The sequence below is a fragment of the Micromonospora sp. R311 genome, assembly GCF_056780015.1.
Genome location: NZ_JBSWCE010000008.1, coordinates 1 through 56828, shown reverse-complemented (window position 1 = coordinate 56828; position 56828 = coordinate 1). Strand labels below are relative to the sequence as shown.

General features: G+C 74.2%; 49 protein-coding genes, 2 tRNA genes, 1 rRNA gene, 1 other RNA gene and 1 pseudogene (1 of these 54 running past the window's edge). 25 read left to right on the top strand and 29 right to left on the bottom strand.

Features of this window, described 5'->3' with window-relative positions:
* The 5 genes from AC1WTP_RS08710 to ffs all read right to left on the bottom strand — a co-directional run.
* Positions 1-1156: the 5' portion of an ABC transporter substrate-binding protein gene (locus AC1WTP_RS08710; protein WP_481648699.1), read on the bottom strand. It extends 509 nt beyond the left edge of the window; the window shows 1156 of its 1665 coding nt (coding positions 1-1156); its start codon is at positions 1154-1156; the stop codon falls past the left edge of the window.
* Between the two features lie 338 nt (positions 1157-1494).
* Entirely contained in the window at positions 1495-2088 is a 594-nt protein-coding gene (gene recR / locus AC1WTP_RS08705) for a recombination mediator RecR (RefSeq protein WP_088996491.1), read from the bottom strand.
* Between the two features lie 8 nt (positions 2089-2096).
* Positions 2097-2405: a YbaB/EbfC family nucleoid-associated protein gene (locus AC1WTP_RS08700; protein WP_481648829.1), complete on the bottom strand. Its 309-nt coding sequence runs from the start codon at positions 2403-2405 to the stop codon at positions 2097-2099.
* A gap of 298 nt (positions 2406-2703) precedes the next feature.
* Positions 2704-5142 carry a DNA polymerase III subunit gamma and tau gene (locus AC1WTP_RS08695; protein WP_481648698.1) on the bottom strand — a complete coding sequence of 813 codons (2439 nt, stop codon included), beginning with the start codon at positions 5140-5142 and terminating at the stop codon, positions 2704-2706.
* 165 nt (positions 5143-5307) lie between these two features.
* Positions 5308-5397, bottom strand: an RNA gene (gene ffs, locus AC1WTP_RS08690) — signal recognition particle sRNA small type.
* Positions 5398-5478: 81 nt separating this feature from the next.
* Here ffs and AC1WTP_RS08685 point away from each other — a divergent pair.
* The 3 genes from AC1WTP_RS08685 (at position 5479) to AC1WTP_RS08675 (ending at position 7549) form a co-directional block, all read left to right on the top strand.
* Positions 5479-5563: transfer RNA gene (locus AC1WTP_RS08685), tRNA-Ser, on the top strand.
* A gap of 592 nt (positions 5564-6155) precedes the next feature.
* Positions 6156-6491, top strand: coding sequence for a PadR family transcriptional regulator (locus tag AC1WTP_RS08680; RefSeq protein ID WP_481648828.1), 336 nt, complete (start codon positions 6156-6158; stop codon positions 6489-6491).
* Positions 6488-7549 (top strand): hypothetical protein, encoded by a 1062-nt coding sequence (locus AC1WTP_RS08675; RefSeq protein WP_481648697.1) that lies wholly within the window; start codon positions 6488-6490, stop codon positions 7547-7549. The genes AC1WTP_RS08680 and AC1WTP_RS08675 overlap by 4 nt, the downstream gene beginning before the upstream one ends.
* Before the next feature lie 111 nt (positions 7550-7660).
* On the opposite strand, the gene AC1WTP_RS08670 is transcribed toward AC1WTP_RS08675, so the two are convergent.
* Positions 7661-8398 carry a hypothetical protein gene (locus AC1WTP_RS08670; protein WP_481648696.1) on the bottom strand — a complete coding sequence of 246 codons (738 nt, stop codon included), beginning with the start codon at positions 8396-8398 and terminating at the stop codon, positions 7661-7663.
* Positions 8395-8892, bottom strand: a complete 498-nt coding sequence (locus AC1WTP_RS08665) for a SigE family RNA polymerase sigma factor (protein ID WP_481648695.1) — start codon at positions 8890-8892, stop codon at positions 8395-8397. Before AC1WTP_RS08665 ends, AC1WTP_RS08670 begins: the two co-directional genes overlap by 4 nt.
* 143 nt (positions 8893-9035) lie before the next feature.
* On the opposite strand from AC1WTP_RS08665, the gene AC1WTP_RS08660 reads away from it, so the two are divergent.
* From AC1WTP_RS08660 to AC1WTP_RS08650, 3 genes and pseudogenes are all read left to right on the top strand, one after another.
* Positions 9036-9857 carry a DUF3152 domain-containing protein gene (locus AC1WTP_RS08660; protein ID WP_481648694.1) on the top strand — a complete coding sequence of 274 codons (822 nt, stop codon included), beginning with the start codon at positions 9036-9038 and terminating at the stop codon, positions 9855-9857.
* Positions 9858-10047: 190 nt separating this feature from the next.
* Positions 10048-10280 (top strand): annotated as a pseudogene (locus AC1WTP_RS08655) (Scr1 family TA system antitoxin-like transcriptional regulator); the annotation flags it as partial.
* Positions 10271-10462: a DUF397 domain-containing protein gene (locus AC1WTP_RS08650; RefSeq protein WP_481648693.1), complete on the top strand. Its 192-nt coding sequence runs from the start codon at positions 10271-10273 to the stop codon at positions 10460-10462. The pseudogene AC1WTP_RS08655 and the gene AC1WTP_RS08650, both read left to right, overlap by 10 nt.
* A 79-nt stretch (positions 10463-10541) precedes the next feature.
* On the opposite strand, the gene AC1WTP_RS08645 is transcribed toward AC1WTP_RS08650, so the two are convergent.
* A complete protein-coding gene (locus AC1WTP_RS08645) occupies positions 10542-11120 on the bottom strand; it encodes a dienelactone hydrolase family protein (RefSeq protein ID WP_481648692.1) in 579 nt (192 codons plus the stop codon).
* Positions 11121-11273: 153 nt separating this feature from the next.
* Between AC1WTP_RS08645 and AC1WTP_RS08640 the strand changes: the two genes are divergently transcribed.
* The 6 genes from AC1WTP_RS08640 to AC1WTP_RS08615 all read left to right on the top strand — a co-directional run bounded on the left by AC1WTP_RS08640 (position 11274) and on the right by AC1WTP_RS08615 (position 17321).
* Positions 11274-11840, top strand: coding sequence for a hypothetical protein (locus AC1WTP_RS08640; protein WP_481648691.1), 567 nt, complete (start codon positions 11274-11276; stop codon positions 11838-11840).
* Positions 11841-11921: 81 nt separating this feature from the next.
* Entirely contained in the window at positions 11922-12413 is a 492-nt protein-coding gene (locus AC1WTP_RS08635; RefSeq protein WP_481648827.1) for a hypothetical protein, read from the top strand.
* A gap of 51 nt (positions 12414-12464) precedes the next feature.
* On the top strand, positions 12465-13355 hold the full coding sequence (locus tag AC1WTP_RS08630) for an NACHT domain-containing protein (protein WP_481648690.1): 891 nt from the start codon (positions 12465-12467) through the stop codon (positions 13353-13355).
* 74 nt (positions 13356-13429) lie between these two features.
* Positions 13430-14581, top strand: coding sequence for a hypothetical protein (locus AC1WTP_RS08625; protein WP_481648689.1), 1152 nt, complete (start codon positions 13430-13432; stop codon positions 14579-14581).
* Between the two features lie 156 nt (positions 14582-14737).
* Complete coding sequence (locus tag AC1WTP_RS08620; protein ID WP_481648688.1) at positions 14738-15289, top strand: hypothetical protein; 552 nt, start codon at positions 14738-14740, stop codon at positions 15287-15289.
* 343 nt (positions 15290-15632) lie between these two features.
* The gene (locus tag AC1WTP_RS08615; protein WP_481648687.1) at positions 15633-17321 is read left to right on the top strand and encodes an SdrD B-like domain-containing protein; all 1689 of its coding nucleotides are present in this window, start codon (positions 15633-15635) and stop codon (positions 17319-17321) included.
* 122 nt (positions 17322-17443) lie between these two features.
* Here AC1WTP_RS08615 and AC1WTP_RS08610 read toward each other — a convergent pair.
* Positions 17444-17530 (bottom strand) — tRNA-Ser (locus AC1WTP_RS08610).
* Positions 17531-17605: 75 nt separating this feature from the next.
* Here AC1WTP_RS08610 and deoD point away from each other — a divergent pair.
* The 3 genes from deoD to AC1WTP_RS08595 all read left to right on the top strand — a co-directional run bounded on the left by deoD (position 17606) and on the right by AC1WTP_RS08595 (position 19542).
* A complete protein-coding gene (gene deoD, locus AC1WTP_RS08605) occupies positions 17606-18313 on the top strand; it encodes a purine-nucleoside phosphorylase (protein WP_481648686.1) in 708 nt (235 codons plus the stop codon).
* Positions 18314-18439: 126 nt separating this feature from the next.
* Positions 18440-19078 carry a TetR/AcrR family transcriptional regulator gene (locus AC1WTP_RS08600; RefSeq protein ID WP_481648685.1) on the top strand — a complete coding sequence of 213 codons (639 nt, stop codon included), beginning with the start codon at positions 18440-18442 and terminating at the stop codon, positions 19076-19078.
* Entirely contained in the window at positions 19075-19542 is a 468-nt protein-coding gene (locus AC1WTP_RS08595) for an acyl-CoA thioesterase (RefSeq protein ID WP_447133966.1), read from the top strand. The genes AC1WTP_RS08600 and AC1WTP_RS08595 overlap by 4 nt, the downstream gene beginning before the upstream one ends.
* Positions 19543-19704: 162 nt before the next feature.
* Here AC1WTP_RS08595 and AC1WTP_RS08590 read toward each other — a convergent pair whose 3' ends face one another.
* From AC1WTP_RS08590 to AC1WTP_RS08575, 4 genes are read right to left on the bottom strand one after another with little or no spacing between them, the layout of a single operon-like run.
* On the bottom strand, positions 19705-20949 hold the full coding sequence (locus tag AC1WTP_RS08590) for an ABC transporter permease (protein ID WP_481648684.1): 1245 nt from the start codon (positions 20947-20949) through the stop codon (positions 19705-19707).
* Positions 20949-21647: an ABC transporter ATP-binding protein gene (locus tag AC1WTP_RS08585; protein ID WP_481648683.1), complete on the bottom strand. Its 699-nt coding sequence runs from the start codon at positions 21645-21647 to the stop codon at positions 20949-20951. Before AC1WTP_RS08585 ends, AC1WTP_RS08590 begins: the two co-directional genes overlap by 1 nt.
* The gene (locus AC1WTP_RS08580) at positions 21644-22720 is read right to left on the bottom strand and encodes an efflux RND transporter periplasmic adaptor subunit (protein WP_481648682.1); all 1077 of its coding nucleotides are present in this window, start codon (positions 22718-22720) and stop codon (positions 21644-21646) included. The genes AC1WTP_RS08585 and AC1WTP_RS08580 overlap by 4 nt, the downstream gene beginning before the upstream one ends.
* Positions 22717-23244 carry a hypothetical protein gene (locus AC1WTP_RS08575; RefSeq protein ID WP_447133962.1) on the bottom strand — a complete coding sequence of 176 codons (528 nt, stop codon included), beginning with the start codon at positions 23242-23244 and terminating at the stop codon, positions 22717-22719. The genes AC1WTP_RS08580 and AC1WTP_RS08575 overlap by 4 nt, the downstream gene beginning before the upstream one ends.
* 193 nt (positions 23245-23437) lie before the next feature.
* Between AC1WTP_RS08575 and AC1WTP_RS08570 the strand changes: the two genes are divergently transcribed.
* Positions 23438-24094 (top strand): response regulator transcription factor, encoded by a 657-nt coding sequence (locus tag AC1WTP_RS08570; RefSeq protein WP_481648681.1) that lies wholly within the window; start codon positions 23438-23440, stop codon positions 24092-24094.
* A complete protein-coding gene (locus AC1WTP_RS08565) occupies positions 24091-25254 on the top strand; it encodes a sensor histidine kinase (RefSeq protein ID WP_481648680.1) in 1164 nt (387 codons plus the stop codon). The genes AC1WTP_RS08570 and AC1WTP_RS08565 overlap by 4 nt, the downstream gene beginning before the upstream one ends.
* A 39-nt stretch (positions 25255-25293) precedes the next feature.
* Here the strand turns inward: AC1WTP_RS08565 and AC1WTP_RS08560 are convergent, their stop codons facing one another.
* The 4 genes from AC1WTP_RS08560 to AC1WTP_RS08545 all read right to left on the bottom strand — a co-directional run bounded on the left by AC1WTP_RS08560 (position 25294) and on the right by AC1WTP_RS08545 (position 27246).
* Entirely contained in the window at positions 25294-25743 is a 450-nt protein-coding gene (locus tag AC1WTP_RS08560) for a nucleoside deaminase (protein ID WP_481648826.1), read from the bottom strand.
* A gap of 208 nt (positions 25744-25951) precedes the next feature.
* A complete protein-coding gene (locus AC1WTP_RS08555) occupies positions 25952-26473 on the bottom strand; it encodes a tRNA adenosine deaminase-associated protein (RefSeq protein ID WP_481648679.1) in 522 nt (173 codons plus the stop codon).
* Between the two features lie 127 nt (positions 26474-26600).
* Positions 26601-26768: a hypothetical protein gene (locus AC1WTP_RS08550; RefSeq protein WP_481648678.1), complete on the bottom strand. Its 168-nt coding sequence runs from the start codon at positions 26766-26768 to the stop codon at positions 26601-26603.
* 88 nt (positions 26769-26856) lie between these two features.
* The gene (locus AC1WTP_RS08545; RefSeq protein WP_481648677.1) at positions 26857-27246 is read right to left on the bottom strand and encodes a hypothetical protein; all 390 of its coding nucleotides are present in this window, start codon (positions 27244-27246) and stop codon (positions 26857-26859) included.
* Positions 27247-27304: 58 nt separating this feature from the next.
* Between AC1WTP_RS08545 and AC1WTP_RS08540 the strand changes: the two genes are divergently transcribed.
* From AC1WTP_RS08540 to AC1WTP_RS08530, 3 genes are all read left to right on the top strand, one after another.
* Entirely contained in the window at positions 27305-28042 is a 738-nt protein-coding gene (locus AC1WTP_RS08540; RefSeq protein WP_481648676.1) for a M23 family metallopeptidase, read from the top strand.
* A gap of 183 nt (positions 28043-28225) precedes the next feature.
* The gene (locus tag AC1WTP_RS08535; protein WP_481648675.1) at positions 28226-31120 is read left to right on the top strand and encodes a glycosyl hydrolase; all 2895 of its coding nucleotides are present in this window, start codon (positions 28226-28228) and stop codon (positions 31118-31120) included.
* A gap of 60 nt (positions 31121-31180) precedes the next feature.
* Positions 31181-32257 (top strand): PHP domain-containing protein, encoded by a 1077-nt coding sequence (locus tag AC1WTP_RS08530; RefSeq protein WP_481648674.1) that lies wholly within the window; start codon positions 31181-31183, stop codon positions 32255-32257.
* A gap of 11 nt (positions 32258-32268) precedes the next feature.
* On the opposite strand, the gene AC1WTP_RS08525 is transcribed toward AC1WTP_RS08530, so the two are convergent.
* Positions 32269-33252, bottom strand: coding sequence for a DMT family transporter (locus tag AC1WTP_RS08525; protein WP_481648673.1), 984 nt, complete (start codon positions 33250-33252; stop codon positions 32269-32271).
* A 244-nt stretch (positions 33253-33496) separates the two neighbouring features.
* Between AC1WTP_RS08525 and AC1WTP_RS08520 the strand changes: the two genes are divergently transcribed.
* Positions 33497-35167, top strand: a complete 1671-nt coding sequence (locus AC1WTP_RS08520) for a DUF885 domain-containing protein (protein ID WP_481648672.1) — start codon at positions 33497-33499, stop codon at positions 35165-35167.
* Between the two features lie 61 nt (positions 35168-35228).
* Here AC1WTP_RS08520 and AC1WTP_RS08515 read toward each other — a convergent pair whose 3' ends face one another.
* From AC1WTP_RS08515 to AC1WTP_RS08490, 6 genes are all read right to left on the bottom strand, one after another.
* On the bottom strand, positions 35229-36653 hold the full coding sequence (locus tag AC1WTP_RS08515; protein WP_481648671.1) for a DUF6114 domain-containing protein: 1425 nt from the start codon (positions 36651-36653) through the stop codon (positions 35229-35231).
* Positions 36654-36733: 80 nt separating this feature from the next.
* A complete protein-coding gene (locus tag AC1WTP_RS08510) occupies positions 36734-37345 on the bottom strand; it encodes a DUF6230 family protein (protein ID WP_481648670.1) in 612 nt (203 codons plus the stop codon).
* A 433-nt stretch (positions 37346-37778) separates the two neighbouring features.
* Positions 37779-38921, bottom strand: a complete 1143-nt coding sequence (gene pgfA / locus AC1WTP_RS08505) for a cell envelope lipid trafficking protein PgfA (RefSeq protein WP_481648669.1) — start codon at positions 38919-38921, stop codon at positions 37779-37781.
* Between the two features lie 68 nt (positions 38922-38989).
* Positions 38990-39811, bottom strand: coding sequence for a class I SAM-dependent methyltransferase (locus tag AC1WTP_RS08500; RefSeq protein WP_481648668.1), 822 nt, complete (start codon positions 39809-39811; stop codon positions 38990-38992).
* Complete coding sequence (locus AC1WTP_RS08495) at positions 39808-44073, bottom strand: alpha-(1->3)-arabinofuranosyltransferase domain-containing protein (protein ID WP_481648667.1); 4266 nt, start codon at positions 44071-44073, stop codon at positions 39808-39810. Before AC1WTP_RS08495 ends, AC1WTP_RS08500 begins: the two co-directional genes overlap by 4 nt.
* Positions 44070-45734 carry a substrate-binding domain-containing protein gene (locus tag AC1WTP_RS08490; RefSeq protein ID WP_481648666.1) on the bottom strand — a complete coding sequence of 555 codons (1665 nt, stop codon included), beginning with the start codon at positions 45732-45734 and terminating at the stop codon, positions 44070-44072. The genes AC1WTP_RS08495 and AC1WTP_RS08490 overlap by 4 nt, the downstream gene beginning before the upstream one ends.
* A 256-nt stretch (positions 45735-45990) precedes the next feature.
* On the opposite strand from AC1WTP_RS08490, the gene AC1WTP_RS08485 reads away from it, so the two are divergent.
* Positions 45991-47151: a glycosyltransferase family 4 protein gene (locus AC1WTP_RS08485; protein WP_481648665.1), complete on the top strand. Its 1161-nt coding sequence runs from the start codon at positions 45991-45993 to the stop codon at positions 47149-47151.
* 57 nt (positions 47152-47208) lie between these two features.
* Here AC1WTP_RS08485 and AC1WTP_RS08480 read toward each other — a convergent pair whose 3' ends face one another.
* Both AC1WTP_RS08480 and AC1WTP_RS08475 read right to left on the bottom strand, forming a co-directional pair.
* Positions 47209-47376: a hypothetical protein gene (locus AC1WTP_RS08480; RefSeq protein WP_481648664.1), complete on the bottom strand. Its 168-nt coding sequence runs from the start codon at positions 47374-47376 to the stop codon at positions 47209-47211.
* Positions 47373-49091 carry an MmpA family trehalose lipid delivery protein gene (locus tag AC1WTP_RS08475; RefSeq protein WP_481648663.1) on the bottom strand — a complete coding sequence of 573 codons (1719 nt, stop codon included), beginning with the start codon at positions 49089-49091 and terminating at the stop codon, positions 47373-47375. Before AC1WTP_RS08475 ends, AC1WTP_RS08480 begins: the two co-directional genes overlap by 4 nt.
* A 125-nt stretch (positions 49092-49216) precedes the next feature.
* Between AC1WTP_RS08475 and AC1WTP_RS08470 the strand changes: the two genes are divergently transcribed.
* Both AC1WTP_RS08470 and AC1WTP_RS08465 read left to right on the top strand, forming a co-directional pair.
* On the top strand, positions 49217-51436 hold the full coding sequence (locus AC1WTP_RS08470) for a hypothetical protein (protein WP_481648662.1): 2220 nt from the start codon (positions 49217-49219) through the stop codon (positions 51434-51436).
* The gene (locus AC1WTP_RS08465) at positions 51433-52695 is read left to right on the top strand and encodes an MATE family efflux transporter (protein WP_481648661.1); all 1263 of its coding nucleotides are present in this window, start codon (positions 51433-51435) and stop codon (positions 52693-52695) included. Before AC1WTP_RS08470 ends, AC1WTP_RS08465 begins: the two co-directional genes overlap by 4 nt.
* Positions 52696-52703: 8 nt before the next feature.
* Here AC1WTP_RS08465 and nudC read toward each other — a convergent pair whose 3' ends face one another.
* Positions 52704-53627, bottom strand: a complete 924-nt coding sequence (gene nudC, locus AC1WTP_RS08460; protein WP_481648660.1) for an NAD(+) diphosphatase — start codon at positions 53625-53627, stop codon at positions 52704-52706.
* A gap of 181 nt (positions 53628-53808) precedes the next feature.
* On the opposite strand from nudC, the gene AC1WTP_RS08455 reads away from it, so the two are divergent.
* Positions 53809-55614 (top strand): VanW family protein, encoded by a 1806-nt coding sequence (locus tag AC1WTP_RS08455; RefSeq protein ID WP_481648659.1) that lies wholly within the window; start codon positions 53809-53811, stop codon positions 55612-55614.
* A gap of 74 nt (positions 55615-55688) precedes the next feature.
* On the opposite strand, the gene AC1WTP_RS08450 is transcribed toward AC1WTP_RS08455, so the two are convergent.
* Together AC1WTP_RS08450 and rrf are read right to left on the bottom strand one after the other, a co-directional pair.
* Positions 55689-56399 (bottom strand): NADPH-dependent F420 reductase, encoded by a 711-nt coding sequence (locus tag AC1WTP_RS08450; protein ID WP_481648658.1) that lies wholly within the window; start codon positions 56397-56399, stop codon positions 55689-55691.
* A 354-nt stretch (positions 56400-56753) separates the two neighbouring features.
* A 5S ribosomal RNA gene (rrf, locus tag AC1WTP_RS08445) occupies positions 56754-56828 on the bottom strand; the annotation flags it as partial.

The following is a 56828-nucleotide window of genomic DNA, read 5'->3' as shown; positions in this document are numbered from 1 at the left end:
CGGCCAGCAGCTGCTTGGCCTTCTCCGGGTTGTAGTCGTACTTGGTGACGTCGCCGTTCCAGCCCTCGACGGTGTCCGGCATGAAGTTCTCGGCGACCTTGGCGCCCGGGGGCAGCTTCGAGTCGACCAGCGCCTGGCGGTTCAGCGCGTGCGCGATGGCCTGCCGGACCTTGATGTCGGCGAGCTTCGGGTTCCCCTTCTGGTTGATCGCCAGGTAGAGGATGTTGAACGCCGGGCGGGTCAGGACGTTGAAGCCCTCACCCTTCAGCGGCTCGACGTCGGCCGGGCCGACCAGGTCGTACCCCTGGATGTCGCCGGAGCGCAGCGCCTGCTTGCGCGCGTTCTCGTCGGAGATGGTCTTGAAGATCAGGGTCTTCAGCTTGGCCTTGGAGCCGGCGTAGTCGTCGTTCCGCTCCAGGGTCAGCGTCTTGTTGGCGACGTCCCAGGACTTGAACTTGAACGGACCGGTGCCGGTCGGGTGCTCCATCGCGTACGACGGGTACTTGATGTCCTCGGCGGTGCCGCTGACGTTGCTCGCGTCGTACTTCTCCAGCGCCGTCGGGCTGTGGATGGAGAACGACGGCAGCATCAGCGCGGCCGGGATCTTGCTGGAAACCCGGGTGAAGGCCAGGTCGACGGTGGTGGCGTCCTTGGCGGTGCAGGACTTGAAGAGGCTCGGCGGCAGGTCCGGGTCCTCGTTCTTGGCGAAGCCGCCCATGACGTCCTGCCAGTACGCGGTCACGTCCGGGCTCTGCATCAGGCCCTTGGCGTTGTACCAGCGGTCGAAGTTCTTGCAGACCGCCTCGGCGTTGAAGTCGGTGCCGTCGTGGAACTTCACCCCGGAGCGGAGCTTGAAGGTCCACGTCGTGCCGGCGGCGTCCGGAGTCCAGGACTCGGCGAGCCCGGGAGAGACCTTGGTGCCCCCCTCCTCGGGACGGACCAGCGTCTCGAAGACCTGACGCGCCACGCGCAGCGACTCGCCGTCGCTGGCCATGGTCGGGTCGAGCACCTTCGGGTCTCCGGCTACGCCGAAGACGAGGGTGTCCTTCTTGCTACCGCCGGAACTGTCATCGCGGTTGCTCTCGGCGCAGCCTGCTACCGCGAGGGCCGCGACCGCGACGGCCGCGATCGCGGCCTTCGGCCTGGATGCACGCATGGTGCTTCACCTCGTCCTTGGGGTTACGGACAACGTGGTGACAGGGGTCACCGATGGCGGTGACCTTAGCTGCCGTTGCGACCAGCGGGAAACTCTTGACGAAGCGGTTGGTACCGGATCGTGTCTTAACCGATGCGCCCCGCGCCGGAGAGCCCGTCGGGGCGCGGCCAAAGGGGCAGTTTGTCCCTGTTCAGCGATGCAGATTTGTTACATCGACCGTCGCCGCGGTTGACCACATGTCAGAACTCAAAGTGGACGTCCGGCCCCGTTCCCGGGCCCCGGAACGACGACGGCCGGCACCGGACACGGCGCCGGCCGTCGCTCGGCCCCGGGTGGCCTCAGACCGCCCGGCGGCCCTCGAACGCGCGGCCCAGGGTGATCTCGTCGGCGTACTCCAGGTCGCCGCCGACCGGCAGGCCGCTGGCGAGCCGGGTCACCGCGATGCCCATCGGCTTCACCATCAGGGCGAGGTAGGTCGCGGTCGCCTCGCCCTCGGTGTTCGGGTCGGTGGCGAGGATCAGCTCCCGTACCGCGCCGCCGCCGAGCCGGGTCATCAGCTCCCGGATGCGCAGGTTGTCGGGCCCGATCCCCTCCAGCGGGTTGATCGCCCCGCCGAGCACGTGGTAGCGGCCGCGGAACTCACCGGTCCGCTCGATCGCCACCACGTCCTTGGGCTCCTCGACCACGCAGAGCACCTCGTCGCTGCGGCGCGGGTCGCGGCAGATCCGGCACTGCTCGCTCTCGGCGACGTTGTAACAGGTGGTGCAGAACCGCACCAGCTCCTTGACCTTGCGCAGCGCGCCGGCCAGCCGGTTCACGTCGGCGGGATCGGCGGACAGGACGTGGAAGGCGATCCGCTGGGCGCTCTTCGGGCCCACGCCCGGCAGCCGGCCCAGCTCGTCGATCAGGTCCTGGATGGCACCTTCGTACATCTGCCGGCTCAGAACCCGGGCAGGCCGAGGCCGCCCATGCCGCCGGCGACCGGGCCCATCTTCTGCTCGGTCAGCTCGCGGGCCGCCTCGGCGGCGTTGTGCAGGGCCGCGACGACCAGGTCCTCCAGGGTCTCCACGTCCTCCGGGTCGACCGCCTTCGGATCGATCTTGATGCTCTTGACCTCGCCGGTGCCGGCGACGGTCGCGGTCACCAGCCCACCGCCGGCGGTGCCGGTCAGCTCGGCCTCGGCGAGCTCGGCCTGCGCCTTGACGATCTGCTGCTGCATCTTCTGCGCCTGCTTCAGCATCTGCTGCATGTTCGGCTGTCCACCTGGGCGCACGGGATGCTCCTTCTCGCATTCGTCTGCTCGGCCGCCGCCCAGCCTAGTCGCCCGGTGTGACCGGCCCCGCCCGGCGCGGCGCATCCCCGGCCGGTGGTCCCGGCGCACGATCCAGGGGTCGGCCCCCGGGCGGCGCGAGTCCGCCGAGCAGGCCGCCGCGGCGATGGAGCAACAGGCCCGGGCGTGCGCCGCGATGTCCGCCGGGCGCTACGCCGACCGGCCCGTCCGCGCCGGCGGGCCGTGCGGGCCGGTCATCGAGGGGTACCCGGTCGCGCTACCGGGCGTCCACCTCGTTGATCTTCTCGGCGCCGAACGCCTCGCGGAGCAGCCGTACCGCCTGCTCCTCGCTCGACTCCCGGGCGGTCTTCTCGTCGATGACCTCGTCCAGCGGCTCGTCGCCCGGGTCGAAACCCTCGTAGACCGGGGTGGTCGGGGCCGCCGGCCGGGCCGCGCCGGGCCGGACCGGCCCGTCGTAGTCCGGGTCGTACGGCGGCTCGCCGGCCCAGTCGGCATCCGCCGTCTGCCGCGCCTGGGCGGTACGCGGCCCACGGCCGGCCGCCGCCGCCCGGGCCGCGGCGATCGCGCTGCTCACCGGCGCGCCACCGGCCGCCGGGGCGGCGGGCTGCTGCGCCGGGGCGGGCTGCTTCGGGGCGGCGGCAGCGGCCGCCGGGGGCGCGGCAGCCGGACCGGACGCGGGGGCCCGGGTGGGCGCACCGCCGGACGGGGCGTCCCCACCCGGGCGGGCCGCCTCGGGCCAGTCACCCTCCGGCTCCGCTCCACCCCCGACCGGGGCCGGCGCCGGGCCGCCGAGGCGGGCCGGCTCGGGCCAGTCCTCGTCGTCACCCGCGTCGGCGGCAGCGCCGCCCGCACCGCCGGACCGGCCGGCGCCGGCCCGGGAGGCGGCAGCGGGCGGCGGGCCGCTCGGCTGGGCGGCCGGCCGGGCCGGCGCGGGCGCGGGCGCGGCGGCGCGCGGGCCGCCGAGCGACCCGCCGCCCCGCTCGCCGGCCACCTCGCAGCGGATCTGCCAGCGCCCGCCCAACTCCTCGTAGAGCGCGTCGGTGAGCACCGCCGCGTGATCGGACATCATCTTGGCCAGCACCGTCGACTTCACGGTCAGCACCAGGGTGTCGCCGTCGAGGTCGCGGACCACCGCGTCCCGCATCAACGCCGCGATCCGCTTGTTGGACCGGTTGACCTTGCCGACCACCTCGGGCCAGACCCGGCGTACCGCGACCGCGTCGAGCGCGCCGGGCGCCGACGCGCCGGGGCGGGGCGGGGCGGGGGTGGCCGGATCGGGCATCACCGCCTCCGGGCGTACCGCCCGCCGGGGCGCCGGGGCCGCGTCGGGCGCCGGCCCCTGCTCGGCCCGGGCGCCGGCCTCCGCCGTGCGGGGGGCGCTCGTCGGGGCGGGTGCGGCAGCCGCCGGCGGGCCGGCGGTCTCCGGCGGTGGCGCGGCGGCAGCCGCCGCCGGGGCGGGCGCCGCCGGGCGTACGGCCGGGGCGTCGGCGACCGGCGCGGGGCCGGCAGCGGCCGGCGGCAGGTCGACGTCGCCCAGGGTGAGCCGGCGCTCCATCCGTTCCAGGCGCTGGAGCAGGCCGCCGGTCGAGTCGTCGACGCCGGGCAGCAGCATCCGGGCGCAGATCAGCTCGAGCAGCAGCCGGGGCGCGGTGGTGCCGCGCATCTCCACCAGCCCGTTGTGCACGATGTCGGCGCAGCGGGACAGGGTGCCCGGGCCGAGCCGCTGGGCCTGGGCGGTCATCCGCTCGATCTGGTCGGCCGGGCCGTCGATCAGACCCTTGGCCGCGGCGTCCGGCACCTGCTGGAGCACGATCAGGTCGCGCAGCCGTTCCAGCAGGTCGGAGGCGAACCGGCGCAGGTCGTGCCCTGCCTCGGCGACCCGGTCGACCGTGGCGTACGCGGCGGCGCCGTCCCCGGCGGCCAGCGCGTCGCACATCTCGTCGATCAGCGCGGAGTCGGTGACGCCGAGCAGCGCGGCGGCCCGAGCGTAGCTGACCCCCTCCGGGCCGGCGCCCGCGATGAGCTGGTCGAGCACGGAGAGGCTGTCCCGCATGCTGCCCCCACCGGCGTGCACCACCAGGGGGAAGACCGCCGGCTCGACGGTCACCCCCTCCGCCTCGGTGAGCTGCTCCAGGTACGGCCGGAGCACCTTCGGCGGGAACAGCCGGAACGGGTAGTGGTGGGTCCGCGACTTGATCGTGCCGAGGACCTTCTCCGGCTCGGTGGTGGCGAAGATGAACTTGACGTACTCCGGCGGCTCCTCGACCAGCTTGAGCAGGGCGTTGAAGCCGGCCGACGAGACCATGTGCGCCTCGTCGATGATATAGATCTTGAAGCGGCTGCTGGCCGGCGCGAAGAAGGCCTTCTCGCGCAGCTCACGGGCGTCGTCGACGCCGCCGTGGCTGGCCGCGTCGATCTCGATGACGTCGATCGACCCGCCGCCGTCGGGGGCCAGCGCGCGGCAGGACTCACACCGCCCGCACGGCTCCGGGGTGGGACCCTGCTCACAGTTGAGCGAGCGGGCCAGGATCCGGGCGCTGGAGGTCTTGCCGCAGCCGCGCGGGCCGGAGAAGAGGTAGGCGTGGTTGAGCCGCCCGCTGCGCAGCGCCTGTGACAGCGGCTCGGTGACCTGCTCCTGGCCGATCATCTCGGCGAAGGTACGCGGCCGGTATTTGCGGTAGAGCGCCAAAGTCACCCGTCCCGCCTCCTCTCGACCGAGCCATTCTGCGCCGGTCCGCCGCCGCTGACCACCCACCCCGCCGGACCGGCGGGGGCGGCGCCGCCTTGATCACACGCCGTGCGGACGTTCCGGACACCCGACATCCGGTGTGTCGGGTGGATCAACGGGCCGCAGAGACAGAAAGGCCTCCCGTGCACCCGGCAGAGCTCGCTTATCCTTGCTGCCTTCCGGCCCTGGGGAGGTTCACGAGGTACCGCCGCACGGGAGGTGCCACCAGCGTACCCGACCGCCGGTCGATCCACCGGGGGTGGTGGGGTGGGCGGTCCCGGCGGGGCCTGTATCCTGTTCGACGGAGGATTCGCCTAGAGGCCTAGGGCGCACGCTTGGAAAGCGTGTTGGGTTAACACCCTCACGAGTTCGAATCTCGTATCCTCCGCTCGCCAGAGCAGCACGGAGGGCCGGTCCCGCACGGGGCCGGCCCTCCGTCGTCGCTACGGTCGTTGTCGTCTCACCTGCCCCGTTCCGGCCCGTCTGGCTGGCTCTCGCCGCTCTCCCCCGCAACACGATGCCCCGGCTCGTTGGCAACCCGCTGTGAACGCGGGGCGGCCGGAGAGAGGCCGCCTATCCACCTCTGCCGAGGTGCGGCTGCTTGCTCGTTGTCCGGCACCGCGGCTACGCATGATCGTGGTGCGCTACCGGCGAGTCCTCCCCGCGCCGCACCGACTCCGGCGGCGCCTGAACACGCTGCGGGGTCCGGAGCAGGACGTGACCGCTGTATCCGGGGCCGAGGACGACGGCCCGGTTGGTGGGTGGAGCGCCGACGACACTGCTCTCCACCGCGGGTATCGCAGGAGCGAAGTCTGGCCCGCCCAGGTCTGCGGCGTCCGCTGCGTCACCGTCGCCCATGATGACTCCTTGTCTCGTCGACTCGGCGGGGGCGAGACGCCTGATGAACCGTGCCGGCCATCAAGGTCCCGCTCGCACTATATCTTGTCATCCACTATATTCGGTGGATGAGTTCTCGGGTGATGACGGAACCGGCCTTCTTCATTCTCACCGCGCTGGTCGACGCTCCACGCCACGGCTACGGGATCGTCGCGGAGGTGGAAGAGCTGTCGCGAGGGCGGGTGCAGCTGAAGATCGGCTCCCTGTACGGGGCTCTGGACCGGCTCGTCGGCGACGGCTTGGTCGAGCTGGACCGTGAGGAGGCATGGCAAGGGCGGTTACGCCGGTACTACCGATTGACCGAGCAGGGCCGCGACGCCCTCGCCGCGGAGGCGCAACGGCTCGCCGCGAACGCGCGTCTCGCCTCGGCCCGGCTGCGTAGCCAGCGGAACCCGATCACGGGGCCGGCGCCGTCATGAGCCGGCTCGAAGAGCGCTACCGCCTCGTCCTGCGGCTGCTGCCCGCCGCGTACCGGCAGCAGTGGGAAGACGACATGGTCGCCGCCTTCCTGGACAGCATGGAGAGCGACGACCCGGAAACCGCCGCGTTCGTCGCAGACTACGGCCGGCCGAGCCTGGCGGAGGTCGCCAGCATCGTGTCCCTGGCTGTCCGGTTGCGTCTCGGCGGCCCCGACGCGCCAGCCCCTTCCTACGCCTGGGGGCAAGCCGTGCGCCTGGCGACCCTGATGGCGGTGCTGACCCACGCCGTCATGGTCACCGCCAGCGTCGCCGTCACACTGTGGCTGTCCGGGAAGATCACCTGGTTGCCGGCGCCCGCACCCGCATGGGCGCTCACGCCGTCGGGGAGTATCTGGCACGTCGCGTGGAACCTGGCCGGCTACGCCTGGCTGCCGGCCTACATCGCGCTCGTCCTCGGACACCGCCGCGTGGCCCAGGCCGTCGGCTTGCTGGCCACCGTGCCCCCCGCCGTCACCACCGCCGTGGAGCAGGCCGCCGGTGACGTACCGCTGTCCGTGACGCCCTGGGCACTGCGGCTCACCGACGTCGTCCTGGTACTCGCCATGGCGGTGTTTCACCGCGACGCCCCACCGGTGCCGCGCCGCCCCTGGCTCCTCGCGATTCCGATCGGCATTCTGCTCGTTCCCCTGCCGCTGTTCGCCCTCCAGGCCACCAGCCAGGCACCGAAACTGCTGGACTGGCCCGGCCTGGCCTGCGCCATGGTCGCCGCTGCCATCGCGGTTCACCTGGCCCGGCGGGCACCCGGGCAGCCAGTTCGCACGCTGCCGTGGTCGCTGGCGCTCACCCTGCTCGCCGCGACCACCCTCGCCCTACGAATCGTCACCCTGCCCGACTACATCGACCAGGCACAGCGCACCACGCTCGTCACAATCGCAGCAACGGAAGTCATCGCCGTCCTGGCGATGGCCCTACCGCTCGCCCGACGAGCCATCCGAGCACTGCGCCGACTTCCACCGATCCCCGCCGACGCCAAACTGTCCACCACACCGACCGAATAGGACTGCCCCATCGCGGCGTCTGGCCTTCCGGTTTGCGCACTACGTGCGTGACCACCGGTTGAAGTTGCCCGCTGACGTCACCGGTGTCATGAACGGAGAGCCGGGGCCCGGTCAGAGCCTCCGGCCCTGCGCGTCGCGGGCGACGATGCCGTCCAGCTCCACCCCGGGCGCCAGCTGAGCCGGGTCGAACCAGAAGATCACCACCCGCGGGTCCTCGCTCCACCGCGCCAGCCGGGCGGTGATCTGACGGCCGTCGGCGGTGCCGACGATCCGTGTCGCGGGCCCGACGAAATAGCCGAAGGTGGGCACCGGAGCCGGGTTCGGGCGGTTTCCGGACTGGTCGCGGCCGATCTGGTGGAATCCCGGCCGGCGGTCGCTGCCCTCGACGTCGTTGGCCACAAAGTCCGAGATCAGCCGACCGTCGGCGGTGCGGCGGCCGGCGACCAGTCCGATCCTCACCCCGGGTAGCTGGGGCACCTTCACCGGGACGAAGTAGAGGACCCGCTCGTCGGTGCCGTACCGGATCCCCGTGTCCACCAACCCGCCGAGCGGCCGGGGTGCCGGCTCCTCCGGGCTCGCCGTGAGGCTGGCGGCCGGGACGGTGGCGGCCGGTGCGGTGGCGGCCGGGACGTCGCGTCGCTCCGGGTCCGGCGGGCGGGTCTGCTGGACGCCGACCGTGACGCCGACGGCGACCACCATCACCGACAGGGCCGCCGCGCCGGCCCCGGCGAGCCGGCGGCGCCGGCGCAGGCGGCGACCGTCGCGCATGATCACGGTCAGATCCAGGTTGTGCCGGTCGGGCCGTTCGGTCGCCCGCATGGCCTGGCGGAACTCGTCCACGTCGTTCACCGGCACGCCCCGTGGGTCTCCGGCGCGCCGACGGTGCGCAGCTTCTCCAGGGCGCGGGAACTGGTGCTCTTGACCGTCCCGACCGAGACGTCGAGTTCGCGGGCCACCTGTGTCTCCGGCAGGTCGAAGTAGTAGCGCAGCACGACGATGGCGCGCTCGCGGGGGCTGAGTGTGCCGAGGATGGCGAGCAGCCAGCGGCGGGTGGCGACCTCGTCCGCCACGTCGCCGCGGCGTTGCTCGGGGAGGTTCTCGCTGGGGTACTCCCGGATCGGTCGCCGCCAACTGTCGACCAGGTGGTTGACCAGCACGGACCGGGCGTAGCCGTAGGCGTCGGCGTCCCGGATCCGGGACCACGACGCGTACGTGCGGACCAGCGCGGTCTGCGCCGCCTCCTCGGCCTGGTGGTAGTTGCCGGTCATCAGGAAGGCGGCGTGCACCAGCCGCCCGGACGCCGTCCGGGCGAACTCGACGAACTCCTCGTCACCCCGGGCCATGCCGGCCCTCTCCACAGCTCACGCGGGACAGGACGGGTGGGGCGGCGGAAAGGTTGAGCCCGCGAGAGATCAACTTTATGGCCGGCCCACCCGTCCTCCTCGCTACGCAGCACCGGCCGGCGCTGTGCGGCGAGGGGAAACACATGACAACGAAGCCTACGGGCCGGGCACGCCCCGGCCTCGTTCCGGCACTGGCAGCCCTGCTGCTGACCGCGACGTTGGCCGGCTGCACGCCGCCGGCGGGCCAGCCAGCCGCCCCGGCGGCAGGTCAGGCGGGCGCCCCGGCGGCAGGTCAGGCGGGCGCCCCGGCGGCCAGGGCGGCCACGACCTCCGCGCCGCCACGACCCGTCGCCATCAGCTATCCGGCGGACGGCGGCAACCGGTGGTACGGCGCCGCCGCCGAGACGCCGGCCCCACGCGGTACCGGGAGAGTCCTGCGCTACCGGGTGGCGGTGGAGCGCGACATCCGGGGCCTGCCGGTGGCGGAGTTCGCGGCGGAGGTCACCCGGACGTTGAACGACCCGCAGGGGTGGACCGCCGACGGGGAGCTGAGCCTGCGCCGGGTGGGCTGGGGTCAGCGGGCCGACTTCACCATCTACCTCGTCACCCCGGGCACTCGGGACGAGTTGTGCCAGGACGTGCCGGACGGCTACACCTCCTGCCGCAACGGCGGCCGGGTGGTGCTGAACGTGGCCCGTTGGGTGAAGGGAGTGCCCGGCTACGGCGCGAGCCTCGCCACCTACCGGCGGTACATGGTCAACCACGAGGTCGGGCACCGGCTCGGCATGGGGCACGAGCGGTGCCCGGGGCGGGGTCGACCGGCACCGGTGATGCAGCAGCAGACGCTGGGCCTGCACGGCTGCACCGCGAACGCCTGGCCGTACCTCGACGGCGAGCGCTACACCGGCCCGTCCGGGGCCTACGACGACCCCATCCCACCCCGCGAGCGAGCCCGGCCCGCCTGAGTCCGACACAGAGATCTTGGAAGGAAATGGCCCTTGGAGGGGCCCCTTCCTTCCAAGATCCAGGAGTCACCGGGCGGGGACGGGTGGCTGGGGGTCAGTCGCGGGGGCGGGTCCAGGTGAGGAAGCGGTCGGTCAGGTCGGGTGGCGGAAGGCCGGGGTCCAGGTCGGCAGGTGTTCGCGGCGGCGGCTCGTGGTGCCGTCCTCAGTAGGCGCCTACGCCGGCCTGAACGGCCCGTTCGTCATCGCCAACAGCCCCGACCATCGGGTCGCCGGCTATCTCGACAACCAGCTCCAGGGACAAGTGGTTAGCGACCCGGACGACATCGCGGCCATGATGGCAGCGTGGGAGAACGTGCGCGGCGAGGCGCTGTCCCACTGGCAGTCAGTCGATCTCTCACGGAAGTGGCGGAGACATGGAGCTGAACGGCGCCCGGTGGCGCAAGAGCAGCCGCAGCAGCGGCAACGGCGGCGCCTGCGTCGAGGTCGCCGACAACCTGCCCGACGTGGTCGGCGTCCGCGACTCCAAGGACCCGGCCGGCCCGGCGCTCGTCCTCGCGCCTGCGGCCTGGCGCGCGTTCGTCGCCCACGTCCCCGAACGGGCCTGACCGGGCTACGCAGGGTGGTCGTGGCCCCACCGCCGGCGGCAGGCCCCACCGGTCCCCGCGGGCGCGGGACCGCGGAGGGCTACCGGACGCGGTCGAGGAAGGCCAGCGCGCGCTCGGTGAGCAGCACGGTGGCCTCCGGGGCGTACGCCGGCAGGCTGCTGTCGGCGAAGAGGTGCTGGCCGCCGGGGTAGAGGAACAACTCAGCGTCGTCGGCCTCGGCGACCAGCGCGCGGGCGGCGTCGAGGTCGCCCTCGGCCACGAAGAACTCGTCCGCGTCCATCCCGTGGATCTGGACCGGCACCCCCTTCGGCCACGCCCCGCCGAACTCGGAGGTCGGCATGCAGGAGTGGTAGAACAGTGCGCCGGTCGCGCCGGGGCGGGTCTGGGCCAGCGCCTGCGCCGGCATCACCCCGAGCGAGAACCCGGCGTAGACCAGGGCGTCGGGCAGCCCGTCGGCGGCTCGCCGGCCGCGTTCGAGGACCGTGCCGAACCCGACCTTCCGGCCGTACGCCAGACCCTCGTCGAGGGTGTCGAAGACCTGGCCGTCGTAGAGGTCGGGCAGGTGGACGGTGTGCCCGGCGTCCCCGAGGCGCGCGGCGAAGTCGCGGAAGCCGGGGGTCAACCCCTGCGCGTGGTGGAACAGCACAATCTCGGCCATCGGCGTCCCTCTCCCTGGGCGGCGCCTCGTCAGCCTGTCGATGGCCATGATGTCCTGAGGCACCGACACAACGTCGGCAACGACCCGGCGGAAGCCCAGGGAACCCGTCGTACACATGTTCCATCCACAGCCTGTGGATGCCGGAGGGATCGGATGAGTTACCAGCTCAGCGCGGTTGTCGCGGACGCCGAGCTGCTCCGCGAGCAGACGGCCGAGCTGGACCACGCGGTCCGCGGCGAGTTGCGCCAGGACTTCGCCCTGCTGCCGGTCACCCCGCAGCTGGTCGAGGAGCTGACCGGCGCCCTGCCCGACTTCTCGGTCGAGGAGCGTGACGTCGAGCACCCCTTCCACCTGGTCCTCTCGCCGGCCCTGAGCGAGGTGTTGGCGCGCTGGTCGCGGCAGGGGCCGGTGGCGTACCTGGAGGCGGAGTTCGCCGGGGGCGTCGGCTACCAGTCGGCGGCGGTCTGGCTCGGCGGCAGGCTGAGCTGGGGTCCGCGGGTGGAGACGGTCTTCGACGGGCCCCGGGCGGAGTGGCCGGTCAACGCGGCGCTGCTCCGGCTCGGCGCGGAGCCCGGACCGTGGATCGACCCGTTCGCGGAGCTGGGGCTGCACGTGGAGCGGAGCACCGAGGGCTGGCTGGCGCACGGACGCCGGCGGCTGAGCGCCGACTACTGGGACGAGCTCGCCGAGGAATGGGAAGACCGGCAATCTGCCGGTTAGCAGCAACCTCAACGCCCCGGACCCGTTGGAGACCCGGGGGATTCCATGAAATTGCGACAATTCGCCTTTATCGCGGCGCTGCTGACGGCTGCCTCCGTGGCCGGCAGCGGCGTCCGTCCACATGCGCCGGTGAACGGTCGACCGGCCGGGGTCGTGCAGGTCGTCGGCCTCGACGGGCTGCCCGACATCGAGTTCGGCGACACCGAGAGCGAGCTGACCCGGCGGGGCATCCTGCGGACCGACGTGGCGGCCTGCGGCCCGACGCTGGCCGGGCACGAGACGGTCAGCCCGGTCTTCGTCGAGGACCGGCTGGTGCTCCTCTGGCTCGGCGACCCGGTACACACCCCGGAGGGCATCACCGCCGGCACCCCGGTCGACCACGTCCGGGCGCACTACCCGGACGCCGTCCGGCTGCTCGCTCCACAGGGTACGTACCGGTTCGACGGGCTGCTCGCCCGCCGCGGCGACCGCGCGTACCTCTTCCTGCACGACGGCCGGACGGTCCGCAAGATCATCACAGGGTACGCGGACTGGGCGCGACGCCTCTTCGACGAGGGCCAGGGCCCCTGCTGACGGCATCGCCGGCGGGTTGTGCCGGCGGCCCGCTGACGGTAGAGACGACGCATGCGTCGGGTGAGCGCGGTCGTCCTCTCGGTGATCTGCGTGGCGTTGCTCGGCGTCGCCACCAACGTCGCCACCGGCGCGCTGCCGCAGGGCTGGTCGCCGTACCTCTGGCTGGCCTGGCCCCTGCTCATCCTGCTGATGCTGGTCCTGGTCGTGGTGGAGGTCCTCGAAGCGCGCGAGCCACGCGGCGCGGCCGCGGCGGGGACGGCGCGGGCCCGCCGGGCCCTGCTGGACCGGGTACGCCGCTACTGGGTCACCAGCGTGCTGGACCGCTCGCTGCACGAGGAGGTCCGGATCGAGTTGGGCATCACGGCCACCGCCGACGACCGCCGGCACCCGTGGACGGTACGGGCCAGCCACCCGGACGGGTTCGCCGACGTCCTCGACAACCGGACGTCCATGGCCGCGCTCTTCGACCGGCTCGACCGGGCGGTGGTGATCCTCGGCGCACCGGGATCCGGCAAGACGACGACGCTGCTGGAACTCGCCCGCGACCTGCTCGACCGGGCGGAGGCCGACCCGGAGGCGCCGATCCCGGTGGTGCTCAACCTCGCCTCCTGGGCGACCGACCGCCGGCCGCTCGCCCGCTGGCTGGCCGACCAGCTCACCGAGCGGTACGGCATCCCGTCCGAGCAGGCATCGGCCTGGGTGTCGGCCGGCGAGGTCCTGCCCCTGCTCGACGGTCTGGACGAGGTGACCGAGCCGTACCGGGACGCCTGCGCCCGGGCCGTCGCCGACTTCCACGCCGGCCAGCCGCTCACCCCCTCGCCGTCTGCTGCCGCAGCGCCGAGTACGAACAACTCGACGCCCGCCTGCCGGTCTACGGCACCGTCACCATCCAGCCCCTCGACCGGGCGCAGATCGAGCGGTACGTCGAACGGGCCGGGCTGACCGGGCTGCGGGCGGCACTCGCCGCCGACCCGGACCTGTGGCAGCTGGCCGACTCGCCGCTGCTGCTCAGCATCATGGCCCTCGCCTACGCGGACGGCGTCGACGGCCGGGCCGACGGACCGGCGGGCGCCGCCGCCTCCGGTTCCGGCCGGCAACGCCTCTTCTCCCGGTACGTCGACGTGATGCTGCACCGTCGGCCGCACCCGCACTACCCGCCCACCCGGACCACCACCTGGCTGACCACCCTCGCCCGCGAACTGCGTCGCCGCGGGCAGACGGTCTTCATGCTCGACCTGATCGACGAGACCTGGTCGGCGCGGAACCCCCGGGTTCCCGCGCGGGTGCTCGCCCGGCTCGCCGGCCTGCTCGGGCTGGGCGCGGTGCTCGGCCTCACCGGATGGTGGTTCGCCGACCGGCCCGGCCTGGTCGCCGCCGCCGGCCTGCTGGTTCTCGCCCTGCTGATGTCGGTCCGCCACCACCCGGCGCTGGGCGCGGTGACCACCCGGTTCCCGGTCCGGCGACGGGCGGATCCGGACGGCCACGGCCGGCTCACGGGCGCGGCGCTGGCGGTGGTGGACGTCGTCCGGCACCAACCGTCCACGGTGGCCGTCGGCGGGCTGGCCGTCCCGGTGGGCATCTTCGCCGCCGGGCTGAGCACCGGCGGCTTCACCGTTACCAGGGTCCTCGGCTACGGGGTCGGCTTCTTCGTCGCGGGTCTCGCCACGTACGCCGTGGTGGAGACCGTGGAGGACCCGTTTCCCCTCCGCCCGGCCGCGCCCGCCGCGGGCCGGCACGAGGTGCCGGGCCCGCTGGTACGCCAGCGGCTGACCTGCACGCTGCGCACGCTGGCGCCACTCGGGGTCGCCACCGGTCTGCTCGGGTGGGCGCTCGTCGCGTACCCCGCGGGCGAGGCGGCGGGCATCCGGTTCGGAACGACGGTCGGCAGCGGCGCGATGGCGACGGTCCTGGCCCTGGCGGCGCTGACGCCGATCGCGGAGCAGTGGCTGCTCCGCCGGCGGCTCGACCGCCAGCGGGTGGTGCCGTACCCCCTGCGGCCGTTCCTGGCCTACGCGGTGCAGTGCCTCTTCCTCCGCCAGGTCGGCGACGGCTACATCTTCGTGCACCGGGAACTGCTGGACCACTTCGCGGCCGGACCGGAGGCGATCCCGCGCCGGCCGGCGGGGCCGGCGGCCGAGCCGGTCACGGAGGGCCGGCCGGCCGGCTGACCGGACAGGGCCGGCTGGCGCTCGCCTACCGACCGGGCGTTCTCGCGGTCGATGTACCCGGCGTCCGGATCGTCACCCGGGCGACTACGACGCACGCGTCGACAGGGTCGACGGCACGGGAGGCGTGGGCGCTGAAGTGCGGGGTAACCGCCGTTCATGGCGCGGTACACGAAGCCCGAACTCAGAGAACAGCTCAAGGAAGAGATCAAGGCTTCCGACCGGGGCGGCCGGCAGGGGCAGTGGTCGGCGCGCAAGTCGCAGCTGCTCACCCGGGAGTACCAGAAGCGCGGCGGGGGCTACGAGGGGCCGAGGGACGAGCGGCAGAAGTCGCTGCAGCGGTGGGGCGGCGAGAAGTGGCAGACCAGGGAGGGCGGCACCCGCGCGCGTCACGGCGGTGAGACGAGTCGTTACCTGCCCAAGCAGGCCTGGGAGGAGCTCTCCGACGAGCAGCGGCGGGCGACCGACGTCAAGAAGCGGCGGGAGTCGAGGACCGGCCGGCAGCGTGTCGCCAACACCGGGCCGGCCAGACGCGCGCGCAGGGACGCCACGTCGGTCGGGCGGCTGACGGAACTGCCGGTCGCCGAGGCGGCCAAGCTGGTCCGCGGCCTCGACACGGGGCAGCTCAAGACGGCACTGCGGCGTGAGCGCGACGGCAAGGCCCGCAAGACGCTCATCCAGCGGCTGGAGTCGGAGCTCGACCGGCGCTGACCGGCGTCCGAGCCACCGCGGGCCCCAACACCGAGATCAGAAAGGGAACGCCCGGCCGGTCCACACGGACCGGCCGGGCGTTTTCGCCTTCGCCGATGACGAGGATCAGGCTCGGGACGGGTCAGGTCGGGAACAAGCGCATCAGGTTCCTGCGGCGTAGCGGATCCGGCGTGGGCCGAGGGCGGGACGCGATGAGCGGGCACCTCCCGCCGGGTCCCGCGACGGATGTAACTCTTTCGGCCGGAGGGACGCCAGACATATCGACCGGGGCAAGATCCCGGCCGGGCCCGGTGACCGCCTGGAGCGCGTGTCCGGGCCCTCGTCCCGACCAGACAAGGAATCCATGGTCAACCACGTGTTCCGCCCGACGATCCGCCGCGCGCTGCGGACCGGGTCCCTCGCGACCGCCGTCGTCGCGTCGATGCTCACCGCCCTTCCGGGCGCGGCGGTAGCCGCGCCCAACCCCGCCGACGTCGTTCTCGGCCTGCTCACCGACCCCGGCGAGGTCGGCCCGGACGGCGGCCCGGTCCGCCTTCAGGTCTCGGTACGCAACGCGGGGGGCGCCGAGGCCGACGATGTCACCGTGAAACTGCAACTGCCGGCCGGCGCAACCCTCGGCTGGGGCGAAGGACTCAACGGCTGGAGCTGCGACGCTGCCGCCGCCAAGTGCAAGTGGGGCGACCTCGCCGCGGGCGCCGCCACCGAGTTCGACGTCTGGGCGACCCTGCCCGCCGGCACGGACGGCCAGAAGGTGACGGCCTCCGCCACCGCCGCCACCGAGAGCCACGAGGCGTCCGCCACCAACAACACCGGCACCGCCACGGTCGAGTACGTGGTGAAGCCGGACCTCGCCTTCTCCTTCCTCGACTGGGACGGCAACAAGATCTCCACCCTGGGCGGCAACGGCTCGCGGGGTTCCGTGGGGGCCCGGGCGGTCAACGAGGGCACCGCCACCGCCCCCGGCGCCCGCTTCACCTTCCAGATGCCACCGGACGCCTTCGCCGGCTCCTGGACCGAGAGCGACCCGGCGTGGACGTGCGACTTCTCCACCTCCACCTGGGTCTGTGAGTACGACCAGGAGATCCCACCGGGCGAGGGGGTCCACTTCAACCTCTACCCGTACTTCCCGGCCGGCACGGCGGGCGACACCCGGACGGTGACCGGCTCGGTGTCGACCTCGGCGACGGAGCGGTCGCTGGCCAACAACAGCGACACGACCACGTTCACGTACGCCGTGCCGCTTCCGGGCGATCTGAACGTCTACGGACTGGACGTGGTCGGCACGGACGAGCTGCGGGCGAACCAGGAGTTCGAGGTGTCGGCGTTCGTGTCCACCGAGGGTGGCAGCCCGTCGGAGGACGTCGTGGTCCGGCTCCCGCTCCCGCCGACCGTCGAGTTCCTCTCCGTCGATACCGGCGACCCCGCCTGGGCCTGCCGGCTGGAGGGGACGACCGACCGGCTCGTCGAGTGCACCCGCGACTACTGGGACATCGGCACGGAGGGGCTCAACGTGCGGGTGAAGCTGCGGGCGCAGCCCGGCACGCCGGCCGGCCCGCTGACCTTCACCGCGACCGGGTCCGCCGGCACGCCGGAGTCGTCGACGGAGAACAACACCGCCTCGGACACCGTCACCTACATCGCCGAGGGCGCTGTCGCCGGCCACGTCTGGCTCGACCTCGACCGGGACGGCCAGCGCGACGCCGGGGAGCCGATGGCCTTCGACAAGATCGCCGGAATGACCGTCGTACCGGAGACGGGCTCGCTGCCGTGGGACTGGACGGGCATCTACACCAACACGGTCAGCGGGACCTACTGGGGCGGACGGCTGAAGCCGGGCCGGTACACCGTCAAGGTTTCCCTGTGGGACGGCAGCACCACCCAGTTCACCACGCCCGACCTGGGCGACGACGCCACCGACTCGGACATCGTCAACTACGTCGGCGGCTACTACCCGTACGGGCTCAGCGCCCTGGTCGAGGTGCGCGACGGCGCCGAGACCCAGGTGGACATCGGCATCCTGCCGCAGTCCTGACGCCCTGCCGGGGAGGGCCCGGGTCCGCTCGGGCCCGGGCCCTTCCCGTACGAAACGGAGACCAGAAGCGGAACGCCCGGCCGATCCTCGCGGATCAACCGGGCGTTTTCGCACCTCATGAGCGGTGGCGGCGGGATTTGAACCCGCGGAGGGCTTGCACCCTCACACGCTTTCGAGGCGTGCTCCTTAGGCCACTCGGACACGCCACCGCCGAGTAGGCTACAGGACCGCGGGTTCCGATGCCGAACCGGTATCCCGGACGGCGGCCTGGCAGGATCTTCGCCATGAGTACGCACATCGGCGCGAAGCCGGGAGAGATCGCCGAGCGGGTCCTGATGCCGGGCGACCCGCTGCGGGCCAAGTGGATCGCGGAGACCTACCTCGAGGACGCCCGGTGCTACTCGACGGTCCGGGGCATGCTGGGCTTCACCGGCCGCTGGAACGGCGTCGAGGTCTCCGTCCAGGGCTCCGGCATGGGCATGCCCTCGGCCTCCATCTACGCGCACGAGCTGGTCAACGAGTACGGCGTGAAGACGCTGATCCGGGTCGGCTCGTGCGGCGCCCTGAGCGAGGACCTCCGGCTGCGCGACGTGGTCGCGGCGATCGGCTCGTCCACCGACTCGAACATGAACCGGATGCGGTTCGACGGTCTGATCGACTACGCCCCGGTGGCCGACTTCGGGCTGCTGCGTACCTCGGTCGAGGTGGCCGAGCGGCGCGGCATCACCATGCGGGTCGGGCCGATCCTGGCGGCGGACGCCTTCTACACCGACCGGCCGGACCTCTACGACACCCTGGCCGACTACGGCGTGCTCGCGGTGGAGATGGAGTCGGCGGCGCTCTACACCATCGCGGCCCGGTTCAAGGCCCGCGCGCTGACCGTGCTCACGGTCAGCGACCACATCAAGACCGGCGAGAAGACCACCTCCGCGGAGCGCGAGCAGACGTTCAGCGAGATGGTGGAGATCGCCCTGGACACGATCATCGCCTGACCCCCGCAGCGCCTCTCCGCCCCGCCGTCCGTCGACGGCGGGGCGGCATCGTCTCCGGCCTGCGGTGACCATCGTCACCCGTAGAATCTATACGACCGGTCGTGCTTTTTTCGTACGCTGACCGGCATGACAGTCGACGGACGCGTCGCGCGCGGTGACCGCACCCGCACCGCGGCGCTGGACGGGGCGGTGGTGCTGGCCACCGAGGTCGGCCTGCACGGGCTCTCGCTCGCCCAACTCGCGGACGCCCTCGGGGTCAGCAAGTCCGGGCTCTTCGCGCACTGGCGTTCCAAGGAGGCGCTCCAGCTCGCGGCGGTCGACCGGGCGGTCGAGCAGTGGCAGGAGCGGATCGTCGCACCGGCGCTGGCCGCCCCGGCCGGCGTCCGGCGGATCTGGGCCCTGCACGCCGCCCGGATCGACTTCTACGCCGCCCGGGTGCTCCCCGGCGGCTGCTTCTTCGCCAACACCCAGTTCGAGTACAACGCCCGCCCCGGCCCGGTCCGCGACCGGCTCGCCGAGGCGTTCGGCCGGTGGACCACCTTCCTCGAACAACTCGTCCAGCGGGCCGTCGACGCCGGCGAGCTGCCCGCCGACACCGACGTCCCGCAACTGGCGTACGAGATCGACGCGCTCGGAATGAGCGCCGCGATGCACTCCCGGCTGCTCGACCCGGAAACCGCCTACCGGCACGCCCGCCAGGGCCTGCTGACCCGCCTGCGGGCCCTGTGCCCCGACCCGACCCTGCTACCGGAAGGCCTGGAATGAGCCACGCCGTCGCCACCCCGCCCACCGTCGAGTTCGGCCACGTCGAGCACGTCACCGTGCACTTCGACGACCTCGACGCGATGGGCATCCTGCACAACGCCCGCTACGCGGTGCTGCTGGAGCGGGCGCTGACCCCGTACTGGGCCGAGCGGGGCATCGCCTACCGGGGCGGGCAGGACACCCCGCCCGACCTGTTCCACGCGGTACGCGAGTTCACCATCACCTTCCGGGCCCCGATCACCGGCACCGGGCCGGTGGCGGTGCACTTCTGGCTGGAGCACCTCGGCACCAGCAGCGCCGAGTACGCCTACCAGTTCCGCTCCGTCGACGGCCACACCCTGCACGCGGAGGGGCGGCGGGCGATCGTCCGGCTCGACCCGGCCACCCTGCGGCCGGCGCCCTGGACCGAGGCCGCGCTGGCGGTCGGCGCGACCCTGCTCCGCCCCGCCCCGACCCCCGCCTGACCCACCGCCCCGGGCTCCCCGGCGCCGGCGCCGGCGGGCCGCCGGGCCGTGCGGGTGCATCTGTTGTCGTTCCAGCGACAAGAGATGCACCCGCAGAGCCGGCACCACCGCGGCCAGCGCGCCCCCTTGACCGCGGCAGCGCACGGGGCCGAGCAGCAGCGGTCAGGCCAGCGCCTCGGTGGGAGCGAGCCGGGCGGCGCGGACGGCCGGGTAGAGGCCGGCGCAGCCGCCGATCACCAGCGTCGCCGCCACGCCGCCGACCATCGCCCAGGCCGGGACCACGGTCGGCCACCCCTGCGAGAACGCGTAGCCGGTGGTGACCAGGATGCCGAGCAGCACACCGCCCGCCCCGCCGAGCGCGGAGAGCAGCAGCGACTCGGCCAGGAACTGGGTGCGGACCTGCCCCCGGGTGGCGCCCAGCGAGCGGCGCAGGCCGATCTCGGCCCGCCGCTCCAGCACCGAGATGACCATGGTGTTCGCCACCCCGACGCCGCCGACCAGCAACGCCACCGCACCGAGACCGAGCAGCAGCCCGGTGAACGCCTCGTCGGTGGCCTCCGCGGCCGCCAGCGCGTCCGACGGCCGGGACACCTCCACCTCGTTCGGCGCCTCCGGGTTCGCGGTCGCGCCGAGCACCGACCGGACCGCCTCCACCGACGCCTCCCGGGACCGGGTGTAGACGGTCGTCGGGTGCCCGTCGAAGCCCAGGTAACTGGCCGCGGCCGGCCAGCCGACCAGCGCCGAGCTGTCCAGCTCCGGGGCGAGCGGGGCCGGCGCCAGGATGCCGACCACGGTGAACCAGCGCCCGCCGAGGTGCACCTGCACGTCCGGGCCGGCCGCGCCGAGGCCGAGCCGCCGGGCGGCGGCGTCGCCGAGCACCACGGCCGGGTACCGCTCGGTGGCCCCGTTCAGCCAGGTGCCGCTGCGTACCGTCGCGCCGACGGTGTCGAGCAGCCCGAGCTGGGCGGCCCGGGTGGCGATGCCGCCCGTCTCCCCCGCCGGGATGCGGTCGGAGCGGTAGACCGGGGTGTCCGGCACCTGCCCGGTGGCGGCCACCCCGGTCACCGGCCCGATCCGGCGGATCATCGCCACCGACTCCACCGGGAGCCGGGCCTGGTCGCCGAAGAGCGTGCTGCCCGGGGCCACGGTGAGCAGGTTGGTGCCGAGCCGGTCCAGGGTGCGGTCCAGGTCGGCGCGGGACGACGAGGAGATGCCGACCACCGCCACCATCGCCGCGATGCCGATCGCGATGCCCAGGGCGGAGAGGAACGCGCGCAGCGGCCGGGTGCGCAGCCCGACCCCGCCGACCCGGAGCACGTCGGCGGGTCCCAGCCGGGCCGGCACCAGCCGCGGCCGGGTGTCCACCACCGTCAGCCCACCCCGGTCCCGCCGGGTGTCCACGGCCATCAGCGCACCCCCTCGAAGACCGGCGCCGACGAGTCGGCGACCACCCGGCCGTCCCGCATCCGCACCTGCCGGGGCAGCCCGTCGGCGATCTCCCGGTCATGCGTGATCACCACGACGGTGGTCCCCGCCGCGTGCAGTTCGCGCAGCAGCGCCAGCACCCCGGCGCCGGCCACCGAGTCGAGGTTGCCGGTCGGCTCGTCGGCGAGCAGCACCGCCGGCTCCCCGACCACCGCCCGGGCCACCGCGACCCGCTGCCGCTCGCCGCCGGAGAGCTCGTGCGGCCGGTGGGTCAGCCGGTGCCCCAGCCCGACCCGGTCGAGCGCGACCTCCGCGCGCCGCCGCCGCTCCCGTCGGGGTACGCCGGCGTAGAGCAGCCCGTCCGCGACGTTGTCCAGCACCGACGTGCCGACGGCGAGGTGGAACTGCTGGAAGACGAAGCCGATCCGGCGGGCCCGCAGCGCGGCCAGCTGGCGGTCCGGCAGGGCCGCCACGTCGTACCCGTCGATCCGGACCCGGCCGGCGGACGGGCGGTCCAGCGTGCCGATCAGGTGCAGCATGGTGGACTTGCCCGAACCGGACGGGCCGACGATCGCCAACAGCTCGCCGTGGCGGATCCGCAGCGACACCTCGCGCAACGCGGTGACCCCGCCCGGGTAGGTCCGGCTCACCCCGTCCAGCACGACGGCGTCCGCGGTCATGCCGGCATCCCCACGGTCATCCCCTCGGCCACGTCCGGGCCGCTGATCTCGACCCGGCCGGCGGCGAAGAGCCCGGTGGTGACCGCGACGATCCGGCTCCGGCCGTCGTCGACCACCTCCACCCCGTAGCCGCCCTCGGCCAGCGCGAGCAGCGCCGCCACCGGCACGGTGAGCACGTCGGGACGCTCGGCGGCGGTGAAGGTGACCTCCACCGACGCCTGGTCGTAGCCGGCCAGCTTCGCCGGGTCGGCCACCGACACGGTGACCTCGATCTTCGTCTCCGCCTCGGTGGACTGCCCGCCGGCGCCACCGGTGCCGGCGTCGATCACGGTCTGCACCGTCTCGACCTTCCCGGCCACCGGCTCGCCGTCGGGCAGGCTGACGGAGACCGCGCCGCCCTTCTTAGCCAGCCGCTGGTCGTCGACCTCCAGCTCCACCGTGACCAGCCGGCTGGTCCCGGTGTACGTCAGCACCCCCTGACCCGGCTGCGCCGCGTCCCCGGGAGCCGCCTGGTGGCTCTCCACCCGGACCGCGCCGGCCGCGTAGACGATCCGGCCCGGCTCGACCCGGCCGGTCTCGGCCAGCCCCAGGTCCTCCTGCCACTGCCGGACCGCGTCGGCGGTGCTGCCGGTGTACTCGTCGTCGACCGTGAACCCGTCGTGGCCGAGCGCCCGCAGGTTCCGTTCGAACTGCTCGACGTCCGCCCCCTCCACGCCGGGCTGGAGCACCCGGTACGCCGGCAGCGACCCGTAGAGCAGCACCACCGGGTCGTTGTCCACGGCGTAGAGCCGCCCGCCCCGCTTCACCGTCGCACCGGTGTCCGGCAGGGCGGTGATCGTCCCGGCGAGCCGGGCGGTGGCGGTGCGGGTGGTGCCGTACCCCAGCTCGCCGTCGACCGTCCGGGCGTCGGTCAGCGTCTGCCGGGTGACCGTGGCGGTGGCCGGCGGGGCGGTGTCGGCGGCGGCGGTGCTCCGGTCGGTCCCGCCGAAGCCGACCGCGGCGGCGACCCCGGCGCCGGCCGCGACCACGACGGCGGCGGCCACCGCGACCGTCCGGAACCGGCGAGCGCTCACCGTGCGGCCCCGGCGATCTTCGGCGCGTACTGCCGGCACTTCTCCATCGCGGCCTTCACCTTCGGGTCCTTGACGTTCACCACGTCGAGCCGCAGTTGGATGCCGCCCTCCGCGGACGGGTCCGGGAACTCGGGCACGCCGTTCTCCCGCATGCAGGCGGCGAACTTGCGCAGCCGTTCCACCTGCTCCGGGTCGAGCTTCCGCTTCTCCCCACCGTTGGGCAGGTGCTGCCGGCACTTCTCCATGGCCGCCTGCACCTTCGCCGGGTCGGTCTTCCCGTCGAACCGGAACAGCCGGCCGCCGCCCGGCTCCGGGTCCGGCACCTCGACCCCGTTCTCCCGCATGCACTCGGTGAACTTCAGCTGCCGTTCCTCGTCGCTGAGCTGCGCGGCGGCGGAGGCCGGCACCGGTTCGGCACCACCGGCCCCGCCCGCCGTCGCCACCGCCGGCTCGTCGCCCGACCCGCCGCAGCCGGCGACGGCCAGGGCGAGCAGCAGCGGCACCGCGAGTAGTCCTCGTCGCATGACACGCTTCCTCTCCGGGCCCGGCGGAAGCCGCCGGGCGTTTCCCGATGGGCCCGACGGAAGCCGCCGGGCATCCCCCGATCCGCCCGGCGGTCCGCCGGGCGTCCCGGTCAGTCGACGACAAGGGGCGTATCCCGGGCGTAACCGTCGGCGTTAACGGCGGCGTTATCCGGGGGCGGGGCACCATTGGCGGGTGAGGGTGCTGGTGGTGGAGGACGAGAGCCTGCTCGCGGAGAGCATCGCCGAGTGGCTGCGCCGGGAGGCGTTCGCGGTGGACGTCGCGTACGACGGCGACGCGGCGCTGGAACGGCTCGGCGTCAACGACTACGACGTGGTCGTCCTCGACCGGGACCTGCCGGTGGTGCACGGCGACGAGGTGTGCCGGGCGATCGTCGACAGCGGCGGGGAGACCCGGGTGCTGATGCTCACCGCGGCGGCGGCCGTACGGGAGCGGGTGGCCGGCCTGGCGCTCGGCGCCGACGACTACCTGACCAAGCCGTTCGCCCTGGTCGAACTCTCCGCCCGGGTGCACGCGCTGAGCCGGCGGACCCGCCGGGCCGCGCCACCCACGCTGGCCCGGGCCGGCATCGTGCTCGACCCGGGCCGCCGGGAGGTGCACCGGGACGGCCGGTACGTGCCGCTGTCCCGCAAGGAGTTCGCCGTGCTGGTCGAGCTGCTGCGCGCCGACGGCGCGGTGGTCTCCGCCGAGGAGCTGCTGGAGCGGGCCTGGGACGAGCACATCGATCCGTTCACCAACGTGGTCCGGGTCACCGTGATGAAGCTGCGCCGCAAGCTGGGGGACCCGCCGGTGGTCGAGACCGTGCCCGGTGTGGGATACCGGATCCCGTGAAGCGCCTCTCGCTGCGGGCCCGGCTGACCCTGATCTACGGCGGCCTCTTCCTGGCCGCCGGGCTGGTCCTGCTCGCGGTCACCTACGTGCTGGTCGAGCAGCGCACGGCCCAGCCGTTCGGGGTGGCGCTGCGCGACGTCAAGCCGGTCGTGCAGGGGGTGGAGACCAAGCTCAACGGCGTGCAGGCCGAACAGCTGCGGCTGCTGGTCAACAAGGCCCAGGACGACGCCCGGGACCAGACGCTGTACTCGCTGCTCACCCAGGGCGGCATCGCGCTGGTCCTGGTCTCCGTGGTGGCCATCGGGTTCGGCTGGCTGGTCGCCGGCCGGGCGCTGCAACCGCTGCACCAGATCACCGGGACCGCCCGCCGGATCGCCGGCGCCGACGTGGCCGGACGCGGGCTGCACGAACGCATCTCGCTCTCCGGCCCCCGGGACGAGGTCCGCGAGCTGGCGGACACCTTCGACGAGATGGTGGAGCGGCTGGACCGCTCGTTCGACGGGCAGCGCCGGTTCGTCGCGAACGCCTCGCACGAGCTGCGTACGCCGCTGGCGCTCAACCGCTCGCTGATCGAGCTGGCCGTCACCCGGCCCGGCGCGTCCGAGGACGTCCGCCGGCTGGGCGAGTCGCTGCTCGCGGTGAACGAGCGGCACGAGCGGCTGATCGACGGGCTGCTCACCCTGGCCGACTCGGAGAACGAGCTGGCCGCCCGGTCCCGGGTCGATCTGGCCGAGGTGGCCGCGCACGTCGTCGACCAGGCGGTCCGGGCGGCCGACGGGCCGGCGGTGACCCGGGAGCTGGCGGCGGCGCCGGTGACCGGCGATCCGGTGCTGCTGGAGCGGCTCACCACCAACCTGGTGGAGAACGCGCTGCGGCACAACCTGCCGTCCGGCGGGTCGGTCGGGATCAGCACCGGCCTGCTGGCCGGCCGGGCGACGCTGACCGTGCGCAACACCGGCCCGGTGGTGCCCGGCTACGACGTGGAGACCATCTTCGAGCCGTTCCGCCGGCTCTCCGGCGAGCGGGTCGGCGGCGGGCGCGGGTTCGGCCTGGGGCTCTCCATCGTCCGGGCGGTGGCCCGGGCGCACGGCGGAACGGTCACGGCCCGGCCCCGCGACGGCGGCGGGCTGGTGGTCACCGTCGAGCTGCCGGCCGCCTGACGCTCGCCGGCCGCCCGATGCTCGCCGGCCGCCCGACGCTCAGCGGAAGAAGGCGCGCAGCAGCGCGGCGCTCTCGGTTTCCAGGACCCCGCCGTAGACCTCCGGCCGGTGGTTGAGACGGCGGTCGCGCAGCACGTCCCAGAGCGAGCCGGCCGCCCCGGTCTTCGGCTCCCAGGCGCCGAAGACCACCGTGGCGACCCGGGCCAGCACCAGCGCGCCCGCGCACATGGTGCACGGTTCGAGGGTGACCACCAGCGTGCAGCCGTCGAGCCGCCACCGGCCCAGCCGCTGCGCGGCCCGGCGCAGCGCGAGCACCTCGGCGTGCCCGGTCGGGTCGCCGGTCAGCTCCCGCTCGTTGCGCCCGACCGCCAGCTCGGTCCCGTCCGGGCCGTAGAGCACCGCGCCGACCGGGATGTCGTCCGCACCGGCGTCGCCGTCGGGGCCGGCGGAGGCGGGGCCGGTCACCGCCACCTCCAGGGCCCGGCGCATCCACACCTCGTGGCGCTGCCGGCGGCCGGCCCCGTCCGGGTCGGCCAGCCCCTCGTCCGCGCCCGGCCCGACCCGCCCGGCCCGGCCGGGCGTCGGCTGCCCCGGGCGTACGGTCTCCAGCGCGGGGTCGGTGGCGTCGGCCGGCTCGCCGCCGTGCGGCAGGATCGGCTCCCCGCCGCCCGCCGGCACCGGCCACGGCCCGGACGGATCAGACCTCACGCAGTTCCTCGACCTCGTCGGCGCAGCCGAGCACCTGGCACACCTCGGCGGTGACGTCGGCCGGCATCATCCCCTCGTGCGCGCAGAGGGCGAGCAGCTTCTGCGCGGAGATGCCCAGGTCGGCGAGGATGTCCGCGTCGCCCACCGGGTCGGCCTCCGGGTCGACCGCGGGCTGTTCGGAGTCCTCGCCGGCGGCGGGCCGCGCCTCCTCGGTGTCGTCCAGCCCGGTGACCGACGCCTTCAGGTCGCCCACCAGCAGGGCGCCCAGCCGCGACTCCTCCGCGTACGCCGAGTCGGAGCCGAACACCCGCAGGTCCTCCCCCTCGTCCAGGCGCAGGATCACCAGGTAGGTGTCGTCCGCCTCGACGAAGAGCAGCGACAGGTCGGCGTCGGGATCGACGTCGCGCAGCCGTTCGGCGACCTCGTCGATGTCGGTGACGCCGCGCAGGCTCACCTCGGCGGCCGTCCAGCCGCTCTCGTCTCGCACCACGGCCGCAGCGAAGTACGACACGGTCCCCCCAAGTTGCCTCGGCACAGCACGCCGACTCGTTACGCGTGCACGTTAGCCGGTCGGGTCGGCAGGCGACCGGTCAACGCCCCGACGGACCGGTCATTCCTGGGAAACTCGGCTCGCCGGATCAGCCGGCGATGCGCCGGCGGGTGGCGATCAGCTGCCGGAGCCGCTCGGAGCGCGCCCGCTGCGGCCGCTCGCGCTGGCGTACCGCCCGGGCACCCGCCAACTCGGCAAGGAGCTGCAGGCGGCGGCGGCTTCGGTCGGGATCGAGCCGCGGAGTGGTCCAGGCCATACCGCCGAGAGTGCTCCAGTGACTGTGGCCACGTCAAGCCGGGATTCGCTGCGCAGCCAGCCCGCGACGGAGCGCAGCCGGCGAGGGTTCACCAGAGCGGCCAGTTGCCGGTCCCCGCCCAACGCGCCGCCACGATCGCGGCGGCGATGCTCCACCCGCCGCCGGTGACGATCGCGACGCCGGCGGCCACCCCCCGGTCGCCGAACCGGACCAGGGCCAGGGCGGCCAGCCAGGCCAGCGCGCCGGCGACCAGGGTCCACCAGGCGTAGCCGGCGACGCTCCTGCCGATCAGCCCGAAGAGCAACAGCCAGACCGTCGCCGCGGCGCCGCCGAGGGCGACGCCCGCGCCGGTGACCGGGTGCGGCTCGCGGTAGGTGGGCCGGGGCGGCGGCCCGGCCGGAAAGAGCCCCGAGGGGGTACGCGGCAGCGCGCGGGGCCCGGCGTCCGGGCCGGGCGGGTAGGCGGGTGGAGTCGTCACGACGTACCTCCCCGGCGACGGTTCGTCCTCACCGTACCCACTCTGCCAGGATGACCGGATGTCCTCGTCGACGATCGGGCGCCGCCGGGCGTACGCCGTCCTGCTGGTGCTCGTGCCGGCGTTGGCCGCCGGCTGCGCGACGAGCCGTCCGGTGCCCGGTGGTACCCCACCCACCGGTGGCGCCGGCTGGGCCACCGGCGGACAGCCGTCGGCCGCGCCGGCCACCCCGGCCCCGGCCACCGCCGGCCCGTCGACCGCCCCCACCCGCACCGGGCTGCGGCACGTCTTTCCGGTACGCGCGAAGAACGTCGCCTACCACCCGACCCACTCCGGGTACCCGGGCACGGACATCTTCGCCGACTGCGGGGAACCGGTCGTGGCGGTCACCGACGGCACGATCCTTGAGGTCAGCCGGGTGGACCGGTTCGACAAGCGGGGGCCGCTCGGGCCGTACAACGGCGGGTTGTCGGTGTCGCTGCTCGGCGACGACGGGGTGCGGTACTACGGCTCGCACCTGCGCGTGGTGGCCGGGGGCATCGACCCCGGGGTGCGGGTCCGCGCCGGGCAGCGGCTCGGCGAGGTGGGCCGGACCGGCAACGCGAACAACGTCTGCCACCTGCACTTCGGCATCTCGCCACCGTGCCCGGGGCGGGACGGCTGGTGGATCCGTCGGGGCGTGGTCTGGCCGGCGCGCTACCTCGACTCGTGGCGGCGCGGCGGCAACCGCGAACCGGCCGCCGAGGTGGCCGCGTGGCACCGCAGGCACGGCTGCCCGGAGGCGCCCGCCAGCCGCTGACCGCGGGGCGGCCCGGCCGGTCCCGGGGCCGGTGATTGGCGGCATCCGCGCGTCGCCGGCCGGAAACATTGACGCAAGTCTTGCCGTTCGGTTAACGTCCCGCGTCAAGAGAGCGCTCTCTGAGTCAACTTTCTTCACAATTCCGACTCAGCACCGGGTCCGGACCGACCGGCGCCCGGCGCGATGGGAGGCACCGTGACACCTCCTGCGTCACCCCGTCCCTGGGCCCTGGCGGCGGCCACCGCCCTGGCCCTCGTCGTCGGCGGCCTGGCCGTCGTCGCCACCACCCCCGCCCGGGCCGCCACCGTCGGCGCCGGCAGCTACACCACCACCCCGGTCGGCCCGCTCCCCTCCGGCTGCGGCCAGCTCGCCGGCAACCCCCGGCAGTTCGTCACAGCCGACGCGCCCGCCGGGGCCGTCCCCACCAACGACTGGTGGTCGTCGCTGCTGTTCAAGCGCACCGACTGCGCGTTCAGCGAGCCGCTGCACGCCCACCCGCTCTCCTACGACACGTTCACCGACGGTCTCGGCTTCTCGGCCAACTCCACCCCGGCCATCAGCGGCACCGCCACCGGCGTCGGCGAGTTCCACTACCCGTATGTGCAGGACCTCCGGGTCGGGGTGGCCGGGCTGGCGGCGCCGGTGGTCCGGGTCGCCGGCTGGTCCGACTGGACGGTCACCCCGCACTGGAGCGACGGCACCCGGACCCTGCGGGCCACCATCGGGCACGGCCTGCCGTTCGCCTACTTCCAGGCCACCGGCGGGGACGCGGTGCTCACCACGACCGGCACCCCGGCGGTCTGGTCCAACAGCGGCGCCACCATCGGCTTCACCGTCAACGGCCACGACTACGTCGGCTACGCCCCGACCGGCGCGAGCTGGACGGTCGCCGGCGGGCGCATCTCGTCCACGCTGGCCGGCCGCGGCTACTTCTCGGTGGCGCTGCTGCCCACCACGCCGCAGACCGGCGCGGCGGAGCGGGCCGGGCTCGCCACCACCTTCGGCACGTACGCCCACGCCCACGTCACCGGCACCCGCCTGTCGTACGCCTACGCGCCGGCGACCAGCACGGTCACCACCACGTACGCGTTCACCACCACGCCCCGGGAGGGCACCGCCACCCGGACCGTGGTGAGCCTCTACCCCCACCAGTGGAAGTCGCTGACCGGCTCCACCCCGATCACGCAGACCTACCCGTCCGCCCGGGGCCGGATGAAGGTGCTCACCGGCGTCGGCGAGTTCCGCACCGCGATGACCTTCCACGGGGTGCTGCCCGAACTCCCGGCCGTCGGCGCCGGCGGCGGCGCCGACCTGGAGACGCTTCGCGCGCACCTGGCCGCCGTCCGGGGCAACCCGATGGACCAGCGCGGCGGCGACACCTACTGGACCGGCAAGGGACTCGGCCGGGCCGCCCGGATCGCCGAGGTGGCCGACCTGGTCGGCGACACCGCCACCCGGGACGCCGCGCTGAACGCCATCCGCGGCACGCTCACCGACTGGTTCACCGCGCCGGCCGGCAAGACCGCGCGGGTCTTCTACTACGACCGGAACTGGGGCACGCTGATCGGCTACCCCGCCTCGTACGGCTCCGACCAGGAACTCAACGACCACCACTTCCACTACGGCTACTTCATCGCGGCCGCCGCCACCCTGGCCAAGTTCGACCCGCGCTGGGCCGCCGACGACCAGTACGGCGGCATGGTCGACCTGCTCATCCGGGACGCCGACAACTACGACCGCGCCGACACCCGCTTCCCGTACCTGCGCGACTTCGACATCTACGCCGGCCACGACTGGGCCTCCGGGCACGGCTCGTTCGGCGCGGGCAACAACCAGGAGTCGTCGTCCGAGGGGATGAACTTCGCCAACGCGCTGATCCAGTGGGGCCAGGTCACCGGCGATCCGGCCGTCCGGGACGCCGGGATCTTCCTCTGGACCACCCAGGCCGCCGCGATCCAGGAGTACTGGTTCGACGTCGGCGACCAGAACTTCCCGGCCGCGTTCGGGCACTCGACCGTCGGCATGGTGTGGGGCGACGGCGGCGCGTACGCCACCTGGTTCAGCGCCGAGCCGGAGATGATCCAGGGCATCAACCTGCTGCCGGTCACCGGCGGGCACCTCTACCTCGGCCACCACCCGGCCTACGTGCGGGTCAACTACGCCGAGCTGGTCCGCAACAACAACGGCCCGCCGAGCGTGTGGCAGGACATCCTCTGGCAGTTCCAGGCGCTCGGCGACGCCGACGCCGCGCTGGCCAACCTGCGGGCCAACCCCGGCTACACCCCGGAGGAGGGCGAGAGCCGGGCGCACACGTTCCACTGGATCCGCAACCTGGCCGCGCTCGGCACCGTCGACACCGGCGTCCGGGCGGACCACCCGCTGGCCGCGGTCTTCAACCGCAACGGCGCGCGGACGTACGTGGCGGCCAACCCGAGCGCGTCACCGCTGACGGTGACCTTCTCCACCGGCACCACGCTGGTCGTGCCGCCCGGCCGGACGGCGACCACCGGCGCGCACACCTGGAGCGGCGGCAGCGCCGGCGGTGACGTACCGCCGACGACGCCACCGCCCACCACCCCGCCGCCGACGACGCCCCCGCCCGGCACGCCGGACTCGCCGGTGCGGTACCTGCTTCCCGGCGGCGGCCTGGCGGCGGCCGGCACTCCGGCGACCGTCACGGTGGCCGGCGCCAACGGCGCCAACCACGACGGCACGCCGAGCAACCCGCAGGTGTTCACCGCCACCGGCCTGGACCTGACGTACGGCGGCGGGCAGACCGGCTTCGACCTGTTCCTCGACGCCGGAACGGCGGTGGGCAACGGGGTGCAGGCCCGGGTCTCCTACGACCTGACCGGCGACGGCTCCTGGGAACGGGTGGAGACGTACCGCTACTTCGCCACCGACCCGGTCCCCGGCTACGAGCACTACACCCAGCAGGTCGGCCTGCGCTCCGCCAGCGGCACGCTGGGCAACCTGGCCGACGGCCGGGTACGGGTCGAGGTCTGGTCGGCGATCGGCACCAACCCGAGCACCCTCGGCATCGGCGACCGGTCCGTCGTCCGGCTGCCGTACTCCTGAGCACGCCCGCCGCGCCGCCGGTCGTCCCGCGACCGGCGGCGTCCGGGTAGGTTCCAGGGAATGAGCGCCCGGGACCCCATCGCCGACCTGCGCCGGATCGCGTTCCTGCTGGAACGGGCCAACGAGGCCACCTACCGGGTCCGCGCGTTCCGCTCGGCGGCCAAGGCGCTGGCCGCGCTGCCCGCCGCCGAGGTGGCCGAGCGGGCCCGGGCGGGCTCGCTCACCGAGCTGGCCGGGGTCGGCGACGTGACCGCCCGGTGCGTCGCCGAGTCACTCGCCGGGGAGGAGCCGGTCTACCTGCGCCGGCTGGTCGCCACCGAGGGTAGCGACCTGGACGCCGCGGCGACCGACCTGCGCACCGCGCTGCGCGGCGACTGCCACACCCACTCCGACTGGTCCGACGGCGGCTCGCCGATCGAGGAGATGGCGCTCGCCGCCGTCGAGCTGGGCCACGAGTACCTGGTGCTGACCGACCACTCGCCCCGGCTGAAGGTGGCCCGGGGGCTGACCGCGGACCGGCTGCGCCGCCAGCTCGACCACGTCGAGCAGGTCAACGCGGCGCTGCCCGCGGGCTTCCGGATCCTCACCGGGATCGAGGTGGACATCCTCGCCGACGGTTCGCTGGACCAGGACGAGGAGCTGCTGGCCCGGCTCGACGTGGTGGTCGGTTCGGTGCACAGCGGCCTGAACGACGAACGGTCGAAGATGACCCGGCGGATGCTGGCCGCGGTCGCCAACCCGCATCTGGACATCCTCGGCCACTGCACCGGGCGGATGGTGTCGTCGCGGCCGGCCGGGGTGACCGGTCCGGGCGACCGCGGGCACCGGGCGCGGACCCGGAAGGAGAGCGACTTCGACGCCGACGCGGTCTTCGCGGCCTGCGCCGAGCACGGCGTCGCCGTCGAGATCAACTCGCGGCCGGAGCGGCAGGACCCGCCGAAGCGGCTGATCCGCCGGGCGCTGGAGGCCGGCTGCCTGTTCGCCATCAACACCGACGCGCACGCCCCGGGCCAGCTGGACTGGCAACGGTTCGGCTGCGAGCGGGCGGCCCGCTGCGGGGTGCCCGCCGACCGGGTGGTCAACGCCTGGCCGGCCGACGAACTGGTGGCCTGGGCCCGGGACCGCCCGGCCCGCTGACCCGCCGGGATTCACCGACGGGCGGCCGCCTCCGCCGCCGGCACGGCCGGGGCGCCGACGCCGACCGGGACGGCCGGGCGACGCCGGCCGACCAGACCCTGTGACACCGCGACGCCGAGGAGCACGACCAGCGCGCCGACCGGCTGGTGCCAGGTGAGCCGCTCGTCGAGCGCCAGGGCGCCGATCAGCACCGCGAAGACCGGGATCAGGTAGGTGACCGTGGAGGCGGTGCTCGCCCCGGCGACCCGGATGTTCCGCATGTTGATCACGAAGGCGATCCCGGTGCCGAGCGCACCGAGCGCCAGCACGCTCGCCACCACCTCGACGGAGAGCTCGGTCGGCACCGGCGGCGCGCCGGCCGCCAGCGGCGCGACCACCGCGAGCTGGGCCGCGGCGAGCAGCAGCTGGGCCGCGGAGAGCGACACCCCGGAGTGCGAGCTGCCCGCGACGAACTTCTTCTGGTACGGGATGGCCACGCCGTAGCAGGCCGCGGCGCCGAAGCACATCAGCTGCCCGGTGAAGTGCGCCCCGCCGACGCCCTCCCAGACGCCGAGCACCACCAGCACGCCGACGAAGCCGAGTGCGAGCCCGACCGCCCGGCGTGCGGTCAGCCGCTCGGTGCGGAAGACCAGCACCGCCAGCGGCAGCACGATCAGCGGGGTGGTGGCGTTCCAGATGCCGGCGAGCATCGACTCGACCCGCTGCTCGCCATAGCCGAACAGGGTGAACGGGATGGCCACACCGAACGCGGCGACCACCGCCAGGTGGGCCCAGACGCGGGGCTCGCGGGGCAGCCGGTCGCGCAGCACGGCCAGCACCACCAGCAGGGTCACCGCGCCGGTCGCGACCCGGTAGAGGGTGAGGTGCAGCGGGTGCAGCTCCTCGACGCCCACCTTGATGAACAGGAAGCTGGAACCCCAGATCGCGGCGAGGGCGACGAAACCGGGCAGCCAGCTGCGCAGCGCGGCCCTGTCAGGAGTGAAGTCCGTTGTCACCCCTGACACTCTGCCGTAGCGGTACGACAAATGTCCCGCGACTTTCGGACGCCGTGTCGACCACCACAGCCGCCCGGCGGGGGAGCGGTGGTCCTCGCCGCGATGTCGTAGACGATTCGGCTCGACAGCGCCGGGGCCGACATACCGCGCCCGCCCGGGAGGCGCCGAGCGCGGACCGGTCGCCCCCGTGAACACGGGCAACACGCTCGACCGCGAGGCCGTCCGGTCACGTAGGGTCGGGGCCGTGGGACGAATCGATGACCTCGCGAACCGGTACGTGGCCGAGTGGGCGCCGCTGAGCCCGACCGGTGCCACCTATGTCGGCATCGCCGGCTACGACGACCAGCTCGACGACCTGTCGCCCGAGGGCTACGCCGCCCGGGCGGAGCTGACCCGACGGACCCTGGCCGACCTGGACGTCACCGAGCCGGACACCGAGGCGGAGCGGACCGCCAAGGAGGCCATGCAGGAGCGGCTCGGCCTCGACCTCGCCCGGTACGAGGCGGGCGAGGCGACCAGCGAGGTCAACGTGATCGCCAGCGGGCTGCACGACATCCGGATGGTCTTCGACCTGATGCCGACCGACGGCGAGGACGCCCGGGCCAACATCGCGGCGCGGTTGAACGGCTTCGCGTCCGCCCTGGAGGGCTACAAGACCACGCTGCGCGAGGCGCTCGCCGCCGGCCAGGTCAGCTCCAAGGTGCAGCTGGTCGAGGTGGCCAAGCAGTGCGACACCTGGGTCGACCCGAACGGCGACAACTTCTTCCACGGCCTGGTCGAGCGGCTGGGCGCCGACGGCAGCGTCGGCGCCGAGCTGCGCCGGGGCGCGGCGGCCGCCACCGCGGCGACCGCCGAGTTCGGTCAGTTCCTCCGTACCGAGCTCGCCCCGCACGGCCGGGAGAAGCAGGCCGCCGGGCGGGAACGCTACGAGCTGGCCTCGCAGTACTTCCTCGGCGCCAAGGTGGACCTGGACGAGACGTACGCCTGGGGTTTCGCCGAGCTCGCCCGGCTGGAGGCCGAGATGCGGGCGGTCGCGGCCCGCATCGTCGGCCCCGGCGCGAGCATCGACGACGCCGTGGCGGCGCTGGACGCCGACCCGGCCCGCACCATCAAGGGCAAGGAAGCGTTCCGGGACTGGATGCAGGCGCTCGCCGACAAGGCGATCAGCGAGCTGCACGGCACCCACTTCGACATCCCGGAGCAGGTCCGGCGGATCGAGTGCTGCCTCGCCCCGACCAGCGACGGCGCCATCTACTACACCGGGCCGAGCGAGGACTTCTCCCGGCCGGGGCGGATGTGGTGGGCGGTGCCGCAGGGCATCACCGACTTCTCCACCTGGCGCGAGGTGACCACGGTCTACCACGAGGGCGTGCCCGGCCATCACCTCCAGGTCGCCCAGACCGCCGTCCGGGCCGACCTGCTCAACCGCTGGCAGCGGCTGCTCTGCTGGGTGTCCGGGCACGGCGAGGGCTGGGCGCTCTACTCCGAGCGGCTGATGGACGAACTGGGCTACCTGGAGGACCCGGGCGACAAGCTCGGCATGCTCGACGGGCAGGCGATGCGGGCAGCCCGGGTGATCGTCGACATCGGCATGCACCTCGAACTGGAGATCCCGCAGGACAACCCGTTCGGCTTCCACCCCGGCGAGCGCTGGACGCCGGAGCTGGGCTGGGAGTTCATGCGGGCACACTGCCGGGTGCCGGACGAGAACCTGCGCTTCGAGCTGAACCGGTACCTGGGCTGGCCGGGGCAGGCCCCGTCGTACAAGGTGGGCGAGCGGATCTGGCTCCAGGCCCGGGAGGAGGCGAAGGCCCGCAAGGGCGCCGACTTCGACCTCAAGGAGTTCCACCGGCAGGCGCTCGACCTCGGCGCGCTCGGGCTCGACCCGCTGCGCAAGGCACTCGCCCGGCTGTGAGGCCGGGAGCCGGCGGCACCCGCTCGGGTGCCGCCGGCTCGGCGAGCCGGTGGTGGGGAGTTCAGTCCAGGGTGAGCTTGAGCGTCGGCCGCGCGGTCAGCGTGTCGCAGGTGACGAAGGCCAGGTCCATCGCCGGTTCGGTGAACGTGATCGGGATCGGCGACGTGATCGGGATGCCGTCCGGCAGCGGCAGGTCCGGGGTGAGCGTGACCTTGATGCCGAGGATCCGCCCGACGAAGCGGGTGGCGTAGAAGGCGACGTCGCCGCGGACGGTCAGCTGGTTGGTGGCGAAGCGCAGGGTCCGGCCGGCCGGGCCGGGCGAGCGGAGCAGGAAGTCGTCGGTGACGGCCCGGTCCATGCTGAACTTCAGCGCCCGGAGCGTGCCGTCGTCGGTCGGCAGGTCGACGATCCCCTCGAAACGCAGGCCGCTCATCGTCACCTTGGAGCCGGTCAGCTTCGAGGGCGTCGCCGCCACCACCGCCTGCCCCGGCTCGGCCGCGATCCGCGGCAGTGGCTCGCCCGCCTCGACCTTGCCGGGGGCGCCGGGCTTCGGCGTCGCGCAGGCCCGGCCGGGAGTGGTGGATCGGGGGGTGGCGCTCGGCCGGGCGGTGGGCGTCCCGGTCGGCGTCGGGCTCGGCGCGGGCTCCGCCTCGTCGTCGTCCCCGCCGAACAGGTCACCGAGCCCGTCCAGGATGTCGGTGATGATGTTGCCGCCCGACCTCGTCTCCGGTCTGGGCGAGGGCGACGCGCTCGGCGCGGTCGGGGTCGGTTTCGCCCCACCCGACGTGCCGGTCGGCGCCGGCCGGGTCGGGCAGGCGGGCGCCGCGTCCACCGGCGCCGGGCCGGGCGCCGCGAGCGACGCGGCCTGCGCCGCCCCCGAGCCGGGCCCGGTGAGCGCCACCGCGGCGGAGAGCCCGAGCAGCAACGGCAGCACCGCGTAGAGCCGGGGGTCCCGTTGCCCCGGCAGGGTCGCAGCGCCGTCCGCGGCCACCGGCTCGTCCGCGGGCGGCTCGCCCGCGGGCGGCTCGTCCGCGGGTGGCTCGCCGGCGGGCGGCTCGGCTGCCGCCGGGGTGGGCGACCCGTCGCCGGCCGACCGGGTGCCCGGGACCCAGGCGAAGCCGAGGGCGGCGCCGACCATGCCGAGCAGCAGGCCGACGAAGAAGCCGCCGAGGTTGACCCCGATCAGCGAGAAGACCGCGGTCACCGAGGCGACGACGGCATAGAAGAGCCGCTGCTGGGGGCTGAACCACATCAGCAGGCCGCAGGCCACCAGGATGGTGGGGATCAGCCAGGAGAGAAAGCCGGTCGGTCCCATCTGGAAGGAGAGACCGCCCAGCGACATCTGGGTGGTGCCGAAGATCTCCAGGCCGGCCAGCGCGGTCAGCAGGCCGCCCCAGAAGGGCCGGGCCCGCCGCCAACGGCGGAACCGGCGCCACGCCTCGCTGAGCCGGCCGGGCCGGGCGGGCTGCGGTTCGGCGGTTGTCACGTACGCCTCCTGCCAGGGCTGAGGAAATTGCGGCGGGGAACGGGCCCGCGGCGGACGCCCGCCGCGGGCCCGGGGTCAGCTCAGAAACATTCCTTGGCGTTCGCGCCGACGTTCACCCGCAGGTCGAGGCCGGTGAGGGTGAAGGTGCCGGCGTGGGTGGAGCGGGCCACCTGCTTCAGGTCCTTGATGACGATGGTGTCGGACTGCTGCCCGAACGCCTTCCTGTCGCCCTTGGCGCCCTCCGGGCCGCCCTTGAGCGTGGCGGCGTCCTGCCCGATGTTGATGTTCTTGAACTCGGCGTCGCCCTGCAGCGAGTCCATGTCGATGAGCAGGCCGCTGGCCACGGCGGGCTTGCCGCCGCCACCGGCGTTGATGGTGAGCACCACCGGCGCGCCCGGCACCTTCACCGACTGGCAGAGGTCGTAGAGCTTGGCGTTGCGGATGCCGGAGACGGCCACCGGGTGCCGGGTGCCGTCCGACTCCTCGACGACGCCGCCGTACTGGACGAAGCCCTCGCCGCGCAGTTCCGAGGCGGAGACCTTGAACGTCTGGCCGGAGACGGCGAACGAGGCGGCGATCGCCCCGTTGGCCATGCCGAAGACGATCGCGCCGGCGACGGCCGTCGCGGGCACCATCATGGCGGCGAAGCGCCGCCACCGGGTACGACCCGGGTTCTCGATCCGATCCTGCACGTGCTCCTCCTCGGGGGGTGTCGCGGCGGTGGCCGGCCGGCGGAGGTGAGGGGGCCCCGCACCGGGCCCCGCTCTGCTACCGGCGGGTAACGAGCGTGCCGATGATGGTGCACCTACGGCGGCGTAGGTCACAAGGCCCGGGCTACCTGCCGGTAACACGGAGGCGACGAGCCGAGGTGGCGCGATGACGGAACGTCAATGCTGGCAGCCCGGGGATCATCCGATACGACACCAAAGCCGGCACAGGATCTCGGCACCACCACACTCCGTAGCTCCTCATTGACCGATTACAATAAGGTAACGGATGTAAAGTGGCGGTCGCGGGACTGTCGGCCCGCGGACCTGTCGCCGCCGGGAAACCCGGGCGACCGGCACAAAAACGCCGCGGGGTGGGCCGGAAACCGGTCCACCCCGCGGCGTTGCCGCGCTGGCGTCAGCGCTTCTCGACCTCGTCCTGTGCCGGACGCTGGATCGGCACCGTGGGGTCGTCGGACCTCCAGTTGGTCGAGGCGGGCGGGATCTCGTCGCTGAGCGGCCCACCCTCCCGGTCGTCGTCGCGCACCGCCGGCTGGTCCACCCGGGTCGGCGCGGTGTCCACCCGGTGACGCGCCTCGGCCGCCGGCGCGGCCGCGCCCCGGCGGGCCACCAGCAGGCCACCGATCATCAGCAGCAGGCCGAGCACGGCCAGCCCGATGGGGGCGTACAGCCCGAGGATGGTGAGCTGGCTCCGGCTGTCCTTGGCCCGGTCGACCGACGCCGTGACGGTGGCGTCGTTGTAGCTGAAGTCCGCGTCCAGCAGGGTCACCGGGGAGCCGACGTCGGGCACCAGGGTCTTGCGCTGCACCTCGCGCACGTTCACGTACGACCCGGTGACCGGGTCGACCCAGACCGTCCGGGTGTTGCTGTAGGTGATCTTCCCCTGGGTCGCGCCGGGGGCGAGCGCCCCGAGCAGCAGCCCGACCCGGTCGGCGGCGAGGTTGAGCTCCTGGTCGGTGATCACCTGCTCGAACTTGTACGCCTCGAGACCCTTGACGTCCTCGGTCCCCTTGAACTCGGCCGGCCGCGCCTGCCGCAGGTCACGGTCGAAGATGTCGTAGTTCCGCTTCTCGGTGCCGAACGGGAACTTGTAGACCTGGCCGGCGAACGCCACCTTCTCCCGCGTCCCGGTGTCGTCGAGGAACTGGCCCTCCCAGTCGACCGCCGCTCCGGAGACCCGGTCCAGCGCCAGCTCGGCACCGTACGCGCTGACCAGCTCCTTGGTCTGGGTCCAGTCGACGGTCTGGCCGACCGTCCAGACCACCGTGTCGTCCTCGAGGTTGCCGGTGAGGCTGGCGGTCTGCTTCCGGTTCGGCGTGACCAGGACGGTGGACCGGAGGTCACCCTGGTTGATCTTGATCTGGCCGCTGCTGATCTGGAGGAAGGTCGCACCCTTCGCCTCGGCGACGGACGTCGAGGGTTCCAGATCGTAGGGCAGCTTGGTCATCGCGGGTTTGACGACGAACACCAATCCGGCGGCCAGCGCCAGGAGCAGTACGCCGCCACCGAACAGCACGGCACCTATGGCGCGGTGCTTCATGATTCCTCCCTGGAGGAGCTAGTTTCGCCGCTGTCGATCAGAGATGTGGCCGCGAGGTTACTACTTGGTCACATAGCAACGCGACCCCCGGTCAGTTCTGTTTTTTCGGCCGCAGCGGCCGGTTCCGCGCCGGTCCGCCGCAGGACGAGCAGGAAGTTCCACGCCGCGATCTCCCGGACCCCGGGCAGCCGGATGACCCACCGGCCCCACCACGGGTGGTAGCGGGGCAGGGCGTCCAGCACCTCGACCCCGTCGCAGCCCCGGGCCCAGCGCAGCGTGTCGCCGATCGAGGTGGGGAAGAGCGTCTCGCGGTAGCGGTTCTTCGGCGGCCGGCCCGTCTTGCGCTGGTAGCGGCGCCGGGCCCGGTCGCCGCCGAGGTAGTGCCAGGGCGCCGTCTCGTGGCCGCCCCACGGCGAGAGCCAGGGCGTGAACGACACGAAGAGGAGACCACCGGGGCGGGTGACCCGGACCATCTCGTCCAGCATGCGCTCGGGCGCCGAGACGTGTTCCAGCACGTTGGACGAGAAGGCCACGTCCACGCCGGCGGTGCGCACGGGCAGCGCGGTGCCGCTGCCGCGCAGCATGCCGGCGGACTCGCCGGCGGCAGAGAAGTCGCCGACGTCCGGGTCGAGCCCGACGTAGCAGGCCCCGGCCGCGCGGAAGGCGGCGGCGAAGTAACCCGGGCCGCCGCCGACGTCGAGCACGGTCCGCCCGGCGAGCGCCGTGTAACCGGCGACCTGGCGGACCGAGTCCTCGGCCAGCAGTCCGTAGAACCGGTCCGGATCGGTCTGCTCGACCAGGAACGCCCGGAACAGGGCCACCGAACGGCCCAGCGTGGCGAACCGCCGCCGGGCCGCCCGACCGGCCGCCCCCTCGTGTGCTGCGCTCATCGCGCCACCGTCCCGTTCTCGTCCTGGTCGCTCGGCGGATCGCCCGCCTGATCGTCGTGCCGCTCGTCGGCGGCGTCCGTCGGCCGGGCCGGGACGGCCGGCGGCGTGCCCGGCACCGGCACCACCGCCGCGACCACCGCGCCGATCGCGACGAGCATCGCCGCCTGCACCCACGTGCCGTACGTCCACTCCTGGCCGTGGCCCTGCAACCGCCCGGCCACCGCGACCGCCGTGGCGACGCTCAGCCCGCCGAGCACCACCACCGGCAGCGCCCGCACCGCGAACTGCCGCAGCAGCATGGCGGCCAGCACGATCGCCACCGGCAGCACCCCGCCCAACGCGGCGAGCAGCACGACCAGTACCACGCCGACCGTCCACGCCGGACCCTCCGCCGGTGTCCCGACGTCGGCGGTGACGCGCCGGCGGACCGGTACGGCGGCGAGCAGCAGCACCGCCAGCGCGGTCAGCGCACCGACGCCCAGCCCGGTCCGGTACGTGCGGTCCGGCGCGAAGGCGAGTCGCACCTCGGCGGCTTCCCCGGCCGGCAGCAGCCAGGCCTGTTGCCAACCGTCCACCCGGGTAGGCGTCAACGGCCGGCCGGCCACGGTGGCCGTCCACCCCGGGTTCGCGTTCTCCGGCACCACCAGCAGCGCCGCGGCACCCGCGGCGACCCGGACCCGACGGTCGGTCGGGTGCCAGTCGAGCACGGTCACCTCGCGGTTCCGGGGCGCGGCAGCGGCGGCGGCCGGCCGCAGCGTGGCGTCCTGCACGAGGAAGCCGGCCGACGGCGAGGTCGCCAGCCGGTGGCCGCCGGCCGGCAGGTCGACCGCCGCACCGGTGGCGCCGCAGACGGTCACCGGCACCGGCCGGCCGGCCAGCACGTCCCCGAGAGTGGTGCGCACCTCGGTGTCGTAGCGGTACCCGGCCAGCTCGACGGCGGGGCCGGTGCCGCACCGCTCGACCACGGGGGTGCCCCCGGCGAGCGGGCGGAGCAGGTCCGCCAGGGCCGGGATCGCCACCTCGGCGATGCCCGCGGTGGCGGTCCAGCCGTTGCCCCGCCGGTCGGCGATCCGCCCGGCCGTCTCACGCACCACGATCTCGATCCGGTCCGTCCGGACGGCCGGGAAGCGGACCGTGCCGTCCGGACCCACCGGCAGCTCCCGGCTCCGTCCCGGCGTGCGCACCTCCACCCGGGTGGGCGCCGAGCCGACCGGCGACTCGGCGGCGGCCAGGCGCAGCTCGCCGATCCTGCGCTGCCCGGACCAGCGCAACCGCAGGGTGGGGCTCAGGTCGCCGATGTCGGCCAGCCAGGCGGTACCCGGGTCGCCGTCCACCGCCGCGTACCCGGCCACCGCCGGATCACCGCTCAGGTAGGACGAGGCGGCGGCCGTCACCGGCACCTCGTCCAGCGTCAACTGCCCGCCGGGACGGGGCACGGCGGTGAGGGCGAGCCGGTAGCTGCCGGCGGCCGGGCTGCGGAAGAGCCGGTCGATGCCGCGCGGCTCCTCCCCGGCGCGGGCAAGGAAGCGGTCGCACCGGACGACCGAGCCGGCCGGCCGGGTGCCGCTGCCGCCGCCGGACCCGCTCGCCGCGTCCGAGCCGGGGTCGGCGGAGACCGGGTAGCAGGCCGGCCGGTCGACCGAGCTGCGGCTGAACGACCAGGACACCGGCCCGACGAAACCGTTCGGCAGGTCCGTCGGGGTGCGCAGCGCCCGCCGTGCGGTGGTGCCCGGGATGGTCAGTTCCCGGATGCCGACCCCGCCGTCGAGCCGCTGCCCCGCCACGGCCAGCACCGTCACCCGGACCCGACCGGTCGACCCGGGCAGCGTGTAGTACGAGTGCGCGCCGAGCGTCTGGGCCACCTCGTGCTCCACCGAGCCCCGGTCGGTGGTGATCCGGAACCGGGTCACCGGCCAGCCCACCCCGAGGTCGTCGACGAACGCCAGCGAGACCCGGTCGACCTCACGCGGGGTGTCCAGGTCCACCTGGAGCCACTGCCCGACCGGCCCGGCCAGCGGCGCCGAGTGCCAGGCGGTGGCGTACTCGCCGTCCACGGCGGCGAACGGCAGGTGCGACGGGTCCGCGGGCGCGAGGTTGTCCACGAAGCTGGTCGCGGTGGAGGCGGTGACCTCGCGTACGCCCTGGTAGGTGGCGACGGTCTGGTGCCGCCGGCCGGAGAACGGCAGTACGTCGAGGGCGACCCGGCCCTGCCGGCCGGCCTCGGTCGCGGTCAGCGTCTGGCTGAGGTTGTCCCGGACCCGGCCGATGTCGCGTTCCCGGCGGCGCAGCCCGTCGGTGACGATCCACTCCCCGCCCACGGCCGCGCCACCGTCGTCCCCGCCCGCCGGCCGGTCCCCGGCCAGCACCACCGGCCGGCCCCGCTCCACCAGCCCCTGCTCCAGCAGGGGCAGCAGCGATTCGGGGCCGCCGCTGACCGTCGGCACGTCCTCGGCGAGCACCGCCGAGGTGGCCGGCACCGGGCGTTGCACCTCGTACACCTCGACCGCCGGCAGCGGTCCGGCGCCGTCGTCCACCGGGCTGCCCGGCGTCGTCCCGAACGTGGTGGTGCGGCCGAAGGTGGCCACCCGCGCGATGCCCGGTGACCCGGCCAGCGCGCGGCGCAGCAGCCCCACCGGCGGCGCGTCCACCTGGGTGCGGTCGAGGTCGTTGCGGAGCAGCACGTGCCGGAAACCGGCGCGGGCCAGGAAGTCGGCCAGCCCGGCCGAACCCCGGCCGCCGGCAAGCACGCTCTCGACGGTGTCCATCATCCGGGTGTTGCCGGCCGAGCCGAGCGGAATCTGGTGCCGGACCGCCCAGGGCGCCCCGGCGAGGGCCTGGAGCGGCTCGTCGACCGTGCGTCCCCACTCGTACTGGCCGAAGCCGGAACCGGGCACCACCAGCGTGCGGGCCAGCGCGTCCCGGTCGGCGAGCCAGGTCGCCGCCGACCGCCAGTGCGGCGGCAGGTCCGACCAGCCCGGCCCCGGCCGCAGCTGACCCAGCCAGGCCGGCGCGGCCGCGCCCAGGACCAGCAGCAGCACCGGTACGAACACCAGCGGTCGCAGCCGGAGGCGGGGGCGGCGCCGGGCGGCGGCGGTGTGCAGGCGGGTGGCCACCGCGTCGACGCCGTGCGCGAAGCCGAGCATCAGCGGCAGCCGCAGCACCGGGTCCAGCTTGTGCACGTTGCGGAACGGGGCCAGCGGGCCGTCCAGCAGCTCCCGGACCGGGCCGGAGAGCGGGCTGTCCAGGCTGCCGACGTAGCCCATGGTCAGCAGGGTCAGCCCGGCCAGGAAGCCGAGCACCAGGAAGCGCCGCTCGGGCAGCAGGTTGCCGGCGAGTCCGGCCAGCCCGACGAGCGCCACCACCGCGGTGAGCGCCATCAGCACCGGGTTGTCGATCAGCAGCCAGCCCGCCGGCCACCACGGGTCGCCCTGGACGATGTACGCCACCCACTGGTTGGTGCCCCGGACGGCCTGGAAGAGCGAGGCGACAGCGGTGGTCGTGGTGGACGACTCGATGTAGTCCAGGAACGGCAGGCTGTACTCGCCGAGCAGCAGCAGCGGCACGATCCACCACAGGCAGACGCCGACGACGCAGAGGCACCACCAGCCGACCAGGCGCAGGTGCTCGCGGTCCCACCGGCGGGTGAGCAGCCAGACTCCGGGCAGCAGCAGCGCCAGCAGCACCACCGCCGCGTTGATCCCGCCCATGGCGAGCACGGCCAGCGCCGACAGCGCGGCGGCCCGGCGCGGCGAGCCGAGCCGGCGCACCAGCACCAGCGGCAGCAGCACCCAGGGCAGCATCGCCGCGGCGAGGGTCTCCGAGGAGAGCGCGCCGATCTCGGTGAGCATCCGCGGCGCCAGCGCGTAGCCGAGCGCGGCCGCGTACCGGGTCGGTTCGGTGCCGATCCGCAGCGCCCGGGCCACCTGGAGCAGCCCGTAGAACGCCGCGACCAGCACCAGTGCGGTCCACAACCGCTGGGTGATCCACGGCGGTACGTGCAGCAGCTGGCCCGCGGCGAAGAACGGGCCCATCGGGAAGAGATACCCGTACGCCTGGTTCTGCAGCTCGCCGGAGGTCGCCTCCGGGTTCCACAGGTGCAGCGCCCGGGCCATGAAGTGCAGCGGGTTCGCGGCCAGATCCAGCTTGGTGTCGAAGGTGACCTGGCCGGGCCGCTGGACGAAGGCGATCACGGTGAGCAGCACCAGGGACAGGACGGTGCCGGGCGCCGCACGCACCGGCCGGGGGAGCCGCGGCCGGATCATCGGCGGCACTCCGGGGGCAGGCAGCTGAGGTCGGCGAGCGCGGAGAAGAAGATCTGCCGGATGCCGCTGGGCTGCTCGGCGCGGAACACCCGTCCCCCGGTGGCGTCCGCGATGGCGGTCAGCTCGTCCGGGTCGACGTCCTTGCCGAGGCCGATGAAGACGATCGGCAGCGGGCGGCGAGGATCCTGCAACTTGGCCAGCTCGGCCAGGAACTTCGCCCGGCCGATGCTCTCCTCGTCCTCGTTCCGGCCGTCGGTCATCACCAGCACCAGGTTGATCCGGCCGGGCGTCCAGTGCCGCCGCGCCTCCCGGTACGCGGCCAGGGTGGTGTCGTACAGCCCGGTGCCGCCCTGCGGCTTCACCCGCACGGCGGCCAGCCGCTCGGCCAGCCGCTGCCGCTGGCCCCGCAGCGGCGCCACCGGCAGGATCTCGCGGTAGTCCCGGTCGCCGTCCACCTTCGTGGCGAAGACCCAGATCCCGAGTTCGCTGCTGTCCAGCAGCAGGCCGGAGCCCTCGCGGGCCGCCTTGACGGTGGCGCCGAGCCGGGTCTCGCCGGTGCCGGGCACCGGCGCGGCCATCGAGCCGGAGATGTCCAGGACGGTGAGGATCCGGGCGCTGCGCTGCACGCCGCTCCAGCCGGTGAGCAGCTCGGTGACCGTCTCCTCGGCGGGCAGCGGCACCGGCCGCCACTCCGCCACCCGCAGCCGGCCGTCGTCGGGCATGGCCGGCGGGAAGCCCGCCGCGGTCCGGAAGCCGAACCCGGTCAGCGCGTCGCGGGACTCGATCGTGAGCAGGTTGGCGAGGAAGTCCGCGGCGGCCTCCCGGACGTGGCCGCGCGCGGCGGGCAGCACCGCGTACGGCAGGTCGAGCGACGGCACGCCGACCTCGGGGTACGCGGCGACCAGCTTGTCCGCACCGGCCAGCGCGTTGTGCTCCAGCACCGCCTGCTCGGTGGCCGCGACCGCGTCCGTCCGGGCCGGCAGGCCGCCACCCGGCACGAGCCCGCCCCCGCCGTCGCCGGCCTCGTACGTCCGCCCGGCCAACCGCCGCAGCGTCGCCGCCACCGCCGCCGCCGGCTCCCGTTCGTCGGCGGCCAGCGCGCGGACACCCAGCAGCGCCGCCACGCCGGTCGGGTCGGCCGCCGGGTCCGGCACCGCCACCGAGGCGGACTGGGCCCGCGGGCCGATCAGGGACGCCCAGGTCAGCGGCTTCGCCGGCCAGCCCAACCGGCGCGCGGCCGGCTCGGCGACCGCCAGCACCACGGGCGTGCTCGCCACCGACGTGCCGGTCGCCGGCACCTCGAAGGCGCCGCCGGCCCGGGCCCGACGCAGCCAGAACGTGGACTCCGGCAACCACGCGTCGGCGACGTCGACGGCGTTGGCGAGTTCCCCGGCCACCGCGGCGGACTCCCGGGCCTCGACCACGATCGACACGCAGGGCTGCCCGCCGACGGTCGCCCGGGCGATCCGGTCCAGGGCCGGCGCGATCACCGGCGCGGCGGCCACCCGCAGCCGGACCCGCTCGGCGCACTCCGGCACCCCCCGGTCGGCCCGCACGTACGCGACCGCCGCCCAGCCCGCCAGGAGCAGTGCCAGCGCCGCGCTCAGCAGCACCACCGGCGGTCGGCTGGAGAGGTAGCGCACCGGCGCGTCGCGCAGCACCGCCGGTCACCTCCTCGTCACTCACCGGGCATCCGGTAACGGTTGAAATGTCGTCGCGGCGGCGGCCGCGCCACCGGGGCGCCGAACCACCACACGCAGTGGCGCTGCACACCCTGCCAAGGTTTTCCGTCGCCGGCAAACCCCCGAACGACGCGCTGTCATTGGATCTTCGCTGCCGTTGCTGCCCATTGCGCGAGCGGGGCGGGCCGCCCTAGGGTGGCGCGATCGTGCTCACTTACTCACCGGTAGGAGCAGCGTGGACAACTCCGGCACCCCCTCACGCCACGTCCTGTTCCTCAACTGGCGCGACACCACCAACCCGGAAGGCGGCGGCTCCGAGGTCTACATCGAGCGGATCGCCGCCGAACTGGTCGCCGCCGGCCACCGGGTGACCCTGCTCTGCGCCGCGCACGGCAACGCCGGTCCGAGCGGCACCACCGCCGACGGGGTACGGGTGCTGCGACGGGGCGGCCGGCACACGGTCTACGCCCGGGCGGCGCTGACCTACCTCGCCGGCCGGTTCGGCCTCGGCCCGCTCGGCCGGCGCGGTCTCGGCCGCCCCGACCTGGTCGTCGACGTCTGCAACGGGGTGCCGTTCTTCGCGCCGCTCTACGCCGGGCGGCCGGTCGTCGCGCTGGTGCACCACGTGCACCGCGAGCAGTGGCCGGTGGTGTTCGGTCCGTTGATGGCCCGGTTGGGCTGGTGGATCGAGTCGTGGCTGGCGGTGCGGCTCTACCGGCGCTGCCGCTACGTCACCGTCTCGGAGGCGAGCCGCGCCGAGCTCGCCGAGTTGGGGGTGGCCGCCGAGCGGATCGACGTGGTGCCCAACGGCACTCCGCCGGTGAACGGCCCACCGCTGCCCCGCACCCCCCACCCGTCACTGCTGGTGCTGGGCCGGCTGGTGCCGCACAAGCGGGTGGAGATCGCCCTACGGACCGTCGCCGAACTGGTCGGCGAGCTACCCGAGCTGGAGCTGGTGGTGGCCGGTCAGGGGTGGTGGGAGAAGCCGCTGCGGGAGCTGTGCGAATCGCTCGGCATCACCCGCCACGTCCGGTTCACCGGCTTCATCAGCGAGGAGGAGAAGCACGCCGTGCTCTCCTCCGCCTGGCTCGCGCTCACCCCCTCGCTGAAGGAGGGCTGGGGGCTGACCATCGTCGAGGCCGCGGCCTGCAGCACCCCGACGGTGGCCTTCCGCTACGCCGGCGGGGTCGCCGAGGCGATGGTCGACGACGAGACCGGCGTGCTCGTCGACGACGAGGCCGAGTTCACCGCCCAGGTGCGCGAGCTGCTCGGCGACGACGTGCGGCGCAAGGCGATGGGCGAGGCGGCGTTCACCCACGCCGCCCGCTTCACCTGGGAGGCGACCGGGGCACGCTTCGCACAGCTGGTGGCCCAGGTGACGAACCGGGCCGGCTGACCACGGCGACGGACGAGGGGCGCCCGCGTCAGGCGGGCGCCCCTCGTCCGTCGTGGTTCAGCGCGTGCCGTACAGCGAAGGCTCGGCGCCCTGCTCGCCACTGACGTTGCTGGTGACGGCCTCGTCGGCGGACGTGCTGAGCACGTTCGCCAGACCGACACTCCCGAGCAGGCCGAGCACGACCCCGAGCACCCCGACGGCGACGAACGCGGGCAGGTTCCTCATCCACCTTCTCCTTCCGCGGGACTCGCGTGCCGGGACGCTACCACGCGGTAGCCCCCGCGCGCAGCGGCCGAACAACCGATGCCGATCACCACCATTCCGGCCAGCAGATGGGCGATCCCGACCGGCCCGGGCCGAGCCGGCGGGGTCGGCGCCGACCAGGCGGGGTTCTCGTAGAGGGTCAGCTCCGGTCCGTCGTGGACGGCCCGGAGCCCGGCCAGCGCCGCCGGGGGCGGGGCCGGGCCGGCCGCCCGCTGGACCAGCACCCAGCGCGGACCGGCGGCGGAGAGCGGCGCACCGGTGGCCAGCAGGTTCCGCACCCGGGCGGCCCGCGGGTCCTCGCCGGCGACCGCCAGCCCGCCCACCCGCAGCGTGTCGTCGATCAGCACCGGCGCGTCCAGCTGGCGCGCGGCGGGATCGATCACCACCTGGCCGTGGTTCCACGCGTAGCGCTGGTACTCCTGGAACGGCAGCGAGATCACCTCGCCCGGCCGTTCCGCCACCAACCGGGCCACCGCGGCCCAGTCCGCCGGCCAGCTCACCGGGCGCAGCCGGCCCGCGGCACCGATCGCCAGGTCGGGCAGGAGCGCCACCGGCAGCAGCGCCGCGCCGGCCAGCAGCACCCGGCCGGTGGCCGGGCCGAAGCGGGCCGCCAGCCGGTCGGCGAGCCGCTCCGCGCCGAGCGCCCCGGCCACCGCCAGGGCGAGCGCGAAGGGCATCAGCAGCTTCTGGCCGTCCCGGACCAGGCCGGCGCCCGGGACGGCGGCGACCAGCCAGCCGAGCACGGCCGGCCCGCCGGGCAGCGCGCCGGCCGCCGCCATCAGCCAGGAACCGGCGGCGAGCAGGCCGAGACGGACCACGGCAGCCGGCGGCAGACGCCGGCGCAGCAGCGGCACGCCGTACCCGGCGACCGCCAACAGCAGCACGGTGACCAGCGGCACCACCGCCCCGGCCCGGCTGGCGGGGGTGGTCTGCGCGTTCCAGATGCCGCCGGTGCCGGCCAGCGCGACCAGCGGCCCGCCCCAGTTCTCGGCGCGGGCGGCGAACGCCGCCACCCCGGCCGGGTCGGAACGGCCGGTTCCCGCGCTGACCAGCCCGGCCACCAGCCACGGCGCGTTCAGCAGCACCGTCGCGCCCAGGGCGAGCGCCGCCGATCTGGCCGCTCGCGGATACCGGCCCGGCACCAGCACCGCGATCGCGACCAGGGCGAGCAGACCGCCGGTGGGGGTGATCGCGGAAGCCGCCGCGGCGAGCAGCAGCCGGGGCAGCGACCCCGGCCGCCCCGCGCGCACCCCGAGCGCCGCCCGGACCAGCCAGGGCAGCGCGGCGTACGCGACCAGCAGCCCCCACTGCCCGATGAGCAGCCGCTCGGCGAGGTACGGCGTCCAGGCGTACCCGAGCGCGGCCACCACCCGCACCCCGACCCGTTCGGTCGGCACCAAACGCGCGGCGCCCAGCGCCGCCAGGTACAGGATCGCCACCAGCACCAGCCGTTGCAGCAGCCAGCCCGGCACCAGCTGGCTGGCCAGCGCCACCACCGCGTCCTGCGGCACCGCCCGGGGCAGCGCCGAGGCCGGGGCGATCACCTCCCAGCCCAGCGGCTGCCGGGGCACGAAGACCATGTCGTAGCGGAGCACGTAGCCGGGGAGCGCCAGCGGTGCGAGCACCACCGCCGTGACGGCGGCGGCGACCGCGTGCGGCACCAGCCGTTCGCGCATCCGTCGACCTCACCACTGCCGGGCGCGACCACCCGCCGCGCTGGTGGCGACACTGTACGCGGACCACCGGAACCATCCGTTGACCTGATGGGGTCACCGGTCGCCGGTGTGGCAGTCTTCCCGCCATGGCATCGACCGGACCCGAGACGGATTCGACCCGCGACCAGGCCGGCGCCGGTGGGCTGGTCCGCACCGATCCGATCCGGTCCATCGGTGTCGCGATGATCGTGATCAGCGTGCTGTGGCGGGCGCAGATCGCCTCCCGCGGCTTCCTGGCCGCCGACGACTACGTGCTGATCACGCAGTCCACCGAGTCGGACCTCACCCCGGGCTTCCTGCTCACCCTCTACAACAACCACTTCATGCCCGGTGGCCGGCTGCTGACCTGGCTGGTCACCGACGCGGTCGGGCTCACCTACTGGCCGTACGTGCTGCTGATGGCGGCCGGTCAGGCGGTGCTCAGCGTGGCCTTCTACCGGCTGCTCCGGACGCTGCTGCGGCCCAGCCGGCTGCTGCTCGTCCCGCTGGGGATGTTCCTGTTCAGCCCGCTGACCCTGGAGGCCACCTCCTGGTGGGCGGTCGGGGCGAACATGCTGCCCATGCAGCTGGCCATGGTGCTCGCCGTCGGCGCCCAGCTCAAGTACGTACGCACCGGCCGGCTGCGGCACCTGGTGTCGCTGGTGCTGGCCGTCCTGCTCGGTCTGCTCTTCTTCGAGAAGGCGCTGCTGGTCGTACCGCTGGTCTTCCTGTTCACGGTCTGCTTCTTCACCGAGGGCGGGCCGGTCCGCGGGGTGCTGACCGCACTGCGCCGCTGGTGGCCGTCCTGGCTGGTGCTGACCGCGCTGGTCGGCGCGTTCGCCGGGGTCTACCTCGACCGGTCCGAGTCGTCGCTGCGGCAGCCGGAGTCGGTCGGGGAGGTGCTGTCGTTCCTCGTCCAGCTGTTCGGCTCCACCCTCGTACCGGGTCTGCTCGGCGGTCCGTGGGGCTGGCTGGGCGCGGGGGACGGGGCGCCGGTGGTCGCACCGCCCGAGCTGGGCCGTTGGATCGCCTGGACGGTCTTCGCCGGCCTGATCCTGCTGACCCTGCGGCGGGACCGGGGAGCCGGCCGGGCCTGGCTGCTGCTCGGCACATACCTGGTCCTCGTCGCCGCGCTGCTGGGCGCCACCCGCCTCGGCTCGGTCTTCAGCGGGGTCGCCGGCGGCGTGCCCCGCTACGTCAGCGACGTCGTGGTGGTCGCCGCGATCTGCGTCGGGGTCGCGCTCGTCGGGATCGCCCGCCCGGTTCCGGACCCGTCGCTCGCCGCTGGTCCGGGGGACGCCGCGCCGGAGCCGACCCCCGGACCGGAGGACTCCCACCCGGAGCCCGCCCGCGAGCCGGTCGCGGTCGCCGCACGCCGTTCGGTCGCGGCCTTCTCCGCGGGCGCCGGCGTCATCCACGCCGAGGCCCCGCCCGAGCCCGAGCAGACCCCGCCACCGGCCGAGCCGACCACCGGGCCAACGGCCGGGCCGGAATTCGGGGCCGGGCCGGTGCCCGGCCGGGAGCCCCAAACCGGCGCGAGGGCCGGAGCCGGCGGTGCGCACGCGCCGGCCGGACGCGACCCGGGGACCACCCCCGGCGCCCCGGGCCACGCGACGGGACAGCGGCCGGCGGCGCCCCCGCCGCCGGACTGGCTGGGGCCGGTGCCCGAGCGCTACCGCGAGGTGGTCACCGCCGGTCTCGCGCTGCTCCTGGTGGCGGCGATGTTCGGGACGGTCTGGACCACCTCCCGGTACAGCGACGAGTGGGCCCAGAAGTACGGCCGCTCCTACCTCGACACCGCCCGGATCGAGCTGGCCAGCGCCCCGCCCGGCACGGTCTTCTTCGACACCCCGGTCCCGAACGAGGTGGTGCCGGACCTGGCCTGGCCGTACAACCTCCAGTCGCGGTTCTTCGCCGCCGCCGGCACCCGGCCGGAATTCGTGCACGAGACGGAGAACGCCTCGGTGATGGACGGCCTCGGCCGGGTCCAGGTGGCGACCATCCACGGCAGCACCATCAAGCCCGGCCCGCAGGAGGGCTGCGGCTACCTGGTCGCGGCCGGCCAGACCGTGCGGATGCCGCTGGAACAACCACGCGACGACTGGTTCTGGATCGTGCGCATCGGCTACCTGAGTTCCGCCGACGGCACCGCCGTGCTGCGGCTCGGCCAGGGCAGCCACACGTTCCCGGTCAAGAAGGGGCTGAACCAACGGTTCTTCGAGATCAGCGGCGGAGGGGACGCGGTGGAGCTGACCGTGACCGGAACGGACCTGACGCTCTGCACCAACGAGATCGCGATCGGCAACCCGATGCCGAAGCCCGAGTGATCAGCGAGGGGCACCGGACGGCGGAGTCGCCGGCGACCGGCGGTGGCGACAGCCCCGGCCGGGACACCGGGGCGGTCCGGCTGGGCGCGGCGGGCGTCGCGGTCACCGCCGCGGCCATGCTCACCAACGCGCTGGCCTACCTGGTGCCGGTGCTCGGCGCCCGCCGGTTGACCGCCGGCGACCTGGGCGCGTTGGCCACCGTGCTGGCGCTCGGCGCCATCGCCGCGGTGCCCGGGTTCGGCCTGCAGATCGCAGTGGCGGCGCACCGGGCGCGGTGGGGAACCAGCGGCGCGGCGCGGCTGGGCCTGCGCACCGCCGCGGTCACCGCCGGGGTGACCCTCGCGGCAGCCCCGGTGCTCAGCGCGGCGCTGCGGCTGCCGGTGGCGCTGACCCTGCTGCTCGCGGCGAGCACGTTCGCCACCGTGCTGGCCGGTCGTTGGCTCGGCGAACTCCAGGGCGACCAACGCTTCCTGCGGCTCTCCGTGGCGATGTCCGCGCTCGCCGCCGGGCGGTACGGCGGGCTGGTCGTCGGGCTCGTCCTCGACCGGGGGCCGGTCGGCGCCCTGCTGTTCGGCACGCTCACCGGTTTCCTCGTCCTGCCGCTGCTGGCCCGCCTCGCCAGGCCGGGCACCGGTGCCGGGCCCGGCGCCCCGGCGGCCGGCCCGGCCCGGGATCCCGGCCTGACCGCCCGGCACGTGCTGACCGCGTGCGGCGCCACCCTGGCCATGCTCGTCATCTCGTACGCCGACCTGATCCTCGCCCGCCAACTGCTGCCTCCCGACGGCTCCGGCGGGTACGCGGTCGGCTCCGTGCTCACCAAGGGAGCGCTCTGGGCCCCCCAGGTGGTCACCCTGCTGGTGCTGCCCCGGCTGGCCCGCGGCGACCGACGCGCCCGGGCGCTGGCGCTCGCGGTCATCCTGGCCTGCGGGGCGGTGCTGGTGACCGCCGCCGCGGTCGCCGGCGAGCTGGCCTTCCACCTGGCCGGCGGCTCGGACTACCTGCACCTGGCCGGCGAGGCGCCGCTCTTCGCCGCCACCGGCGCCCTCTACGCCGTGGTGTTCATGCTGGTGAACGACCGGGTGGCGGCGGGCGGCCGGTGGCCGGCCGCGCCGCTCTGGGTGGCCACCGCGGGCCTGGCCGGAGTGGCTCTGCTGGTCGCGCCCCGCACGGTCGAGGGGGTGCTCACCACCGCGCTGGTCACCGCCGGCGGGACCGCGGTCGCGATGGCCTGGCTGGCGTTGCGGCCCGGACGCCGCTGACCGGCGGCTCAGTCGCCGGCGGCCAGCCAGGAACCGAGCAGGTGGTGGTCGATCGAGTCGGGCCGGCCGAGCGGCCGACCCGCGGCCGCCCGCGCCCGCAGCTCGTCCCGGGTGAACCAGCGCGCCTCCACCAGTTCCTCCCCGTCGACCCGCACCGCCTCGGAGGCGGCGGTGGCCCGGAAGCCGACCATCAGCCCGGCCGGGAAGGGCCACGCCTGCGACCCCTGGTACGCCAGGTCGGTCACCGTCACCCCGGCCTCCTCGGCCATCTCCCGCCGGACCGCGTCCTCCAGGCTCTCGCCCACCTCGACGAACCCGGCGAGCGTCGAGTACGCCCCCTCCGGCGCGCCGCGGTGCCGGGCCAGCAGGCAGCGGTCCGGGGTGCCGGGCGCCTCGACCAGCACGATGACCGCCGGTTCGATCCGGGGGAAGAGCAGCCGCCCGCAGCGGGGGCCGGCGCAGGAGCGGACGTGCCCACCGTCGCGGGGCGTGGTCCGCGCGCCGCAGCTGCCGCAGTGGCGCTGCTGCCGGTGCCAGTGCAGCAGGCCCCGCGCGTACGCCTGCGCGGACGCCTCGGCCGGGCCGAGCCGGCCCACCAGCGCCCGCACGTCGACCGCCGAGGCCGCCCCGGCCAGCCGGACCGCCTCCGCCTCGGGTTGGCCGGAGAGGTCGACGGCGAAGAGCGCGGCGGCACCGTCCAGGCCGAGGAAGACCGTCTCGTCGGCGGCGGCGAGCACCCCGGCGGCCCGCTCGGCGGTCAGCCGCACCGGCGCCTCGTCGGCCGCGACCAGGCTGCGGTCCCGCCACAGCGGCAGCACGCCGGTCTTCGGATCGGTCAGCAGGGCGGCGATCCGGTCCGGATCGGTGCGCAGCGACCCCGCCCGGTCCAGCCAGCCGCCGCCGTACGCCAGGACCACCTCGTCCGCCCGCATGCCCATACCGTGTCACGCCCGCCGTCGGGCCCGCGCACCGGGCGGGGGCCCGGCGACACGCCGGCGCGACACGCGGTGCCGGCGGACCCGGGGCGCAGACTCCCCACCGCCCGGCCGTTGGCTACCGTAGGTGTCTTCTGGGGGAACGCTCCCCGCGTGGCACGTCCCGATCGAGGTTGCTGTGACGCTGTACGGCGAGAAACTTCCACCTGCCGACGACCGGCCCACCGTCCAGGTCACCGCGGTCAGCTGGCCCGGTGACGAGCCGGCGGCCGGCGGCCCCGCGGGCGGGCCGCCACGGCGGCGCCGGATCCGGATGCTGCTCGCCGCCGGGGTCACCACCGCGGTGCTGGCCTCGGTGGCCGGCGTCGGCGCCTACGCGTACGCCGGTGACGTGCCGCGCGGCACCACGGTGCTCGGCGCGGAGCTGGGCGGCCGGAGCCGGGCGGACGCGGCCCGGGAGCTCCGCGCCGAACTGGACCGCCGCGCCGCCGAGTTCGCCGCGCCACTGCCGGTACGGGTGGGCGAGCGGACCGCCGAGCTCAACCCGGCCGACGTCGGCCTCGCGGTCGACGTGGACGCGACCGTGGCGGCGGCGGCCGAGGCCCGGGCGCACCCGGTCGACCGGCTGGTCGGCAACCGCACGGTCCCGCCGGTGGTCACGGTCGACGTGGCCCGGCTCGACGCCGCGCTCGACACGGTCGTCGGCGACCAGGGCCGGAAGATGACCATGCCGGCGATCACCTTCTCCGGCACCACGCCCAAGGCGGTCCACCCGAAGCCGAGCCTGGCGCTCGACCCGGAGCGCTCCGCCGAGGCGGTGCGCCAGGGGTGGCTGAGCGGGCAGCCGGTCACCGTCCCGCTGGTCGAGACGCACCCGGCGACCAGCGCCGAGGAGGTGGACCGGCTGGTCGCCGAGCTGGCGAAGCCGGCCGTGGCCGCGCCGGTGAAGATCACCACCGACAAGGGCTCGGTCACCATTCCGCCGAAGGCGATCGCGAAGAGCCTGCGGTTCACCGCCGACAAGGCCGGCACGCTGACCCCGCAGGTGGACGTGAAGCGGCTGCGCGCGGCGCTGGGGGACGACCTGGCGGCGATCGAGGCGCCGCCGAAGGACGCCCGGATGGCGATCTCCGGCGGCAAGCCGAAGGTGGTCGACAACGGTCGGCCCGGGCAGCAGCTGGACAGCGCGGCGCTCGCCCGGGACCTGCTCGCGGTCCTGCCGAAGACCGACGGCCGGGAGGTCACCGGCGAGCTGAAGCCGGCGCAGCCGGAGCTGACCGCGGAGAAGCTGGGCGGGCTGGGGATCAAGGAGAAGGTTTCCACGTTCACCACCCGGTTCACCGGCGGCCTCTCCTCGCCGCGGAGCCAGAACATCATCACCATCGCCAAGGACGTGGACGGCACCGTGGTGCTGCCCGGCGAGACCTTCTCGCTGAACGGCCACACCGGCGAGCGCGGCTACGCCCAGGGCTACCGGGACGCCCCGGTCATCCTGGACGGCAAGCTGGTGCCCGGCGTGGGCGGCGGCACCTCGCAGTTCACCACCACGCTGTTCAACGCCACGTACTACGCCGGCCTGGAGGACGTCGAGCACAAGCCGCACTCCTACTGGTTCAGCCGGTACCCGGCGGTCATCGAGTCGACGATCTTCTGGCCGGACCTGGACTTCAAGTTCCGCAACAACACCGAGCACGGCGTGCTGATCGACACGTCGTACACGTCCAGCTCGATCACCGTGTCGATCTGGAGCACGAAGATCTACGACAGCGTGCGGACCGAGTACAGCCCGCGCCGGAACATCACCAAGCCGAAGACCATCTACCTGGAGCCGGGCCCGTCGTGCATCCCGGCGAACGGCATCGACGGCTTCACCCAGGACGCGTACCGGGTCATCCGCAAGGACGGCAAGGTCGTCAAGCGGGAGAAGTTCACCTGGCGCTACGACGCGGAGCCCCGCTACATCTGCGGCACCGAACCGTCCTGACGCCCGCCGGGCGCACGCACGCAGATGCCCCGCCGGCTTCGCCCCGGCGGGGCATCCTTGTGTCGTACGCGCGCTCACGGCCGTGCCTGCGCCAGTCCTTGCCGTACGCCGTCCGCGTCCAGGTCCGCGCCGTAGACGGGGGTATCGGGCTGCTGGCGCCAGCTCTCGTCCAGCGATCCACCGTCGACCGGGTCGAAGCCCAGGGCGTCCACCAGGTCCATCACCATCCGCTTCGCCGCGGCGTCGTCGCCGGCCACCGGCAGCGCGATCCGGCCCGCCTCGCCCGCCGGCCGCCCGTACTCCATCAGGTGCTGCGCCATGATCGAGTTGAACGCCTTCACCACCCGGGCGTCGGTGAAGTGGTCGGCGGTCCACCGGCTGGACGTGACACTCCGGTCCAGCAGGTCCGGGATGTCGCCGTCCCGCTCGGGGTAGTAGTTGTCGGCGTCGACGACCACCTTGCCGGCGAAGGGTTCGGGCGGCAGGTCCGGTACGGCCTTCAGCGGCACCGCCACCACGACCAGGTCCGCGTCCCGGGCCGCCTGCTCGATGGTGCCGGCCGTCGCGCCGGTCTCCTGGGCCAGCTGGCTCAGGGTTTGCGGGCCGCGTGAGTTGGCCACCGTGACGTCGTGCCCGAGATCGCGAAGGCGGCGGGTGAGCGTCCCGCCGATGTGCCCGGATCCGATGATGCCGATCTTCATACCCGCTCCCCACGTCGACGGGGCTGGGCCCCGCCACGACGGTACGAGACGCGCCGCCCGGTGGGGGTGGATTCGGCGGATCACCCGGCGGGAGCGGATCCGGCGAGGTCGCCCGGTGGGAGTGGACCCCGCGAGATCGCCCGGTGGGAGTGGACCCCGCGAGATCGCCCGGTGGTTGGCCGCAGTGTTTGCTCGCGGTCAGGCTTGATCCCTACGCCGGGCACAGCTGCGGGCGGTCAGGCTTGGTGCCTACGCCGGGGCCCGGCGGGCCACACCCTCGTCGTGGTGGCGCTCCGTCCATACCCGGCGGTCAGCGTCGGCGCGGGCATCGCCCTGGCCTGTCATTGTCGGCGCTCGGGTCTCGGGGGTCCTGGTGGTTTCCAGGGGTGGAATGCATTCAGGGCCACCCCGTGCGGGGTGGCCCTGAATGGAAAGGTTGTCCGGCGGTGTCCTACTCTCCCACACCCTCCCGAGTGCAGTACCATCGGCGCTGGAGGGCTTAGCTTCCGGGTT

Bases quoted from the DNA above. Each gene is read 5' to 3' on its own strand.
- recR (WP_088996491.1), bottom strand. From the start codon at position 2,088: ATGTACGAAGGTGCCATCCAGGACCTGATCGACGAGCTGGGCCGGCTG.
- AC1WTP_RS08700 (WP_481648829.1), bottom strand. From the start codon at position 2,405: ATGCAGCAGATGCTGAAGCAGGCGCAGAAGATGCAGCAGCAGATCGTC.
- AC1WTP_RS08680 (WP_481648828.1), top strand. From the start codon at position 6,156: ATGACGGAACCGGCCTTCTTCATTCTCACCGCGCTGGTCGACGCTCCA.
- AC1WTP_RS08675 (WP_481648697.1), top strand. From the start codon at position 6,488: ATGAGCCGGCTCGAAGAGCGCTACCGCCTCGTCCTGCGGCTGCTGCCC.
- AC1WTP_RS08665 (WP_481648695.1), bottom strand. From the start codon at position 8,892: ATGGCCCGGGGTGACGAGGAGTTCGTCGAGTTCGCCCGGACGGCGTCC.
- AC1WTP_RS08660 (WP_481648694.1), top strand. From the start codon at position 9,036: ATGACAACGAAGCCTACGGGCCGGGCACGCCCCGGCCTCGTTCCGGCA.
- AC1WTP_RS08650 (WP_481648693.1), top strand. From the start codon at position 10,271: ATGGAGCTGAACGGCGCCCGGTGGCGCAAGAGCAGCCGCAGCAGCGGC.
- AC1WTP_RS08645 (WP_481648692.1), bottom strand. From the start codon at position 11,120: ATGGCCGAGATTGTGCTGTTCCACCACGCGCAGGGGTTGACCCCCGGC.
- AC1WTP_RS08640 (WP_481648691.1), top strand. From the start codon at position 11,274: ATGAGTTACCAGCTCAGCGCGGTTGTCGCGGACGCCGAGCTGCTCCGC.
- AC1WTP_RS08630 (WP_481648690.1), top strand. From the start codon at position 12,465: ATGCGTCGGGTGAGCGCGGTCGTCCTCTCGGTGATCTGCGTGGCGTTG.
- AC1WTP_RS08625 (WP_481648689.1), top strand. From the start codon at position 13,430: ATGGCCCTCGCCTACGCGGACGGCGTCGACGGCCGGGCCGACGGACCG.
- AC1WTP_RS08620 (WP_481648688.1), top strand. From the start codon at position 14,738: ATGGCGCGGTACACGAAGCCCGAACTCAGAGAACAGCTCAAGGAAGAG.
- AC1WTP_RS08615 (WP_481648687.1), top strand. From the start codon at position 15,633: ATGGTCAACCACGTGTTCCGCCCGACGATCCGCCGCGCGCTGCGGACC.
- deoD (WP_481648686.1), top strand. From the start codon at position 17,606: ATGAGTACGCACATCGGCGCGAAGCCGGGAGAGATCGCCGAGCGGGTC.
- AC1WTP_RS08600 (WP_481648685.1), top strand. From the start codon at position 18,440: ATGACAGTCGACGGACGCGTCGCGCGCGGTGACCGCACCCGCACCGCG.
- AC1WTP_RS08595 (WP_447133966.1), top strand. From the start codon at position 19,075: ATGAGCCACGCCGTCGCCACCCCGCCCACCGTCGAGTTCGGCCACGTC.
- AC1WTP_RS08590 (WP_481648684.1), bottom strand. From the start codon at position 20,949: ATGGCCGTGGACACCCGGCGGGACCGGGGTGGGCTGACGGTGGTGGAC.
- AC1WTP_RS08585 (WP_481648683.1), bottom strand. From the start codon at position 21,647: ATGACCGCGGACGCCGTCGTGCTGGACGGGGTGAGCCGGACCTACCCG.
- AC1WTP_RS08575 (WP_447133962.1), bottom strand. From the start codon at position 23,244: ATGCGACGAGGACTACTCGCGGTGCCGCTGCTGCTCGCCCTGGCCGTC.
- AC1WTP_RS08560 (WP_481648826.1), bottom strand. From the start codon at position 25,743: ATGCGCCGGGCCCTGGAGGTGGCGGTGACCGGCCCCGCCTCCGCCGGC.
- AC1WTP_RS08550 (WP_481648678.1), bottom strand. From the start codon at position 26,768: ATGGCCTGGACCACTCCGCGGCTCGATCCCGACCGAAGCCGCCGCCGC.
- AC1WTP_RS08540 (WP_481648676.1), top strand. From the start codon at position 27,305: ATGTCCTCGTCGACGATCGGGCGCCGCCGGGCGTACGCCGTCCTGCTG.
- AC1WTP_RS08535 (WP_481648675.1), top strand. From the start codon at position 28,226: ATGGGAGGCACCGTGACACCTCCTGCGTCACCCCGTCCCTGGGCCCTG.
- AC1WTP_RS08530 (WP_481648674.1), top strand. From the start codon at position 31,181: ATGAGCGCCCGGGACCCCATCGCCGACCTGCGCCGGATCGCGTTCCTG.
- pgfA (WP_481648669.1), bottom strand. From the start codon at position 38,921: ATGAAGCACCGCGCCATAGGTGCCGTGCTGTTCGGTGGCGGCGTACTG.
- AC1WTP_RS08500 (WP_481648668.1), bottom strand. From the start codon at position 39,811: ATGAGCGCAGCACACGAGGGGGCGGCCGGTCGGGCGGCCCGGCGGCGG.
- AC1WTP_RS08495 (WP_481648667.1), bottom strand. From the start codon at position 44,073: ATGATCCGGCCGCGGCTCCCCCGGCCGGTGCGTGCGGCGCCCGGCACC.
- AC1WTP_RS08480 (WP_481648664.1), bottom strand. From the start codon at position 47,376: ATGAGGAACCTGCCCGCGTTCGTCGCCGTCGGGGTGCTCGGGGTCGTG.
- AC1WTP_RS08475 (WP_481648663.1), bottom strand. From the start codon at position 49,091: ATGCGCGAACGGCTGGTGCCGCACGCGGTCGCCGCCGCCGTCACGGCG.
- AC1WTP_RS08470 (WP_481648662.1), top strand. From the start codon at position 49,217: ATGGCATCGACCGGACCCGAGACGGATTCGACCCGCGACCAGGCCGGC.
- nudC (WP_481648660.1), bottom strand. From the start codon at position 53,627: ATGCGGGCGGACGAGGTGGTCCTGGCGTACGGCGGCGGCTGGCTGGAC.